At 71.5% G+C, this 57285-nt stretch carries 48 protein-coding genes and 3 rRNA genes (2 of these 51 only partly in view); 14 read left to right on the top strand and 37 right to left on the bottom strand.

The annotated features are described in order from the left end of the window. A protein-coding gene (locus WAB15_RS23950; RefSeq protein WP_399148758.1) for an ATP-binding protein crosses the window boundary here: on the top strand, window positions 1-819 show its 3' portion. Its footprint begins 612 nt before the window's first position; only the last 819 of its 1431 coding nucleotides appear in the window; its start codon lies beyond the left edge, outside the window; it ends in the stop codon at window positions 817-819. Further along, on the top strand, window positions 816-2432 hold the full coding sequence (locus WAB15_RS23945; RefSeq protein ID WP_407287501.1) for a TraM recognition domain-containing protein: 1617 nt from the start codon (window positions 816-818) through the stop codon (window positions 2430-2432). The genes WAB15_RS23950 and WAB15_RS23945 overlap by 4 nt, the downstream gene beginning before the upstream one ends. On the opposite strand, the gene WAB15_RS23940 is transcribed toward WAB15_RS23945, so the two are convergent. The 14 genes from WAB15_RS23940 to WAB15_RS23875 form a co-directional block, all read right to left on the bottom strand. Beyond that, window positions 2418-3188 (bottom strand): thioesterase II family protein, encoded by a 771-nt coding sequence (locus WAB15_RS23940; protein ID WP_407287500.1) that lies wholly within the window; start codon window positions 3186-3188, stop codon window positions 2418-2420. The two genes, WAB15_RS23945 and WAB15_RS23940, sit on opposite strands and share 15 nt — an antisense overlap. After that, on the bottom strand, window positions 3178-4011 hold the full coding sequence (locus WAB15_RS23935; protein ID WP_399148761.1) for an SDR family NAD(P)-dependent oxidoreductase: 834 nt from the start codon (window positions 4009-4011) through the stop codon (window positions 3178-3180). Before WAB15_RS23935 ends, WAB15_RS23940 begins: the two co-directional genes overlap by 11 nt. Before the next feature lie 11 nt (window positions 4012-4022). Further along, on the bottom strand, window positions 4023-4784 hold the full coding sequence (locus tag WAB15_RS23930; RefSeq protein WP_407287499.1) for a 3-oxoacyl-ACP reductase family protein: 762 nt from the start codon (window positions 4782-4784) through the stop codon (window positions 4023-4025). 15 nt (window positions 4785-4799) lie between these two features. Beyond that, the gene (locus WAB15_RS23925) at window positions 4800-7682 is read right to left on the bottom strand and encodes an aminotransferase class III-fold pyridoxal phosphate-dependent enzyme (protein WP_407287498.1); all 2883 of its coding nucleotides are present in this window, start codon (window positions 7680-7682) and stop codon (window positions 4800-4802) included. Window positions 7683-7705: 23 nt separating this feature from the next. Next, window positions 7706-9040 carry a beta-ketoacyl synthase N-terminal-like domain-containing protein gene (locus tag WAB15_RS23920; protein WP_407287497.1) on the bottom strand — a complete coding sequence of 445 codons (1335 nt, stop codon included), beginning with the start codon at window positions 9038-9040 and terminating at the stop codon, window positions 7706-7708. A 4-nt stretch (window positions 9041-9044) separates the two neighbouring features. Next, on the bottom strand, window positions 9045-10331 hold the full coding sequence (locus tag WAB15_RS23915) for a beta-ketoacyl-[acyl-carrier-protein] synthase family protein (RefSeq protein ID WP_407287496.1): 1287 nt from the start codon (window positions 10329-10331) through the stop codon (window positions 9045-9047). Continuing rightward, entirely contained in the window at window positions 10328-11485 is a 1158-nt protein-coding gene (locus WAB15_RS23910) for a beta-ketoacyl synthase N-terminal-like domain-containing protein (protein WP_407287495.1), read from the bottom strand. Before WAB15_RS23910 ends, WAB15_RS23915 begins: the two co-directional genes overlap by 4 nt. 7 nt (window positions 11486-11492) lie before the next feature. Beyond that, on the bottom strand, window positions 11493-12797 hold the full coding sequence (locus tag WAB15_RS23905) for a beta-ketoacyl-[acyl-carrier-protein] synthase family protein (protein WP_407287494.1): 1305 nt from the start codon (window positions 12795-12797) through the stop codon (window positions 11493-11495). Window positions 12798-12844: 47 nt separating this feature from the next. Beyond that, on the bottom strand, window positions 12845-13423 hold the full coding sequence (locus WAB15_RS23900; protein WP_399148768.1) for an acyl carrier protein: 579 nt from the start codon (window positions 13421-13423) through the stop codon (window positions 12845-12847). A 639-nt stretch (window positions 13424-14062) separates the two neighbouring features. Further along, complete coding sequence (locus WAB15_RS23895; RefSeq protein WP_407289282.1) at window positions 14063-15271, bottom strand: NAD(P)/FAD-dependent oxidoreductase; 1209 nt, start codon at window positions 15269-15271, stop codon at window positions 14063-14065. A gap of 11 nt (window positions 15272-15282) precedes the next feature. Then, window positions 15283-15474, bottom strand: coding sequence for a ferredoxin (locus WAB15_RS23890; RefSeq protein WP_407289281.1), 192 nt, complete (start codon window positions 15472-15474; stop codon window positions 15283-15285). Between the two features lie 19 nt (window positions 15475-15493). Then, window positions 15494-16672, bottom strand: coding sequence for a cytochrome P450 (locus WAB15_RS23885; protein WP_399148769.1), 1179 nt, complete (start codon window positions 16670-16672; stop codon window positions 15494-15496). Between the two features lie 30 nt (window positions 16673-16702). Further along, window positions 16703-17353 (bottom strand): TetR/AcrR family transcriptional regulator, encoded by a 651-nt coding sequence (locus tag WAB15_RS23880; RefSeq protein WP_407287493.1) that lies wholly within the window; start codon window positions 17351-17353, stop codon window positions 16703-16705. Further along, window positions 17350-18411 carry a saccharopine dehydrogenase gene (locus WAB15_RS23875; protein WP_407287492.1) on the bottom strand — a complete coding sequence of 354 codons (1062 nt, stop codon included), beginning with the start codon at window positions 18409-18411 and terminating at the stop codon, window positions 17350-17352. Before WAB15_RS23875 ends, WAB15_RS23880 begins: the two co-directional genes overlap by 4 nt. A gap of 117 nt (window positions 18412-18528) precedes the next feature. Here WAB15_RS23875 and WAB15_RS23870 point away from each other — a divergent pair, with 117 nt between their 5' ends. After that, complete coding sequence (locus WAB15_RS23870; protein ID WP_407287491.1) at window positions 18529-19191, top strand: 4'-phosphopantetheinyl transferase; 663 nt, start codon at window positions 18529-18531, stop codon at window positions 19189-19191. Between the two features lie 99 nt (window positions 19192-19290). Here WAB15_RS23870 and rrf read toward each other — a convergent pair. The 3 genes from rrf to WAB15_RS23855 all read right to left on the bottom strand — a co-directional run bounded on the left by rrf (window position 19291) and on the right by WAB15_RS23855 (window position 24438). Further along, window positions 19291-19407, bottom strand: a 5S ribosomal RNA gene (rrf, locus tag WAB15_RS23865). A 76-nt stretch (window positions 19408-19483) separates the two neighbouring features. Further along, window positions 19484-22606: ribosomal RNA gene (locus WAB15_RS23860) — 23S ribosomal RNA — on the bottom strand. A 303-nt stretch (window positions 22607-22909) separates the two neighbouring features. Beyond that, window positions 22910-24438: ribosomal RNA gene (locus WAB15_RS23855) — 16S ribosomal RNA — on the bottom strand. The 16S, 23S and 5S rRNA genes sit together here, the layout of an rRNA operon. Window positions 24439-25385: 947 nt before the next feature. Between WAB15_RS23855 and trpS the strand changes: the two genes are divergently transcribed. Beyond that, the gene (gene trpS, locus WAB15_RS23850) at window positions 25386-26399 is read left to right on the top strand and encodes a tryptophan--tRNA ligase (protein WP_407289280.1); all 1014 of its coding nucleotides are present in this window, start codon (window positions 25386-25388) and stop codon (window positions 26397-26399) included. Window positions 26400-26458: 59 nt separating this feature from the next. On the opposite strand, the gene proC is transcribed toward trpS, so the two are convergent. The 3 genes from proC to WAB15_RS23835 form a co-directional block, all read right to left on the bottom strand. After that, window positions 26459-27268 (bottom strand): pyrroline-5-carboxylate reductase, encoded by an 810-nt coding sequence (gene proC, locus WAB15_RS23845; RefSeq protein WP_399150930.1) that lies wholly within the window; start codon window positions 27266-27268, stop codon window positions 26459-26461. Between the two features lie 99 nt (window positions 27269-27367). Next, window positions 27368-28159, bottom strand: a complete 792-nt coding sequence (locus WAB15_RS23840) for an ABC transporter permease (RefSeq protein ID WP_407287490.1) — start codon at window positions 28157-28159, stop codon at window positions 27368-27370. Further along, window positions 28156-28962: an ABC transporter ATP-binding protein gene (locus WAB15_RS23835; protein WP_407287489.1), complete on the bottom strand. Its 807-nt coding sequence runs from the start codon at window positions 28960-28962 to the stop codon at window positions 28156-28158. Before WAB15_RS23835 ends, WAB15_RS23840 begins: the two co-directional genes overlap by 4 nt. A 252-nt stretch (window positions 28963-29214) precedes the next feature. On the opposite strand from WAB15_RS23835, the gene WAB15_RS23830 reads away from it, so the two are divergent. The 3 genes from WAB15_RS23830 (at window position 29215) to WAB15_RS23820 (ending at window position 32916) form a co-directional block, all read left to right on the top strand. After that, window positions 29215-29616, top strand: coding sequence for a hypothetical protein (locus WAB15_RS23830; protein WP_407287488.1), 402 nt, complete (start codon window positions 29215-29217; stop codon window positions 29614-29616). A gap of 227 nt (window positions 29617-29843) precedes the next feature. Next, a complete protein-coding gene (locus WAB15_RS23825) occupies window positions 29844-31421 on the top strand; it encodes a SulP family inorganic anion transporter (RefSeq protein WP_399150926.1) in 1578 nt (525 codons plus the stop codon). Window positions 31422-31506: 85 nt separating this feature from the next. Beyond that, window positions 31507-32916, top strand: a complete 1410-nt coding sequence (locus tag WAB15_RS23820; RefSeq protein ID WP_407287487.1) for a M1 family metallopeptidase — start codon at window positions 31507-31509, stop codon at window positions 32914-32916. Between the two features lie 79 nt (window positions 32917-32995). Here the strand turns inward: WAB15_RS23820 and WAB15_RS23815 are convergent, their stop codons facing one another. The 7 genes from WAB15_RS23815 to WAB15_RS23785 all read right to left on the bottom strand — a co-directional run bounded on the left by WAB15_RS23815 (window position 32996) and on the right by WAB15_RS23785 (window position 38228). Then, window positions 32996-33502, bottom strand: coding sequence for a glycine-rich domain-containing protein (locus tag WAB15_RS23815; protein WP_407287486.1), 507 nt, complete (start codon window positions 33500-33502; stop codon window positions 32996-32998). Between the two features lie 131 nt (window positions 33503-33633). Continuing rightward, complete coding sequence (locus tag WAB15_RS23810; RefSeq protein WP_407287485.1) at window positions 33634-34182, bottom strand: SRPBCC family protein; 549 nt, start codon at window positions 34180-34182, stop codon at window positions 33634-33636. Window positions 34183-34236: 54 nt separating this feature from the next. Further along, window positions 34237-34854 carry a TetR/AcrR family transcriptional regulator gene (locus WAB15_RS23805; RefSeq protein WP_407287484.1) on the bottom strand — a complete coding sequence of 206 codons (618 nt, stop codon included), beginning with the start codon at window positions 34852-34854 and terminating at the stop codon, window positions 34237-34239. 65 nt (window positions 34855-34919) lie between these two features. Next, a complete protein-coding gene (locus WAB15_RS23800; protein ID WP_407289279.1) occupies window positions 34920-36011 on the bottom strand; it encodes an NAD(P)/FAD-dependent oxidoreductase in 1092 nt (363 codons plus the stop codon). Window positions 36012-36130: 119 nt separating this feature from the next. Next, window positions 36131-37108 (bottom strand): RNA polymerase sigma factor SigJ, encoded by a 978-nt coding sequence (gene sigJ / locus WAB15_RS23795; protein WP_407287483.1) that lies wholly within the window; start codon window positions 37106-37108, stop codon window positions 36131-36133. 135 nt (window positions 37109-37243) lie between these two features. Next, window positions 37244-37828, bottom strand: a complete 585-nt coding sequence (locus tag WAB15_RS23790) for a hypothetical protein (protein WP_407287482.1) — start codon at window positions 37826-37828, stop codon at window positions 37244-37246. A gap of 73 nt (window positions 37829-37901) precedes the next feature. Beyond that, entirely contained in the window at window positions 37902-38228 is a 327-nt protein-coding gene (locus WAB15_RS23785; RefSeq protein ID WP_407287481.1) for a peptidase, read from the bottom strand. A 159-nt stretch (window positions 38229-38387) separates the two neighbouring features. Here WAB15_RS23785 and WAB15_RS23780 point away from each other — a divergent pair, with 159 nt between their 5' ends. Next, complete coding sequence (locus WAB15_RS23780) at window positions 38388-40685, top strand: serine/threonine-protein kinase (protein ID WP_407287480.1); 2298 nt, start codon at window positions 38388-38390, stop codon at window positions 40683-40685. 162 nt (window positions 40686-40847) lie between these two features. Here the strand turns inward: WAB15_RS23780 and WAB15_RS23775 are convergent, their stop codons facing one another. Continuing rightward, complete coding sequence (locus WAB15_RS23775) at window positions 40848-41054, bottom strand: hypothetical protein (RefSeq protein WP_407287479.1); 207 nt, start codon at window positions 41052-41054, stop codon at window positions 40848-40850. Window positions 41055-41221: 167 nt separating this feature from the next. On the opposite strand from WAB15_RS23775, the gene WAB15_RS23770 reads away from it, so the two are divergent. Together WAB15_RS23770 and WAB15_RS23765 are read left to right on the top strand one after the other, a co-directional pair. After that, on the top strand, window positions 41222-42064 hold the full coding sequence (locus tag WAB15_RS23770; RefSeq protein ID WP_407287478.1) for a helix-turn-helix domain-containing protein: 843 nt from the start codon (window positions 41222-41224) through the stop codon (window positions 42062-42064). Continuing rightward, window positions 42046-42336, top strand: a complete 291-nt coding sequence (locus tag WAB15_RS23765) for a DUF397 domain-containing protein (RefSeq protein ID WP_407287477.1) — start codon at window positions 42046-42048, stop codon at window positions 42334-42336. Before WAB15_RS23770 ends, WAB15_RS23765 begins: the two co-directional genes overlap by 19 nt. Before the next feature lie 57 nt (window positions 42337-42393). Here WAB15_RS23765 and ilvD read toward each other — a convergent pair whose 3' ends face one another. The 4 genes from ilvD to WAB15_RS23745 form a co-directional block, all read right to left on the bottom strand. Next, window positions 42394-44244 (bottom strand): dihydroxy-acid dehydratase, encoded by a 1851-nt coding sequence (gene ilvD, locus WAB15_RS23760; protein WP_399150914.1) that lies wholly within the window; start codon window positions 44242-44244, stop codon window positions 42394-42396. Window positions 44245-44511: 267 nt separating this feature from the next. Next, window positions 44512-45144 (bottom strand): TetR family transcriptional regulator, encoded by a 633-nt coding sequence (locus tag WAB15_RS23755; protein WP_407287476.1) that lies wholly within the window; start codon window positions 45142-45144, stop codon window positions 44512-44514. Then, complete coding sequence (locus WAB15_RS23750; protein WP_384428147.1) at window positions 45141-45965, bottom strand: sugar phosphate isomerase/epimerase family protein; 825 nt, start codon at window positions 45963-45965, stop codon at window positions 45141-45143. The genes WAB15_RS23755 and WAB15_RS23750 overlap by 4 nt, the downstream gene beginning before the upstream one ends. A gap of 155 nt (window positions 45966-46120) precedes the next feature. Next, on the bottom strand, window positions 46121-47050 hold the full coding sequence (locus WAB15_RS23745; protein WP_399150912.1) for a Ppx/GppA family phosphatase: 930 nt from the start codon (window positions 47048-47050) through the stop codon (window positions 46121-46123). Window positions 47051-47191: 141 nt separating this feature from the next. Here WAB15_RS23745 and WAB15_RS23740 point away from each other — a divergent pair, with 141 nt between their 5' ends. Beyond that, window positions 47192-48067, top strand: a complete 876-nt coding sequence (locus tag WAB15_RS23740; protein ID WP_399150911.1) for a hypothetical protein — start codon at window positions 47192-47194, stop codon at window positions 48065-48067. A gap of 182 nt (window positions 48068-48249) precedes the next feature. On the opposite strand, the gene WAB15_RS23735 is transcribed toward WAB15_RS23740, so the two are convergent. Beyond that, entirely contained in the window at window positions 48250-50070 is a 1821-nt protein-coding gene (locus WAB15_RS23735) for a BACON domain-containing protein (protein WP_407287475.1), read from the bottom strand. A 251-nt stretch (window positions 50071-50321) separates the two neighbouring features. Here WAB15_RS23735 and radA point away from each other — a divergent pair, with 251 nt between their 5' ends. Then, window positions 50322-51734 carry a DNA repair protein RadA gene (gene radA, locus WAB15_RS23730; protein WP_407287474.1) on the top strand — a complete coding sequence of 471 codons (1413 nt, stop codon included), beginning with the start codon at window positions 50322-50324 and terminating at the stop codon, window positions 51732-51734. A 126-nt stretch (window positions 51735-51860) separates the two neighbouring features. Then, on the top strand, window positions 51861-52985 hold the full coding sequence (gene disA / locus WAB15_RS23725) for a DNA integrity scanning diadenylate cyclase DisA (RefSeq protein WP_384428138.1): 1125 nt from the start codon (window positions 51861-51863) through the stop codon (window positions 52983-52985). Between the two features lie 87 nt (window positions 52986-53072). On the opposite strand, the gene WAB15_RS23720 is transcribed toward disA, so the two are convergent. The 3 genes from WAB15_RS23720 to WAB15_RS23710 form a co-directional block, all read right to left on the bottom strand. Then, the gene (locus tag WAB15_RS23720) at window positions 53073-53630 is read right to left on the bottom strand and encodes a DUF3291 domain-containing protein (protein WP_407287473.1); all 558 of its coding nucleotides are present in this window, start codon (window positions 53628-53630) and stop codon (window positions 53073-53075) included. Window positions 53631-53993: 363 nt separating this feature from the next. Then, the gene (locus WAB15_RS23715; RefSeq protein ID WP_399150907.1) at window positions 53994-54977 is read right to left on the bottom strand and encodes an NAD-dependent epimerase/dehydratase family protein; all 984 of its coding nucleotides are present in this window, start codon (window positions 54975-54977) and stop codon (window positions 53994-53996) included. Window positions 54978-55236: 259 nt separating this feature from the next. Further along, complete coding sequence (locus WAB15_RS23710; protein WP_407287472.1) at window positions 55237-56058, bottom strand: hypothetical protein; 822 nt, start codon at window positions 56056-56058, stop codon at window positions 55237-55239. A gap of 264 nt (window positions 56059-56322) precedes the next feature. Between WAB15_RS23710 and WAB15_RS23705 the strand changes: the two genes are divergently transcribed. Further along, window positions 56323-56907 (top strand): phosphatase PAP2 family protein, encoded by a 585-nt coding sequence (locus tag WAB15_RS23705; protein ID WP_407287471.1) that lies wholly within the window; start codon window positions 56323-56325, stop codon window positions 56905-56907. Between the two features lie 83 nt (window positions 56908-56990). Here WAB15_RS23705 and WAB15_RS23700 read toward each other — a convergent pair whose 3' ends face one another. Then, window positions 56991-57285 carry the 3' portion of a hypothetical protein gene (locus tag WAB15_RS23700; RefSeq protein ID WP_407287470.1) on the bottom strand. The gene runs 446 nt beyond the window's last position, so only the last 295 of its 741 coding nucleotides appear in the window; the start codon falls outside the window, past its right edge — the gene reads right to left on this strand; it ends in the stop codon at window positions 56991-56993.

The following is a 57285-nucleotide window of genomic DNA, read 5'->3' as shown; positions in this document are numbered from 1 at the left end:
CTGACCGACATCGTCGAGCAGCTGCGGCACCCGGAGGCGGAGTCCGCCGAGGCGATGAACGTCGACATAGACGACGTGCGGGCCTGGGGCCTGGACGTGGCGCTGGTGCTCGACCGGCTCGTCGACGGCGACCTGCGCGGGATGTTCGACGGGCCGACGTCGGCCGGCATCGACCTGGACTCGCCGCTGATCGTCTTCGACCTCTCGCACATCGACCGCAACTCCATCGCGATGCCGATCCTGATGGCGATCGTGGGTGTCTGGCTGGAGCACACCTGGATCCGGCCCGACCGGAAGAAACGCATCTTCCTGGTCGAGGAGGCCTGGCACATCATCAACTCGCCGTTCGTGGCGCAGCTGTTCCAGCGGCTGCTGAAGTTCGGGCGCCGGCTGGGCCTGTCGTTCGTCGCGGTCGTCCACCATCTGTCCGACGTGGTGGACGGGGCGGCCGCCCGGGAGGCCGCGGCCATCTTGAAGATGGCCTCGACGCGGACCATCTACGCCCAGAAGGCGGACGAGGCGCGGGCCACCGGACGGGTGCTGGGCCTGCCGCGCTGGGCGGTGGAGATCATTCCGACCCTCACCCCCGGTATCGCGGTCTGGGACGTCAACGGCAACGTCCAGGTCGTCAAGCACCTGATCACCGAGGCCGAACGCCCGCTGGTCTTCACCGACCGGGCGATGACCGAGGCGTCCGCGATGCCGACGGACGAGGCGCGCGCCCTGGAGGCGGCGGCGGACGCCGAGGCCGAGGCGCGCGCGGAGGCCATGGCGATGCAGCGCCGGTGGAGAGACGAGTCGAGCGAGACGGTGGCGTGAGGCGCGGATACGACGACGAACGAGGCGGCGGCCGCGGCGGCTACCGCGATCCGCACGGCGGCCGGGGTCGCGGCGTCCCGGACTCCCTGCTGGTCGGGTTACTGGCCTTCCTGCTGGGCCTGACCGTGCTGGTGTGGACCGCGACCGGTCTGGCCGGCCTGTTCGCGCACGGTGCCTGGCCCGACGGCGTGACCTACCCCGGAACGCCCATCGCCCTGCGCCATCTCGTCTCCGCGCCGCACGACATGGCCGCCGCCTGGCCCGCCACCCCCAAGGGCCAGCTCTCCGGCTACGGCCTGTTCTGGGGCATCCTCATCGGCGAGCTGATGGTGCTGCTGGTCCTGGCCGTCTTCACGATGGGCACCGTCACCCGCTACCGCGCCGTACGAGCCGCGCGGCGGGCGAAGGCCCGGGAGGCCGCGGCCGCGCGCACGGCCGGGGAGGCCGAGCGGCCGGGACCGGACCTCGCACGTCAGGAGAGGGAGGACCGCGAGGCCCTGGCGGCGGCCCGCGCCGCGCGGGCGAGCGCGGCCGCACCCGCCGCGCCGTCCGTGCCCACAAAGGACACACCCACCGAGGACGCCCCCGCCGTCCCGGCCGACCACGCCGCCCCCACGGGCCCGGTCCCCGAGCAGCGCACCGGCTCCCCGGCCGCCGCCGACCGGCTCGCCGAACCCACCCTCCCCCGCGTCCAGTTCGCCACCTCCGGCCGGGCCGCGGTCCTCGCCGCGGCCGTCGCCACCGCCGCCGCCGCCCCGGGCCCGCTGATCGTCGCCACCACCGATCCCGCGCTGTGGTCCGAGACCAAGGACGCCCGCGCCAAGCTCGGACCGCTGCTGACCTACGATCCGACGCACCGCCTCGACACCCCGGCCCGGCTGCGCTGGTCGCCCACGTCCGGCTGTGACGACCTGGCCACCGCCGCCGCCCGGGCCGCCGCCCTGCTCGCCCCCGTACGGCCGTCCGGCGCGCTGGACTCGGCGGTCGCGGACGCCGCCCAGACCCTGCTGCGCTGCTGGCTGCACGCCGCCGCGGTCGACGGCCGCCCGTTCCGCCAGCTGCACCGCTGGGCCCATGCCGCGGGCAGCGCCCAGGAGCCGGTCCGTATTCTGCGCACCAGCCCGAAGGCGTCCGGCGGCCAGGCCGGTGAGCTGGAGTCGGTGCTCACCGCGCACACCGAACGCCGCGAGCTGGCGACGGAGTTGGTCGGCCGGGCACTGACCGCCCTGTCTTCCCTCCACATCCGGGACGTCTGCAATCCACTTCGAGCGGATTCGGTCATTCTCGAATCATTCATCGATGAGGGGGGAACGCTGTACGTGGTAGGCGAACCCATCGAGGATCCGCGTACCGACCCGGGTGCGATGCCGCTGCTCACCGCACTCCTCTCCAGCGTGGTCGAGCACGGCCGCCGCATGGCCGAACGGTCATCTGACGGTCGGCTCGACCCACCACTCACCCTCGTCCTGGACGACATCGCGGCGCTCGCCCCACTGCCCGCGCTCCCCGACCTGCTGGAAACGGGCCGTACGCGCGGCCTGCTGACCCTGGCGACGATGCGCTCCCAGGAGCAGGCCCGGGCCCGCTGGCCGCATCGCTCACTGCCGGTGTGACACCGCCGGCCGCGCCGCCTCCGTCAGGTGCTCCGCCACCTCCGACCAGTGCGCGCGCAGCACGAAGTGATCACCGCCGCGGAAGATCCGCAGCCGGAACTCCCCGGCGGTGTGCGCACGCCAGGCGGCCGCGTCCTCGACGGTGACCAGCGGATCGGCGTCGCCGACCAGCGCGGTGACCGGCGTGCGCAGCGGCGGGCCCGGGCGGTGCCGGTAGGTCTCCACGGCCTTGTAGTCACCGCGCACCACGGGCAGGCCCATGGCCAGCAGCTCCGGGTGCTCCAGCAGCCGGGGGTCGGTGCCCTGCGTCCGGCGGATCTCCTCGATGAGGCCGGCGTCGTCCCGCAGGTGGACGGTGCCGCCGCGCACCCGGGACGGGGCACAGGCGCTGGAGACGACCAGCCGGTCCGGGACCTGCCCCGCGTGCTCCAGCAGCCGGACCACCTCGTAGCCCACCAGGGCGCCCATGCTGTGTCCCAGCAGGGTCAGCGGCCGGCCGGTGAGCGGCGCCAGCGCCTGATACACCCCGGCCGCCAGCTCCGCGAGGTCCTCGATCCGCCGCTCCGCGACGCGGTCGTGGCGGCCCGGGTAGCGCACCGCCAGCACCTCGGGGCGGGCGCCGCCCCCGGCGGCGGCCAGCGCCCTGGCCAGCGGCCGGTAGGCGCCCGCGCCGCCGCCCGCGTGCGGGAAGCACACCACGCGGCCGGCGCCGGCCGCCCCCGGCGCCAGCCGGCGCAGCCACGGACTACATGCCACGGGTGAAGCCCCCGTCGACGGTCAGGCTCTGCGCCGTGATCGCGGCCGCCCGGCCGGACACCAGGAAGCCGACGAGCTCAGCGGCCTCCCGCGCCTCGACCAGCCGGCGCAGCGGGACGCCCTTGCGGGCCTGGCGCAGCATCCTTACCGGGTCCGCGCCGATCTCGTCGGCCTGGGCGGCGAGTTCGCGGCGGAGCATGGGGGTGTCGACCCAGCCCGGCAGCACGGCGTTGACCGTGATGCCGCGGGCGGCGAGATCGAGGGCGAGGCCCTTGGTGTAGCCGATCAGGCCGTGCTTGGAGGCGCAGTACGCGGTGTTCCGCATCTTTCCGGCCTTGCCGAGGATGGAGGACACATTGACGATGCGGCCCTGGTCGGCGAGGTACTCCAGGCAGGTGGCGGTGACCGCGAAGGTGCCGTGGAGGTTGATGTCGAGCACCCGCAGCCAGGTGGTCTCGTCGTCGGGTCCGTTCTCGTCGGCCACCCCGGCGTTGTTGACGAGGATGTCGAGCCGGCCGGCGGCCCGCAGTTCGGCGCGCAGCCGGGTGCGGAGCGTCGTGCGCTCGCGCAGGTCGGCCGCGACGGCCACGGCGGCCGCGCCCAGCGCGCGGACCTCCTTGACGACCGTCTCCAGTCCTTCGGCGTCCCGGTCGAGGAGGATCAGGCGGGCCGCGCCGGACTCGGCCAGCACCAGGGCCACTTCCCGCCCGATGCCCTGGGCGGCGCCGGTGACCACGGCCGCCTTGCCCGCCAGTTCGCCGGGCCGCGGCCGCTCGGTGCGCCCGCCGCCCTCACTCACGTCGCCTTCGCTCACGTCGCTCATCTTCGGCTCCCTCACGCCATCTTCAGTCCGCCGTCGACGTGGAGTACCTCGCCCGTGGTGTACGTGTTGCGGGGGCTCGCGAGGTACGCCACGGCGTCGGCGATCGTCTCGGGTTCGGCGTAGCTCTTCACCAGCAGCCGGCGCATGATCTCCTCCTCGCCGTGGCTGCGGATGGTGTCGGTCATCTCGGTGTTGATCACGCCGGGGGCGACGGCGTTGACCAGGATCCCGCGGGAGGCGAGTTCCACGGCCATCGCCTTGGTGAACGCCTCCAGCCCGCCCTTGGCCGCCGCGTAGTTGGACTGGCCGCGGCCGGGCTTGGAGGCCGCGGACGAGGAGATGTTGACGATCCGCCCGTAGCGGCGGCGCAGCATCAGCGGCGCCGCCGCCTGCACCGTGAGCATCGGGGCCACCAGGTTGGTGGCCAGCACCTCCTCGATGTCCTTCAGGCTCTGGTTGACCAGCAGTTCGTCGCGGGTGATCCCGGCGTTGTTGACGAGTACGTCCAGCCGCCCGAAGGAGCCGCGTACGCCGGTGAAGACCGCCTGCGGCACATCGGGGTCAGAGACGTCCCCCTGGAAGAGCTCGACTCGGCGGCCGAGTCCGGCGATCCGCTCGGCGACCTGCTCCGCCTCCCTCGTCGCGCTGCGGTAGTTGAGCGCGATATCGCAGCCGGCCGCCGCCAGCTTCAGGGCGATCGCGCGGCCGATGCCCCGGCTGCCGCCGGTCACCAGCGCCACCTGGCCTTCGAATTCCATGGTGTCCTCTCGCATCGGTGGGCCCGGTCCTCAGACCGAGTGCGCGCTCTTGTAGTCGGCGAGCCGCAGCCCGTGGGCCTTGGCCAGTGCGGCGATGTCGATGACCTGTTGGCGGCTGATGTTCCCGTAGGAGTAGTGGTGGTCGATGCCTGCCAGGCCCATCAGGGCCGTCTCCGCCATGCAGGCGAACAGCTGGCCGGCCTCCAGGAAGGCGCGCGCCGAGGGGTGCAGGCTCTCGCCGTGCGGGGTGGCGACGATGCCGCCGAGCATGTACGCCAGGTCGGGCCGCTGCTCGGCCAGGCCCGCAACGGCGTTGTTGGGCACGGCGATATCGCAGATCACCGTGTTCGGCGCGAAGTGCTCGCCGGTCAGGAACGGTTCGGGGCTGTTGGAGGCGCACAGCACCAGCTGCGCCTCCTTCAGGGCGGTACTGTCCTGGGTGACGGTCAGGAACGGGTCGCTGCCGTAGCGCTCCTGGAGGTACTCCGCGATCGCCCGGCCCCGGCCGGTGTCGTCGGCCGGGCCCTCGGCCAGCCACTTGGTGATCAGCGGCTCCTCGGCGAGCCGCGCCGGGATCCCGGTCAGCTCCCCGCCTTCCGCGATCCGCGACCAGCACTCCTGGTAGACGCCGTGCACGGTGTTCCGCAGCCGCCTGGCCGAGCCGTCCCGCCGGCTGCCGACCAGCACGATGCGGCCGAGCCGCTCGGCGAAGAGCTGGCTGTAGACCGAGGCGATGTTGCCGGCCGCGCCGACCACGGCCAGCGTGGCGTCCTCGACCCGCCAGCCGCGGTCCTTCGCGCCCCGCTCCATGGCCTGTATGCCCATCGCCACGGTCAGCGCGTTGCCGGAGGTCAGCGCGATCCCGGGGACCCGCAGCGAGGTGCAGTTGGCGGTGACGATGGAGGTGTACATCCCCAGGCCCGCCACCGCGCAGCCGTCGTCGCGGGCGGCTTGCACCCGCTCCTCGATGTCCGCGCGGATGCCCGCGACGTCCCCCGAGGCGAGGTAGCCGCCCATCTGCTCGGAGGCGACCATCAGCGGGTAGAGGGCGAACTCGACGGAGCTGCCGAGCGGCGAGTCGATCCGCACGCCGGGGTAGGGCGCCGCCGTCTTGACCGGGTCCATGCCGAGGACGAAGGAGCGCAGCGCCTCGTCGCCGAGGTCGGTGAGCGCCGGGTCCACCTGCCGCAGATGCGCCGGTTCGATGAGGTGGTTGAGGAACGCGACCTTGCGCACCGGCCCGGTCGCCGGGCGCCCCTCGCCCTGCTCGTAGCCGGCCACCGCGCCCCTGAAGTCCCGGATCTCCGCCCGCGGTTTGGGGATCCGCCGGTCGCTGGCCGGGTGGACCAGGTGCAGGGTGTCCTCGTAGCGCAGGATGCGGCAGAGCCGCTCCAGGGCCCCGCGCAGGTGCTCGATCTCCTCGTCGGTGAGGTACGCCGAGGGCTGGATGCGCAGCACGTTGCCGGCGCTGCCGGTCGGTGCGATCCGGATGCCTTCCTGGCGCAGCAGGTAGCCGGAGAGCAGATAGCCCAGCGAGCCGGTGTAGGCGCTGCCGCGCAGCACCATGGAGCGGGCCTCGCCCTGGTCCTTGAGCTCCAGGCCAATGAACAGGCCCTTGCCGCGGACGTCCTCGACGATGTCGGGGAAGGCCGCCTTAAGGCCGGTGAGCATGGCGGTGAGCTTTTCGCCGCGCTCGGCGACCCGCCGGTAGACCTCGCCGTCGTCCGCCTCCAGTAGCTCGACGACCTTGTGCCCGATGGACGAGGAGTAGTCGTCCATGGCGAAGGTCGAGCTGTGGATGATGTCGAACTCGTCCTGGTACAGCGACCGGCGGACCAGCATGGCGGAGATCTTGGCGAGCCCGCCGCCGAGCGACTTCGACAGCGCGTAGTAGTCGCCGCGCAGCCCGATGAGCGAGCTGGCCAGGAACGCGCCGCAGCGGCCCATGCCGCTCTGCACCTCGTCGAGGATCAGCGGGGTGCCGACCTTGTTGCAGAACAGCCGGATGGCGCGGCCCTGCTCGGCCGTCAGCGCGTGGATGCCGCCCTCGCCCTGCACCGGCTCGGCCAGGAACGCGGTGATGACCGGCAGGGCGCGTTCGACGACCTTGATCCGCCCGGCGTCGATCTCGGTGTCGAGCAGCGCCACCCGCTCCTCGTCGGCGATCGCGTCCAGGAGGTCGAGCCGGTCCATGGGCACGAAGCGCACCCGCGCGCCGAGGTTCGTGAACGGGGCGCGAAAGCCGCTGTTGTAGGTGAGCTGGACGCTGCCGACGAGCTTGCCGTGGAAGGACCGCTCCAGCGCCAGGAACAGCGGCCTGGTGGCGAGCGCCGCCGCGTTGTGGGCCTCCAGCGCCGCCAGCAGCGCGTCGATGCTCTGGTCCTGCGGCGCCCGCGCCCGGACGGCCGGCAGCCGGAAGGCGTCCGCGTCGAGGACGGCGTCCCCGCTGCGGACGGCCTCCCGTGCGGCCGCCGCGTTCTGGGCGATCTCGTCGGCGAGCGCGGTGGCCTGGTGCACCCGGACGAGTTCGGCGTGCTTGACGGCCGCCTCGACGGCCTCGGCGCCGCTGTTGCCGAAGGTGGCGACGTACGGCTCCTTGGCCGAGGTCTCCCGGCGGACGACGTCGCTGAGCGCGGCGCCGAGCCGGCCGGCCTCGCCGCGCAGCGAGAACTGCGCGTGCACGGCCGGGTTGCGGTCCAGCAGGGCCCGGGCGTGCGCGACGATCTCGGGGTGGTTGTGGCCGAGGATCAGCGAGCCGTAGCCGCCCATGAGGTCGAGGACCGGGATGTCCCTGCCCTGCTCGTCACGGTGGTAGAGGGTGTTGCCCTGCGCGCGGACGTACTCCACGTCCAGCCCCAGGGCGGCGAAGATCCGCCCCATCCGGGGCTGCACGAATGCGGTGAACTGCGACATGGTGATGGTGGTCCCCTCGTGCGTCAGGGCGTGTGCGGGCGCTGGGCGAGCAGCGCGCCGGCGAACCCGTTGAAGGTGCTGTGCAGGCTCAGCACGGAGTCGATCCGGCGCTTCCTGGGTGCGCCCATGACGAAGTCGGTGCCGTCGTCGGGCGGGGTGCGCAGATGGGCGATCGGCGGCAGCTCGCCCTCGGCGAACAGATGGGGCGCCAGGGCGAGTTCGGCCAGCGGACCGGCCGCGCCGAGCGTGCCGGTGACCGGGCGCAGCGAACCGACCGGGACGCCGCTGTCCTTCAGCAGCGCCCGCAGCAGCTCGGCCTCGGCGGCGTCGTGCGCGACGGTGCCCTTGCCGTCGGCGAGGACCGCGCCCAGGGTGTCGGGCGTCAGGCCGTGGTCGGCCAGCAGCCCACGGGGCCCTTCGGCGAGGGTGGACGGGCCGACGCCGCTGTCCACCGCGGGCCGCAGCGCGGCGCCGAGGAACTCCACCAGCGGCCGGGCGCCGCGCCGTGCGGCATCGCCGGCCCGCTCCAGTACGAGCGCCACCGCGCCCTCCGCCAGGACCGTGCCGTCCCGCTCCGCGTCGAAGCTGCGCACCGCCGCGCCGCCGGCGCCGCCCGCGCTCAAGTGACCGGCGCGGTACTGCGCGGCCAGCTTCAGCGGCTCGTTGTAGCTGCCCGCGCCGACCACCAGGGCCGTGTCGCAGTGGCCCTGGCGGAGGGTGAAGGCGGCGCGTTGCAGCGCCCCGAGCGCGGCACCGGCGTCCTGGACGAACGCGGCGCAGTCGCCGCGGAACCGCTGGGCGATGGAGACCATCGCCAGGGTGTTGTTGTTGAGCGACCTGATGACGGTGAACGGGTTGAAGGTGGCCGCGTTGCCGAACGCCTCGGCCACCAGCCGCTGCAGGTCCACCCCCGCCTGCGGGGAGGTGTCCGTCCGGGCCCGGTCGAGCGCCTTGTGGAAGGCGGCGGCGCTCAGCTCGGTGGAGTCGTCCTGGGCGACATAGAGCCCGCGGCGCTCCTCCGGGATCTCCTGCCAGCTCTCGCCGGCCTGCTCCATGGCGTCCTGCGCGGCGAGCACCGCGTTGAAGGTGAAGGCCGTGCCGAACTTCCGCAGCTTGTGCGGCACGCTCTCCCGGCTCTGCTGCTGCAGCTCGTCGGGGACGTGGCCGAAATGGGTGATCTTCTCGGTCCGTACGTAGGGGTCCCGGTAGGGGGTCAGCGCGGGCTGCGCCGCGCGCCAGGCCGACCACAGGGCCCGCGGCCCGCGACCGGTGGGCAGCACCGCGCCGATGCCGGTCACCACGACGGAGTCGGGGTCGAAGGAGCGGCCGGCGGGACCTCCGGGAGGGTTCGTGTTCACAAGGTCAGGAGTCATAACCGCGCACCACCAGACTGGCGTTGAGTCCGCCGAAGCCGAAGGAATTGCTCACTGCCACCGGCACTTCCTGGTGCCGGGCCTTGTCCGGGACGTAGTCGAGGTCGCAGGCCGGATCCGGGTTCTGCAGGTTCAGCGTCGGCGGCACGATGCCGTCGCGCACGGACAGCACCGTGGCGATCAGCTCGGGGGCGCCGGCCGCCGCGATCAGATGGCCCAGGGCGGTCTTGTTGGCGGTGACCGCGAGCCTGCGGTAGTGCCCGCCCCGGGCGAAGACGTCCTTGATCGCCCGGGTCTCGGCCGGGTCGTTGAGCGGGGTGGAGGTGCCGTGCGCGTTGACCGAGGCCACCTCGTCCGGCTCCACCCCGCCGTCGGCCAGCGCCCGGCTCATCGCCATCGCGGCGCCCCGGCCCTCCGGATGCGGCGCGGTGACCTGGTAGGCGTCCAGGGAGCTGCCGAAACCGGCCACCTCCGCGTAGATCGGCGCACCGCGCCGGCGGGCGCTCTCCTCGCTCTCCAGCACCAGCATCGCCGCGCCCTCCCCGGCGACCAGACCGCTGCGGTCGCGGTCGAAGGCGCGGCACAGCCGGTCCCCGAACAGCTCGGAAGTCGACGGCGCGCCCAGCAGGTGCAGGCCCGTCATCGTGGGCAGGTTCAGCACCGAGTCGGCGCCGCCCACCAGCATCGCGTCCACCTCACCGCGCCGGATCATCCGGAAGCCGTGGCCGATGGCGTGGGTGGCGCCCGCGCAGGCGGTGCTGTAGTTCAGCGCCGGCCCGCGCAGCCGGTGGCGGGTGGCGATACCGGCTGCCAGCGCGTCGTTGGTGCAGAACAGGCCGCTTGCGCGGTCGAGTTCGGCGCGCCGGTCGTACAGCGTCTGCCAGCCGGGCTCCCCGTCGTCCCCGATGGCGTGCAGGAGTTCATGGGCGTCGCGCTCCGGGACGCCCGAGCCGACGGCCGTACCGACCCGGCCCGGCGGGCGCGAGGCGTCGCCGGCGTCGAGCCCGGCGTCGGCCAGCGCCTGCCCGGCGGCCGCCAGACCGAACCGCATCCGCCGCTCCATCGGCCGGTCCAGGCCCTCCTCGGCGCCGTGGCGCCGGGCGAACTCCTCGTCGTCGACCGGCGCCGCATAGCGCACCGGGAAGTCCTCGACGCCCGGCAACCGCCAGGAGCGGATCGCCGAACGGCCCTCGCACAGGCCCTCCCACAACGTCTGCCGGTCGAGCCCCAGTCCGCAGACGGCGCCCATGCCGGTCACCACGACGCGGCGGCTCATGCGTCCCCTCCTTCCAGTACGACGGCACACACCTGGCCGCGCACCCCGCACGCCAGCGCCAGCACCCGCGGGATGTCCAGGTCCTCCTCGCGCACCGCGGCGCCGTCGGCCACCAGCCGGCGCCCGCCGGCCAGGCCGTGCAGCGCCAGCAGCACATGGGCGAGCGGATGGGCGGGGCCGAGCACGCCGGTGGCGGCGGCGGTGGTGCACTCCGCGGGCCGCTCGGCCGCGCCCGCGAAGACCGCGTCGAGCGCGGCGCGCTGGGCCCGCCGCCCGTCCGGCGTCCACACCGCGTCCGGCAGCACCCAGCCGATTCCGCCGGCGTCGGTGCCGGCCATCCGCAGCGCCGTGCGCACGGCCTCGGCGATCGCCTCGGTCCGGCCCGCGCCGTCCGCGCCGAACGCCCGCCCGTAGCCGGCCAGCCGGACCGCCGCCGCGGGCGCGTCCGGGGTCCGCGCGGCGAGCAGGAAGGCGGCCCCCTCGCCCGGGGTGGCCCCGTCCCAGCCCAGTTCCTCGTACTGCGGCAGCAGCAGCGGATGGACCTTGGGGCCGACCGCCCCGATGACCGCCGCCTCGTTCTCGCCCTCGGCGACCGACAGCACCCCGTCGACCAGGGCCTGCAGCCCCGCGTCGGAGAACGGCGAGTACGCGGCCATCGCCCCGGTCAGCCCGAAGACGGCCGAGATATGGGCGGCGGCGGTGCTGTTGAGGTGGGACAGGCCGCTGAACGGCGGGACCTCGCGGGCGTAGAGCGCCGCCACCGCGTCCGGCGAGCCGGCGGCCCTGCGCAGCCCGTCGAGCGCGGAGAAGCGCAGCAACTCCTCGTCCACCGTGGGCAGTCCGAGGTAGAGCCCCCAGCGTTCCCCGCCCACCGGCCCGCCGTGGCCGCCGAGCGACAGCCGGGCGCCGTAGAGCGCCATCCGGGCCTGCTTCTCCGAGGTGCGCAGCACCCTGCGGTGCACATCGAGCGTCGCGGCGTCGGGATCGTCGACGAGGAAGGCGTTCACCGCGCCGGGCCAGGGCGAAGCGGGCAGTCCGCTGGGCCGGCTGGTGTCCTTGCCGGCCACCAGGGCCTCCCACAGGGCGGCCGGGTCCGGCCCCGCCGCGGTGTACAGGCCGGGTGCGGTCAGCCGCACCGCGTCCAGGTTCGTCATCGCCCGCTCACCCGGCCTTGGCCAGGATCAGGGAGCAGTTCTGCCCGCCGAAACCGAAGGAGTTCGACAGCACGGCGCTCACCGGCGCCGACCGGCGCTCGGTGACGATGTCCAGCCCGCGCGTCACCTCGTCCGGCTCGGTGAAGTTCAGCGTCGGCAGCACGGCCTGGCGCTGCAGGCTGAGCACCGACAGCACCGCCTCGGCCGCGCCGCTGTTCGCCAGGGAGTGCCCCATGGCGGACTTGTTGCCGGTGACCGGGATACGGGCGGCCCGCTCCCCGAACACGGTGTGCAGCGCCGCGGCCTCGCAGGTGTCGTTGGCCTCGGTCGAGGTGCCGTGCGCGTTGACGTGGTCGATGTCGCCCGGAGTGAGCCCGGCTTCGGCGAGGGCGGCGCGGATGCACTCCGCGTAGTCCGCGCCGTCGCGGGAACTGGACGTCATCTTCACGGCCTCGGTCACCCCCGCGTACCCGGCGACCCGGGCCAGGATCCGTGCGCCGCGGGCCTCGGCGTGCGCCCGCGACTCCAGTACGAGGAAGGCGGCGCCGTCGCCGATGACGAAACCCGAGCGGTCCTTGTCGAAGGGGCGGCTGATCCGGCCGGCGTCCCGCCCGTCGTACGGGGCGAGCGCGCCCACCCCGTAGAAGGCGGTGACGGAGGTCAGCGTCGTCAGGCTCTCGGCGCCGCCGGCGAGCGCCACGTCCAGCGCGCCGCTGCGGATGTAGCGGTAGGCGCTGCCGATCGCCATACCGCCGGCGGCGCAGGCGTCGGCATGGGTCTCCAGGACGCCGGCCGCGCCGAAGTAGTCGGCCAGGCGCACGGTGGCGGTGTCCGGCTGGATCTGCTCGTAGCGCCGCGGGTCGGGCCCGCCCTCGTCGAGGTAGCCGTCCAGGTCCAGCGCGCCGCCCTCGAAGTCGATATGGGCGGCCAGGCCGGCCAGTTCGGCGGGCTCCATGACCATGCGGTTGCAGGCGAGGAAGACGCCGCCGCGCTCGGCCTGAAGCCGCCGGGGCAGACCGCTGCGCTCCCAGGCCTGGGCGGCGGCGTGCCAGGCGAGCGTCCCGGCCGGCCCCAGCGGCCCGGCCTCCTCGGGCACCGCGTCGGCCAGCGTCTGCCGGACGTCGGGGTCGATATGCGCGGAGACGGCGCAGGGCACCCCCCACTCCTTGTGGAGCGGGTGCTCGGCGATGAGGGTGTGCCCCTGCGCGAGATGATCGAATAAGGACTCGGGGTCGGTCAGCCGACCGGCCACCAGGCCGATCCCGGTCACCACGACCTCATGACCGGCCCCGTCGGATGTCTGGCGGTTCAATTGCGTTCCTTTCGCACGACGAGCGCCATCTGCGACTGCCCGCCGCCTCAGCCGACGGGCTGGGCGTGCCCCAGCGCCTCGAGTGCCGCGCGGACGCCGTCGGCCATCACCTCGTCACCGCCGGCCGGCTCCAGCGCCACACCGCAACCGGCGCACTGGGCCTTGCCGGAGGGGGCGATCTGCGCCTTGTCGGCGGCGCACTCGGTGCAGACCTCGGGCAGGTGGTCGAAGATCCGGTGGGTGAAGGCGGCCCAGTGCGCGCTGGTGGCCGCCCCGGCGACCTCGTACGGGCGCATCCCGGCGTGCACCTGCTCCTCGGAGTAGCCGAACGCGCTGCGCCGCAGCACCTCGGCGGCCAGCTCGGAGATGCCGCCCCGCTCGTCGTAGAGCCGCTCCGAGCCGCCGAGCGCCACCGCCAGCTGGTCGAGCACGTTCGACTTGGGCAGCGCCACGCCGAGCTTGGTCTCCATCTCGAAGCGGAACTCGACCAGGTCGAGCGATTCGGCGCCGAGGTCGGCGACGAGGGTGGCGTCCGCGGTGATCTCGTCGACACCGCTGCCCAGGACCTGCGCCAGGCCCTCTCGGACAATGTCGTGGATCTGCTCCGTCTCGAAGGGGTTCTGCATGGTTCTCTCCTCGTCTCTGCGCACTGCGGACGTATGGATACGCACTGTGGATGCGGCCGTTTCCAGCCATGGAAAATCCAGGGAAACGGCAGCGGAAGTTGCCTGGAGACGCGCTTCACCGCGCAGGTGAATCGTCGGGTCAGCGCCGGAACGAAAGGTTCGACAAAGGGCACTGGTAAGAACCTGAATAAACCCACGGCAAAACAGGCCGCAGCTACTGCGAGTAGACCCGCGCGAAGGTTTTTGAATTCAAGTCAGGAGTGCCCGACAAGAGGTGGCGGCCGCCGCGGCGGCACACTCGACCTAGGAGCACAGAAGGTCGGAACGCGCTTCCCAGCTGTGGGAAGGTCCGATTTCAGACAACCATTCAGACATCGCTGAAGGTGCTACACATGACATCCCCCGTAGCAAAAGATCCCCCGGTACCCGCATGCGCGGGAACAGGCCAAGAAATCGTCGGCGAGCACCTCGTCGTGATCCCCCACAAGGCCTGCGCCGCCTCTCCGAGAGGCGCGATAAAAACGTTACCAGAGCCACCCGGGGGCGTCACGCATATGTGCGATAGGTCACCTGACCCAATCGCATCCGGAAGGGATTAATCCAAAAGGTTCCATGGTAATAAGAACTTTAATGACGGGTTCACATTCCCGCGGTTTTGTTTTCCACCGGCCCGATACACCGCTCTGCGCGCAGCCGCCGCGCATACGCCGGCAGCGACCGCCCCCGGTTCACACTCACCGCACCGACCAGCCGGTCCCCGTCGTAGTGCGCCACCAACACCGCGCCCTCGCTCGGATCCCCCGCCTCGACGACCACCCGGTCGCCGCTGCCGGGCAGCCCGACCGACTTGATCCGCAGCCCGAACGCCGCCGTCCAGAACGACGGCACATGGTCGTACGGCTCGGCCGCCGCCGGCCCGGCCAGCAGATTGCGCGCCGCCAGCTCCCCCTGCGCCGCCGCATTGCTCCAGTGCTCCAGCGGAACCGGCCCGTCGGCCGTCCGCACCGCATCGCAAACCGCCGCGTCCCCGGCCACCACCACCTCGGGATCCGGCCCCCCGGAACCCCGCGCGAACAGCCGCTCGTCGCAGTGGATCCGACCACCCGACAGCGCCAGCCCCGACCCCGCCAGCCACCGGGTCGCGGGCACCATCCCGATCGCCACCACCACGCAGTCCGCCGGCAGCACACCGCCGTCGACCAGCTCCACGGCGCTCACCCGCCCGCCCGCGGCCCGAAAACCCCCGACGCCGACGCCCAGCCGCAACACCACCCCCGCCCCGCGCGCCGCCGCGGCCACCACCTCGGAGGCCACCCCGCCCAGCGCCCCCAGCGGCGCGGCGGACGGCTCCACCAGCGTCACCCGCACACCCAGCCCGCTCAGCGACGACGCCAGCTCCACCCCGACGAACCCGGCGCCGACGACCACCACCTCACGGGCCCCGCCGGCCACTTCGGCCCGCAGCGCACGGACGTCCGCCAGCCCCCGCACCGTCAGCACCCCGGCCGGTACCGGCGCCCCGGGCCAGGGCCGGGCCTTGGCACCGGGCGCCAGCACCAGCCCGTCGTACGGCAGCGCCGTACCGTCGGCCAGCCGGACCCGCCGCCGCTCCCGGTCCAGTCCCACCGCCGCGGTCCCCCGGATCCAGCGGGCGTCGAAGTCCTCGGCGCCCGCCAGCCGGATATCGGCCTCCGCCAGCGTCCCGGACACCAGCTGCTTGGTCAGCGGCGGCCGGTCGTAGGGCAGTTCCGGCTCGTCCGACACGAGGGTCAGCCGGCCGGCGAACCCCTGCGCCCGCAGCGACTCGCCGGCCCGCACACCCGCCAGGCCGGCCCCTACCACGACCACCTCGCGCAAGGTCAGGCCCCTTCGACCGAGATGGCCCGCACCGGACACGCCCGCGCCGCCGCGGCCACCTTGCCGGCCAGCTCGGGGGCCGGGTCCGGCGCGACCACCAGCCGCTCGTCGTCGTCCAGCGCGAACACCTCTGGCGCCACCAGCGCACACTGCCCGAGCCCGTCGCACAGCCCGTGATCCACCGCGATCCTCATGCCCACGTCCCCCCGCTCCTCAGCGCGCATAGCGCAGCGGCAGCTCGACCAGGCCCCGGATCGCATCCGACGGCAGCCACCGCACCTCTTCGGCCGGCACCGCCAGTTCCAGCGTGCCGAACCGCCGCAGAATCTCGGTGAGCGCGATCGTCGCCTCCTGGCGGGCGAGGCGCTGCCCCAGGCAGAAGTGCGCCCCCATCCCGAACGCCACATGCTGTGCGGTCGCCCGGTGGATGTCGAACGCATGCGGATCGGCCCGTACGTCGGCATCGCGGTTGGCCGCGGTCAGCAGAAAGCGGACCAGCTCCCCCGCACGGATCGTCACGCCCCCGGCCTCGATGTCCTCCCGCGCGACCCGGTTGACCGTGGTCATCGCCGAGCCCCTGAAGCGCAGCGCCTCCTCCACCGCCGCGCCCACCAGCGACGGATCGCGGCGCAGCGCGGCCAGCTGCCCGGGGTGGGTCAGCAGATCGTGCAGCGCGTTCGCCAGCAGATTCGTGACCGTGTCGTGCCCGGCGATCAGCAACACCGCGGCGAACGACGACAGTTCCTCGTCGCTCAGCGCACCGCCGTCCTCGAACCGGGCCGCGATCAGCTCGCTGAGCAGGTCCTCGGTGGGCCGCTCCCGCTTGGCGCCGATCAGCCCGATGCAGTAGCCGAACAGCTCCACCGCCGCCGTCTGCATCGCCTCCGCGGACGGCGCCGCGGAGATGTCCATCGCCCACTTGCGGAACGGCACCCGGTCCTCGGCCGGCACCCCCAGCAGCTCGCAGATCACCTCCAGCGGCATCGGATAGGTGAACTCCTCGATGAAGTCCGCCGTCCCGCGATCCCCCAGCTTGTCCAGCAGCTGCCGGGTGATCTCCTCGATGCGCGGCTCCAACTGACGCACCGCCTTCGAGGCGAAGGCGGCGCTCACCAGCCGACGGTTCCGGGAATGCCCGGGATCGTCCTGCTCCAGGAGCATCACGGCCATCCCCGGGACCAGCGCCCCTTGCGGCGCGTGCGTGTGCACGTCGTTGGACAGCCGCGGATCGCCGAGCAGCTCCCGCGTCAGCGCCGCCCCCAGAACCGTCCAGGTCTCCTGCCCGTTCAGCTGCCGCGTACGGATGATGCCGCGGCTCTCGGCGAGCCGCTCCAGCTCCCTCTCCAGTCCGGCCGACGAAGCCAGCTCGGCCAGATCCACTACCTCGGTCATGTACAGATCCCCCCTAGACGGCCCCGGGCTTCAGTCCCGGAGCAACTGCACGGCGAAGTGAGCCAGTTGTGCGTCCATCGCGGCCGACCGGCTGCCGGCGATACCCGACCGCATCAGCGCCGCCCCCTCGACGAGCGCCACGAACGTCTCGGCCCTGGCCCGGCAGAACTCACCCGACCAGTCCGGCCGCCCCTGCTGGACGAACGCCTCCACATGGGCGACGTACTTGCGGTAGAACTCCCGCACCACCGCGGCGATCTCCTCGTCCCGCGCCGCCAGCGCCCACACCTCGACGTAGAGGCGGACCAGCTGCGGGTCCTCCTGCTCGGCGAGCACCACGGCCACCACCTCGTCGGGGTTCGCCGGCCCCGCCGGACTCTCCAGAGCCGACGGATCGTCACGCACCACCCGCAACCCCGTCGTCTCCGCCAGCCGCTCCAGCGAACGCTCCAGCGCCCGCTCCAGCACCGCCTTGATCAGATCGGCCCTGGTCGGGAAGTAGTGCTGCAGATGCCCGACCCGCACCCCCGCCTCACCGGCGATGGCCCGCAGCGAGGCATCCGCCCCCTTGGCCACCAGCACCGCCTCGGCCGCGTCCAGCAGACTCGTCCGGCGGATACTGCCCTGCCGGGTCAGCGTCGAGCCCTTCCCGGCGGCACCCGGCTCCTTCTCCTCCGTCATGACACCTCGACCTTCACGCCCGCCTTCTCCAGCGCGCCGACGACGTCCTGCGGCAGCGGCGTCATCTCGGGGAACGCCACCCCCTCCGGCGCGGCGGCACCGTCCTCCCCCAGCACCCGGCGCAGCCCCAACAGCCCGCCCAGCGCCGTGAGATGCGCCTGTCCGGCCGGATCGGTGAGCGTCGCCGTACGCCGCTCCCCGCGCCGTCCCCGCACCTCGATCCGCAGCAGCGCGCTGCCGCCCTCGCCCGGCGAGTACAGCATCGACCGGCGCGTCGACTCGAAGCGGTCCCCGCGCCCCCACCGGAAGAAACCGGTCTTCTTGAGCGCCAGCAGCGTGGACGTCGAGGAGTTGGCGCTGAAGCCGATCCGGGTGAGGGCGGTGTCCACACCGAGCACCAGCGGCAGCGTGAACTGCTCCGGCGTGTCGATCCGCGCGACCTTGGTCCGGTGCCCGCCGATGTCCACGAACCCGGCACCGCTCAGCGGCATGATCATCTGCCGCCGGCCGCCCTCGGTCACCTCGTAGTCCAGACCCAGCCGGTCCATGAACTCCACCGAGTCCGTTCCCGCACGGTCCTTGAGGTCGTAGCGGATGGCGATCTCCACCGCCGACGCCCCGCCGACCTCGGCCGCCAGCGCCGCGGCCACCAGGGCGGTCACCCCGCCCATCCAACTGGACGACAGCAGCACCGGCGCCCTGACCGACTCCACCGCCGCCACCGCGGTGGCCCGCTGCAGCCGCGCCGTCCAGCGCGTGATGTCCACATACGGAACACCGCCCCGGATCGCGGCCAGCAGCACCCGGTCCTCGGGGTCGTTCACCGTGCTGACCACGGCCCGCACCTTGGCCGAAAAGGGCTCCGGGTCGCTCAGATCCCAGCGCCGCACCGCCGCACCGACCTCCTCGGCCAGCGCCCGTCCACGCTCCGGGGTCCGCCCCGTGAGCAGCAGCGGCCACGAGGGAGCCGCGAGCCGGGCCAGATCCCCCCCGACGGTGCCGTAGCCGCCGACCACCAAAACCGGCCCTGTCACATCAAGCTGGATGTCATCGTCCACACGGACGAGACTAGGTCACGCGACCTAGAAAAACAACGACAACTTTCCCGCGCCGCCCCCTGACCCCGAAGCCGACCGCCCTACCCTCAACTGACCTGCGAAAACAAGGAGTTACCGATGATCGAAGCCGTTCTTCCCACGACCGCGGTGGGCGAGGACGCCTTCGGCGACCCGGACCGGCCCCCCACCGGACACCCGCCGTCCCCCGCCCTCTTCCCCGCCGAGAAACGGGCCATCGCTCACGCCGGCACCAAGCGCCGCCGCGAATTCACCACCACCCGGCACTGCGCCCACCGCGCCCTCGCCCGGCTCGGCCTCCCCCCGACACCACTTCCCCCTGCCCCCACCGGCGCCCCCGCCTGGCCCCCCGGCATCACCGGCAGCCTCACCCACTGCGCCGGCTACCGCGCCGCCGCCGTCGTCCACACCAGCGACATCCCCCACCTCGGCATCGACGCCGAACCCCACGCCTCCCTGCCGCCGGCCGTACGCGACGGCATCACCACCCCCGCCGAACGCCGCCACCTGCGCCAACTCGACGCCACCCATCCCCACGTCCCCTGGGACCGCCTGCTCTTCAGCGCCAAGGAATCCCTCTACAAGGCCTGCTCCCCGCTCATCCCCCGCACCCTCCACTTCGACGACGCCGAACTGACCTTCACCCCCGACACCCACACCTTCACCGCGCTCCTCCCGCTCCCCCTCCCCCGACTGACCGGCCGCTGGCACGCCGGCCACGGCATCCTGATCACCGCAGTGGCCGTCCCCCCACACCCCTGACGTCTCCGGTCCCGGTCCCGGAAAGCGAATAGCCCCGGAAACGCAAAAAAGCCTCGTTCCCCGAGTCGAAACTCGGGGAACGAGGCTTTTTCAAAATTAGTTCGGCGGCGTCCTACTCTCCCACAGGGTCCCCCCTGCAGTACCATCGGCGCTGAAAGGCTTAGCTTCCGGGTTCGGAATGTAACCGGGCGTTTCCCTAACGCTATGACCACCGAAACACTATGAAGTTGACCAACCGGAGCATGACTCAACGGTCGTTACTTCAGAACCTACACAGTGGACGCGAGCAACTGAGGACAAGCCCTCGGCCTATTAGTACCAGTCAACTCCACCGGTTACCCGGCTTCCATATCTGGCCTATCAACCCAGTCGTCTACTGGGAGCCTTACCCTCTCAAGGAGGTGGGAGCCCTCATCTCGAAGCAGGCTTCCCGCTTAGATGCTTTCAGCGGTTATCCTTTCCGAACGTAGCCAACCAGCCATGCCCTTGGCAGGACAACTGGCACACCAGAGGTTCGTCCGTCCCGGTCCTCTCGTACTAGGGACAGCCCTTCTCAAGACTCCTACGCGCACAGCGGATAGGGACCGAACTGTCTCACGACGTTCTAAACCCAGCTCGCGTACCGCTTTAATGGGCGAACAGCCCAACCCTTGGGACCGACTCCAGCCCCAGGATGCGACGAGCCGACATCGAGGTGCCAAACCATCCCGTCGATATGGACTCTTGGGGAAGATCAGCCTGTTATCCCCGGGGTACCTTTTATCCGTTGAGCGACGGCGCTTCCACAAGCCACCGCCGGATCACTAGTCCCTACTTTCGTACCTGCTCGACCCGTCAGTCTCACAGTCAAGCTCCCTTGTGCACTTACACTCAACACCTGATTGCCAACCAGGCTGAGGGAACCTTTGGGCGCCTCCGTTACTCTTTAGGAGGCAACCGCCCCAGTTAAACTACCCACCAGACACTGTCCCTGATCCGGATCACGGACCCAGGTTAGACATCCAGCACGACCAGAGTGGTATTTCAACAATGACTCCACCATGACTGGCGTCACGGCTTCAAAGTCTCCCACCTATCCTACACAAGCCGAACCGAACACCAATATCAAGCTATAGTAAAGGTCCCGGGGTCTTTCCGTCCTGCTGCGCGAAACGAGCATCTTTACTCGTAATGCAATTTCACCGGGCCTATGGTTGAGACAGTCGAGAAGTCGTTACGCCATTCGTGCAGGTCGGAACTTACCCGACAAGGAATTTCGCTACCTTAGGATGGTTATAGTTACCACCGCCGTTTACTGGCGCTTAAGTTCTCAGCTTCGCCACACCGAAATGTGACTAACCGGTCCCCTTAACGTTCCAGCACCGGGCAGGCGTCAGTCCGTATACATCGCCTTACGGCTTCGCACGGACCTGTGTTTTTAGTAAACAGTCGCTTCTCGCTGGTCTCTGCGGCCACCCCCAGCTCAGGAAGTAAATCCCATCACCGGAAATGGCCCCCCTTCTCCCGAAGTTACGGGGGCATTTTGCCGAGTTCCTTAACCATAGTTCACCCGAACGCCTCGGTATTCTCTACCTGACCACCTGAGTCGGTTTAGGGTACGGGCCGCCATGAAACTCGCTAGAGGCTTTTCTCGACAGCATAGGATCATCCACTTCACCACAATCGGCTCGGCATCAGGTCTCAGACTTATATGCTGTCCGGATTTGCCTAGACAGCGTCCTACACCCTTACCCCGGGACAACCACCGCCCGGGCTGGACTACCTTCCTGCGTCACCCCATCGCTTACCTACTACCACCTTGGATCGGCGGCTCCACCACGTCCCTTTGTCCGAAGACTCCAGGCCGGCTTCACGGCCTTAGCATTAATGGATTCGATATTGGGCGTTTCAAAGCGGGTACCGGAATATCAACCGGTTGTCCATCGACTACGCCTGTCGGCCTCGCCTTAGGTCCCGACTTACCCTGGGCAGATCAGCTTGACCCAGGAACCCTTAGTCAATCGGCGCACACGTTTCCCACGTGTGTATCGCTACTCATGCCTGCATTCTCACTCGTGAACCGTCCACAACTCGTTTCCACGGCTGCTTCACCCGGCACACGACGCTCCCCTACCCATCACAGCGGGCGTTGGCCCTCATGCTGCAATGACACGACTTCGGCGGTGTGCTTGAGCCCCGCTACATTGTCGGCGCGGAATCACTTGACCAGTGAGCTATTACGCACTCTTTCAAGGGTGGCTGCTTCTAAGCCAACCTCCTGGTTGTCTCTGCGACTCCACATCCTTTCCCACTTAGCACACGCTTAGGGGCCTTAGTCGATGCTCTGGGCTGTTTCCCTCTCGACCATGGAGCTTATCCCCCACAGTCTCACTGCCGCGCTCTCACTTACCGGCATTCGGAGTTTGGCTAAGGTCAGTAACCCGGTAGGGCCCATCGCCTATCCAGTGCTCTACCTCCGGCAAGAAACACACGACGCTGCACCTAAATGCATTTCGGGGAGAACCAGCTATCACGGAGTTTGATTGGCCTTTCACCCCTAACCACAGGTCATCCCCCAGGTTTTCAACCCTGGTGGGTTCGGTCCTCCACGAAGTCTTACCTCCGCTTCAACCTGCCCATGGCTAGATCACTCCGCTTCGGGTCTTGGGCACGCTACTCAACGCCCTATTCGGACTCGCTTTCGCTACGGCTTCCCCACACGGGTTAACCTCGCAACATACCGCAAACTCGCAGGCTCATTCTTCAAAAGGCACGCAGTCACGACGTTGAATCCGAAGACTCAACGCGACGCTCCCACGGCTTGTAGGCACACGGTTTCAGGTACTATTTCACTCCGCTCCCGCGGTACTTTTCACCATTCCCTCACGGTACTATCCGCTATCGGTCACCAGGGAATATTTAGGCTTAACGGGTGGTCCCGCCAGATTCACACGGGATTTCTCGGGCCCCGTGCTACTTGGGTGGTTCTCAAACGAGCCGTCAATGTTTCAGCTACGGGGGTCTTACCCTCTACGCCGGACCTTTCGCATGTCCTTCGCCTACATCAACGGTTTCTGACTCGTCTCATCGCCGGCAGACGATGAAAGAGAACTCCCACGACCCCGCACTGGCAACCCCTGCCGGGTATCACACCAATACGGTTTAGCCTCATCCGGTTTCGCTCGCCACTACTCCCGGAATCACGGTTGTTTTCTCTTCCTGCGGGTACTGAGATGTTTCACTTCCCCGCGTTCCCTCCACATACCCTATGTGTTCAGGTATGGGTGACAGCCCATGACGACTGCCGGGTTTCCCCATTCGGACACCCCCGGATCAAAGCTCGGTTGACAGCTCCCCGGGGCCTATCGCGGCCTCCCACGTCCTTCATCGGTTCCTGGTGCCAAGGCATCCACCGTGCGCCCTTAAAAACTTGGCCACAGATGCTCGCGTCCACTGTGCAGTTCTCAAGCAACGACCAGCCACCCACCACCCCAACCCGAAGGCTGAGTTCACTGGGGCCGGCATCGCGAAGGTCCAGACTCACAGTCCGTACCCTCAGATACCCAACAACGTGCCCGACACGATCCCCCAAGACCCACGTTCCACGCCGAAGCAGTACTAATGAACCCTCAGAAACCGTGCCGAATAGTCAACGTTCCACCCATGAGCAACCAGCATCAGACATTCGCTGATGTACTGGCCTCTGACCAAGCCAGGCTTGGTAAGAAGTGCTCCTTAGAAAGGAGGTGATCCAGCCGCACCTTCCGGTACGGCTACCTTGTTACGACTTCGTCCCAATCGCCAGTCCCACCTTCGACGATTCCCTCCCACAAGGGGTTGGGCCACCGGCTTCGGGTGTTACCGACTTTCGTGACGTGACGGGCGGTGTGTACAAGGCCCGGGAACGTATTCACCGCAGCAATGCTGATCTGCGATTACTAGCAACTCCGACTTCATGGGGTCGAGTTGCAGACCCCAATCCGAACTGAGACCGGCTTTTTGAGATTCGCTCCACCTCGCGGTATCGCAGCTCATTGTACCGGCCATTGTAGCACGTGTGCAGCCCAAGACATAAGGGGCATGATGACTTGACGTCGTCCCCACCTTCCTCCGAGTTGACCCCGGCAGTCTCCTGTGAGTCCCCATCACCCCGAAGGGCATGCTGGCAACACAGAACAAGGGTTGCGCTCGTTGCGGGACTTAACCCAACATCTCACGACACGAGCTGACGACAGCCATGCACCACCTGTACACCGACCACAAGGGGGACCCTGTCTCCAGGGTTTTCCGGTGTATGTCAAGCCTTGGTAAGGTTCTTCGCGTTGCGTCGAATTAAGCCACATGCTCCGCTGCTTGTGCGGGCCCCCGTCAATTCCTTTGAGTTTTAGCCTTGCGGCCGTACTCCCCAGGCGGGGAACTTAATGCGTTAGCTGCGGCACGGACGACGTGGAATGTCGCCCACACCTAGTTCCCAACGTTTACGGCGTGGACTACCAGGGTATCTAATCCTGTTCGCTCCCCACGCTTTCGCTCCTCAGCGTCAGTATCGGCCCAGAGATCCGCCTTCGCCACCGGTGTTCCTCCTGATATCTGCGCATTTCACCGCTACACCAGGAATTCCGATCTCCCCTACCGAACTCTAGCCTGCCCGTATCGAATGCAGACCCGGGGTTAAGCCCCGGGCTTTCACATCCGACGTGACAAGCCGCCTACGAGCTCTTTACGCCCAATAATTCCGGACAACGCTTGCGCCCTACGTATTACCGCGGCTGCTGGCACGTAGTTAGCCGGCGCTTCTTCTGCAGGTACCGTCACTCTCGCTTCTTCCCTGCTGAAAGAGGTTTACAACCCGAAGGCCGTCATCCCTCACGCGGCGTCGCTGCATCAGGCTTTCGCCCATTGTGCAATATTCCCCACTGCTGCCTCCCGTAGGAGTCTGGGCCGTGTCTCAGTCCCAGTGTGGCCGGTCGCCCTCTCAGGCCGGCTACCCGTCGTCGCCTTGGTAGGCCATTACCCCACCAACAAGCTGATAGGCCGCGGGCTCATCCTTCACCGCCGGAGCTTTCCACGCACAGACCATGCGGTCGCGCGTCATATCCGGTATTAGACCCCGTTTCCAGGGCTTGTCCCAGAGTGAAGGGCAGATTGCCCACGTGTTACTCACCCGTTCGCCACTAATCCCCTCCCGAAGGAGGTTCATCGTTCGACTTGCATGTGTTAAGCACGCCGCCAGCGTTCGTCCTGAGCCAGGATCAAACTCTCCGTGAATGCTTTACCCGACTGCGTTTAATGAAAAACGGCGGGTGACACTCGCGTTGAGCGGAACAAGCAGGCGGAATAAGCCTGCTCGTTCACAGCGTCCTCGCTGTGTGTTGCCTACCCGCACATTGTGCTGGTAGGACTTTCAAAGGAACCTCATCTCCCGGATGTTTCCGGTCGACGGGGTATCAACATATCTGGCGTTGACTTTTGGCACGCTGTTGAGTTCTCAAGGAACGGACGCTTCCTTTGTTCCTGTTTCACCAGGATCTCCGGGCGCTTCCCTTCGGTCTTGCGTTTCCGACTCTACCAGATCCTCGCGGCTCCGATTTTCGCCGGTGCGTTTCGGCCTTTCGGCTTCTTCGCGTTTCCAACCTTACCAGATCCGTTTCCGTCTCCGGCCCCCTGTTGGAGCGGGGTCGGCCGTTCGGCTTTCGCTTTTCGGCCTTTCCGACTCTATCAGATCCGTTTCGTTCCGTTGCCGGTCCGAATTTGTTTCCGATTCCCCGTCGGAGGGGGTTTGTTCGCGCCTTTCGGCGTGATCACTACTTTAGCGGAATTCCTCGTCGGCGCATAATCGCGCCGCGGTCCGAATTTCGGCATGCCGAAATTGTTCCCGGTGAGGGGCCGTGCAGTAGTGGTGTGCCGCGAAGCGGCGGGATGGTTGTCCGGGGCCGGTCGGCTCCGTGGCAACTCGGAGGACACTACACGAGGGCGTGGGGTTGTTCAAACCCGCGCCGGGCACGGGTTCGCGGTGTACGTTTGCGACATGACTACGCATGCGCTCGTACAGCAGTGGTGGCTCGCCTGACGGCGGCCGAACCACAGCGCATGCATGACCACGGCCGCCGCTTCGGCGGCCGTTCGCGTTTCCCCCTCTCGTAGCCGGCCGGCGAAGTCGGCGGTCTCGACGCGCACTCAGTTGAGTGCGGGAGAGAAGGACGGGCGAGATGGCGATGGCGACGACTGCGACGGCGCGTACTCGGATCTTCAGCGGGGTGCAGCCCACGGGGCATCTGACGCTGGGGAACTACCTCGGGGCGATGCGGCGGTGGGTCGAGGTGGACCAGCACCGTGCGGAGGCGCTGTTCTGCGTGGTGGATCTGCATGCGTTGACCGTCGAGCACGATCCGGCGCGGTTGCGGCGGCTGAGTCGGCAGGCCGCGACGTTGCTGCTGGCCGCGGGGCTGGATCCGGAGCTGTGCACGGTGTTCGCGCAGAGCCGGGTCGATGAGCATGTGCGGCTGTCGTATCTGATGGAGTGCACGGCCTCCGACGGGGAGATGCGGCGCATGATCCAGTACAAGGAGAAGGCCGCGCGGGAGCAGGCGCGGGGCGGGAGTGTGCGGCTGTCGCTGCTGACCTATCCGGCGCTGATGGCGGCGGACATCCTGGCGTACGGGGCACAGGAGGTGCCGGTCGGGGAGGACCAGGCACAGCATGTGGAGCTGACGCGGGATCTGGCGGTGCGGTTCAACCAGCGGTACGGGGCGACGTTCGTCGTGCCCAAGGCGACGCATCCGGCGGTGGCGGCGCGGGTGATGGATCTGCAGGAGCCGACGTCCAAGATGGGCAAGTCGCACGCCAGGACGGCGGGGGTGGTGTATTTGCTCGACGAGCCGGAGGTGGTCCGCAAGAAGGTGATGCGGGCGGTCACCGACGGCGGGAGCGAGGTGGTCTACGACCGGGAGGAGCGGCCGGGGGTGGCCAATCTCCTGGATGTGCTGGCCGCCTGTACGGATGGGGATCCGGAGCGGCTGGCCGAGGGGTACTCCTCGTACGGGGCGCTGAAGAAGGACACCGCGGAGGCGGTGGTGGAGATGCTGCGGCCGGTGCGGAGCCGGCACGCGGAGCTGGCGGCGGATCCCTCGGCGGTGGATGCGGTGTTGCGGGCCGGGGCGGAGCGGGCCCGGGCGATCGCGAGGCCGCGGGTGGATGCGGCCTATCAGGCGATGGGGTTGCTGGCCTGAGGCGTGTCTCCCCCAGGGGCAGCCGGTCCGGGGGCCGGCTGCCCCGCCGCGGGGTGCGGTCAGCCGTTGCCGGTGGCCAGTTCGCGGCTGCGGTCGCGGGCGGCTTCCAGGGCGGCGATCAGGGCCGCGCGGACTCCGTGGTTCTCCAGTTCGCGGATGGCGTTGATGGTGGTGCCGGCCGGGGACGTGACGTTCTCGCGGAGTTTGACGGGGTGCTCGCCGCTGTCGCGGAGCATCACGGCGGCCCCGATGGCGGCCTGGACGATGAGGTCGTGGGCCTTGTCGCGGGGCAGGCCGAGCAGGATGCCGGCGTCGGTCATGGCCTCGACGAGGAAGTAGAAGTACGCCGGGCCGGAGCCGGACAGGGCGGTGGCGGCGTCCTGCTGGGTCTCCGGGACGCGGAGGGTCTTGCCGACGGTTGCGAAGATCTCCTCGGCGAGGGTGAGGTGGGCGGCGCTGGCGTGGGAGCCGGCGGAGATGACGGACATCGCCTCGTCGACGAGGGCCGGGGTGTTCGTCATGACCCGGACGACCGGGGTGCCGGTGGCCAGGCGCTCCTCGAAGTAGGAGGTGGGGATGCCGGCCGCGCCGCTGATGACCAGGCGGTCGACGGGGACGTGCGGGGCGAGTTCCCGCAGGAGGGCGCCCATGTCCTGCGGCTTGACGGTGAGGATGAGGGTGTCGGCGGACTTGGCGGCCTCGGCGTTGCTGACGGCCTCCACGCCGTAGCGGGCGTGGAGCTGTTCGGCGCGTTCCCGGCGGCGGGCGGTGACCAGGAGGTCGGAGGGGGCCCAGCCGCCTCGGATCATTCCGCTGAGAAGGGCTTCGCCGATTTTTCCGGTGCCGAGTACGGCGACCTTCTGGGTCATGCTGCGGTTCACCTCGCCGGTGGTGCCTGGTCGGTTACGCCGTCATCCTCGCACCCGGACGGCGCGGGGCGCGGGTGCGTTCCGAGGGCCAAGACGGTGTCACCTCGTACGGCGGCGGAGGGTGGCGGCGCCGAGGGCGAGGACGAGGAGGGCGCAGCCGGTGACGACGGCCGTGTCGCGGACGAAGTCGGCGGTGATGTCGGGGTGTCGCAGGACCTCGTTCATACCGTCGACGGCGTAGGACATCGGCAGGGCGTCGGAGAGCGCTTCGAGGGCGGGGTGCATGGCCCCGCGCGAGGTGAACAGGCCGCAGAGCAGGAGCTGGGGCATCAGGACGGCGGGCAGGAACTGGACGGCCTGGAACTCGGAGGCGGCGAAGGCCGAGACGAAGAGGCCGAGGGCGGTGCCGAGGAGGGCGTCCAGGACGGCGACGAGCAGGAGCAGCCAGGGGGAGCCGACGGTGTCGAGGCCCAGGGCCCAGACGGACAGTCCGGTGGCGAGGGCGGACTGGACGACCGCCAGCAGGCCGAAGGCCAGGGCGTAGCCGCCGATCAGGTCGGCCTTGCCCAGGGGCATGGCGAGCAGGCGTTCCAGGGTGCCGGAGGTGCGTTCGCGCAGGGTGGCGATGGAGGTCACCAGGAACATCGTGATCATCGGGAAGATGCCGAGGAGGGAGGCCCCGATGCCGTCGAAGGTGTCCGGGCGGGCGTCGAAGACATAGCGGAGCAGGGCGATCATCACGCACGGGACGACCAGCATCATCGCGAGGGTGCGGCGGTCGTGGCGCAGCTGGCGCAGGACCCGGGCGGCGGTGGCCAGGGTGCGGGACGGGGAGAGCGGCGCGGTGCGCGGGCGGGGGGCCGCGGCGGGCGGGGGTGCGGTGGCGGTCATCGGGCCGGCTCCTGGGTGGTGGTGTCGTGGTGCGGGGCGGCGGTCGCGGCCCGGTCGACGAGGTGGAGGAAGGCGGCCTCGACGGTGGGTGCGCCGGTGCGGTCGCGGAGGGCCTGCGGGGTGTCCTCGGCCAGGAAGCGGCCCTCGCGCATCAGCAGGAGGCGGTCGCAGCGCTCGGCCTCGTCCATGACGTGGGAGGACACCAGGAGGGTGGTGCCCCGGTCGGTGGCGAGGGCGCGGAAGAGGTTCCACAGGTCGCGGCGGAGGACGGGGTCCAGGCCGACGGTGGGTTCGTCGAGGACGAGGAGTTCGGGGGTGCCGAGGAGGGCCACCGCGAGGGAGACCCGGCTGCGCTGGCCGCCGGAGAGGCGGCCGGCGAGGACGTCGGCGTGGCGGGTGAGGTCGACGTCCGCGAGGGCGCGGGCGACGCCGGCGCGGCGGTGGTCGCGGGCGGCGCGGCCGGGATGCAGGACCGCGGCGAAGTAGTCGAGGTTCTGGCGGACCGTGAGGTCGTCGTAGACGGAGGGGTCCTGGGTGACGTAGCCGATGCGGGGGCGCAGTGCGGGGGCGCCCGCGGGGCGGCCGAGGACGTCGAGGGTGCCGGTGACGTGGGCCTGGGTGCCGACGACGGCGCGCAGGAGGGTGGATTTGCCGCAGCCGGAGGGGCCGAGGAGGCCGGTGATCCGGCCGCGGGGGACGTGGCAGGTGAGGGCGTCGAGGACGGTGCGGCCGCCTCGGACGACGGTGAGGTCGTGGGCGTGGACGGCGGGCGCGTCGGCGTCGCCGTCACCGTAATTCATCATGCGATGAATAATGCGCCGGGTGGGGTGGGCCGTCAAGCATTGCGCCATTGGAGTGAGCAACCCGGCGGAGTGGTGTGCGATACAGCGCGTTGAAGCACGAACGGCACTTCGGCGGTCGCCGGCGCGAACGGAACCCTTCCCTCCTGTCCGATAACTCGGCGTTCACAGGTCGATCACATATCGACTTGCGGCGGGGCCTGTCGGCCTCGACACAATGGGGGGACCTGTCCAGCCGCGCCGGAAGGGGCGTCGATGGCGAAGATCCAGGTGGGCCGTTTCGTACGGCTCCTGTTGATCCTCATGGCCGTCGTCCTGGCCCTGCCGACCGCCGCCGAGGGCGCGTTCGGAACCGACGCGGCGGCCGCGCCCGCCAGGAACAGCGCCTCCGGCGCCGGTTCCGCGAGCGCCGCCCCGATGGCCTCGGACCCTTCCGAGGATCGGGAAGCCGCCCTCGGCCGCTGCCTGCCGCGCCGCGGCGGGCGCTCCGCGGCCACGTTCCGCGCGCCCGCACCGCCCGGCACGGCCGTGTCGACCAACGCTCCCGTACGGACCGAGGGCGGGCTGCGCCTGGCCGCCCCGCTGACCGGCCGTCAGGCCGTGCCCGTGTCGAGATCGGGCGAGCTGCCGGTCCACCACCTCGTCTTCCGCTGCTGAGCGCGGCGAGCTGAGAGCTGCCCCAGGGCCTTCCCCGGCCCGCGCATCCCGACGGATCCAGCCGTCATCGCCACACCCTTCATGGCGCGCGCCGCACGGCACCGCACGGCAGCCGGCGAAAGCAGGCCGACGCAGGTCGCCCTGCGCCTGCTAGCCGTGCCCGTCTCCGGGCCGGTGCCGGTGTCCGCGCGTGCGCCGCCGCATCTCTCATCCGCTGGAGGCACGTCATGCGTAGGTTCCGTCCTGCCCGCTCACACCCGTCCCAGCAGTCGATATCCTCTCGGCCCGCCCGCTCGGCGCGGCCCTCGCTGTCGGTCCTGCGCGCCGACTTCACCGCGTCGCTCGTCGTCTTCCTCGTCGCCGTCCCGCTGTGTGTCGGGGTGGCCGTCGCCTCCGGGGTCCCGGCCGAGCTGGGGCTGCTCACCGGGATCGTCGGGGGGCTGCTCACCGGGCTACTGCCGGGCAGCAGTCTGCAGGTCAGCGGGCCGGCCGCCGGGCTGACCGTGCTGGTCTACGAGGCCGTGCAGGAGTACGGGCTCGGCGCGCTGGGCGCGCTGGTGCTGATCGCCGGGCTGCTGCAACTGGCCATGGGGGCGCTGCGGCTGGGCCGCTGGTTCCGGGCCATCTCGATCGCGGTCGTCCAGGGAATGCTGGCGGGTATCGGGCTGGTGCTGATCGCCGGCCAGCTGTACACCCTGGTCGACGCCGAGGCGCCCGGTGGCGGGCCGGCGAACCTGGCCGGGCTGCCGCGGCTCGCGGCGGATACCGCCGCATCGCAGAGCGCGCTCACGGCGCTGGCGATCGGCGCCTCGACGATGGCGCTGCTGGTGCTGTGGCCACGGTGGGGGCGGGCGGCGCGGGTGCTACCGGCGCCGCTGGTGGCGGTGGCCCTGGCGACCGCCGTGGTGTTCGTCTGGGACCTGCCGGTGGCGCGGGTCGAAGTGCAGGGCCTGCTGGATGTCGTACAGCCGCCGGGCGGGGCGGACTTCGCGCGGCTGGTGGAGGCGGGGGCGGTGGCCGGTGCGCTGGGCACCGTGCTGGCGTTCACGCTGATCGCGTCGGCGGAGTCGCTGTTCAGCGCGGCCGCGGTGGACCGGCTGCACGACGGTCCGCGGACCGACTACGACAAGGAGTTGATGGCCCAGGGCGCCGGCAACACGGTCTGCGGACTGCTCGGCGCGCTGCCGATGACCGCGGTGATCGTCCGCAGCTCCGCGAACGTGCGGGCCGGTGCGCGCACCAAGGCGTCCCGGGTGCTGCACGGGGTGTGGCTGCTGGTCTTCGCGGCGGCGTTCCCGGCGGCGCTGGGCGCGGTGCCGATCGCGGCGCTGGCCGGTGTGCTGGTGCACGCCGGCTGGAAGCTGCTCCCGGTCAAGGAGTGGCGGCCGCTGTGGCGGGAGCACCGGGGTGAGGCCGTGGTGCTGGCCGCCACCGCGGTGGCGATCGTGGCCACCAACATGTTCGAGGGGGTGCTGCTGGGGCTGTTGATGGCGATCGCCAAGTCGGCGTGGGAGACCTCGCATGTGCACCTGGAGATCGTGGGACTGGACGAGCCCGAGGGGACGTCCGCGTCGGGCTCCCGGCGCCCCGTCCTCGTGCGGGCCGTCGGCAACGCCACCTTCCTGCGGCTGCCCAAGCTGCTCGACCAGTTGGAGGCGCTGCCCCGGGACCGGGAGATCGAGCTGGACCTGTCCGGACTGCGCCATCTCGACCACGCGTGTGCGGCCGCGCTCGGCAACTGGGAGGAGCAGCGCCGCGGGCCGGAGGGAACCGCGCAGCACACCGCGCCGTCGATCGCCCCGTAATGCTCCCTAACCGGTAGCGGAGGGGCGTTGCGGCGGAAATGACCGTAGGGTCGGGGAACTTGTGACCACCGACCTGAGGAGCGCTGTGAACCGCCGGCCCCTTCGCTGCTGCGGTGCGACCGCGGCACTGTCCGTCGCCCTGCTGCTGTCCTCGTGCACGAGCGCGGCCGTCGGCACCCAGGGGGCGGCGGGCAGCGGCGGGGTGGGCGACCCCCTCTTCCCGGCGCTCGGCAACGGCGGCTACCAGGTCAGCCATTACGGGCTCGATCTCGACTACGACGTCAAGCACCGGCACCTGGACGCCACCGCCGAGATCACCGCCCGGGCCGAGCAGGATCTGCGCTCGTTCAAGCTGGATCTTCAGGGGCTGCGGGTGTCCGCCGTCCGGGTCGACGGCGAGGACGCCGCGTTCTCCCGCAAGGGGCACAAGCTGACGGTGACTCCGGAGGGCGGGATCGCCAAGGGCGCGCGGTTCCGTACGACCGTCGACTACGGCGGGACCCCGCAGGAGATGGAGGATCCGGACGGGTCGACGGAGGGCTGGGTCAAGACCGCCGACGGGGCGTTCGTGTCGGGTGAGCCCGCGGGGGCCATGACGTGGTTCCCCGGGAACAACCACCCCGGTGACAAGGCGACCTACGACTTCAAGATCACCGTGCCGCGGCAGTACACCGCCGTCGCCAACGGGGAGCTGCGGTCGGAGAAGGTCTCCAAGGACAAGGCCACGTTCGAATGGCACGACCCGCAGCCGATGGCCAGCTATCTGGCCACCGCCACCATCGGGAAGTTCGACGTCCGCAAGTCCCGTACGCCCGACGGGCTGCCGCTGTACGTCGCGGTGGACCCGGCGGAGGCCAAGGCGAGCAAGGAGCCGCTGGAGCGGCTGCCGGAGATCATCAAGTGGGAGAGCGGACTCTTCGGGAAGTACCCGTTCTCCTCGGCGGGCGCGATCGTCGACCACACCCCGGAGCGGGTCGACTGGTACGCCCTGGAGTCCCAGACCAAGCCGGTCTACGCCGGGGCGCCGGACACCGTGACCGTGGTGCACGAGATGGCTCACCAGTGGTTCGGCGACTCGGTGACGCCGAAGACCTGGCGGGACACCTGGCTCAACGAGGGCTTCGCGACCTACGCCGAGTGGCTGTGGGAGGAGCACGAGGGCGGCAAGACGCCGCAGCAGCAGTTCGACGCGCTCTACGCCGACGACGAGGACAACGAGCGCTGGGACTTCCCCGCGGGTAAGCCGGCCGCGGCGAAGGACGTGACCGCGACGCCCGTCTACGAGCGCGGCGCGATGGTGCTCCAGCAACTGCGCAAGGCCGTCGGCGACAAGACCTTCTTCGAGATCCTCAAGGAGTGGCCCGCCGAGTACCGCTACCGCAACGCCGATTCGAAGGACTTCATCGCCTTCTGCCAGGCGCGCACGGACGTGGATCTGACCGATCTGTTCGACGACTGGCTCTACGGCAAGGGCAAGCCGGACTGGGAGTACTGAGCGGCCGTCCGCCCGCGCACGCACACACCGCGGGCGGACGGCCCCGGCTCCGAGGAAGCGCGGTACTGCCCGGGCCCGCCTAGTCGCCCCCTCCCCCGCCGCAGCCCGAGCCGCACGACGACCCGCAGGAGGAGCCGCAGGACGAGGTGCCGCAGCCGCCGCCCGGATGGGGCTTGCGCCGGCACCTCGCCCCCGCCGGGGTGAGCGCGCTCGTCGAGGTCGGCCACAGTTCCTTGTCCGCGCTGAACCCCGCCTCCTCGATCAGGGCCACGGTCGGCAGATGCCCCTCCGCGCCGTGCTCGCAGACTCCGGGCTCGTCGGGATAGTGGTGCACGAAGCGTCCGAGCCGGGCGCACAGCTCGGCGTAGCGCGCGGTGTGCAGGATGAGGGCGTGCCACCCCTCGTCGACCAGGCGCGAGGGCCGGATGGACGTCGCCGGGAACTTCGCGGCGGCCACGACGAACTTGAGCGCCTCGTCCACCACCCGCCCGGCCATCGGCTCGTCCATGCCGGGGTTGTTGTCCATGACCGTGGCGACGACACCTCTGAACGCGTCAGGAGCGAGTAAGCCGCGTACATCGTGCATGTGCGTGCCTTCCTTCCTGGTGTGGTTCCACTGGGCCCGCCTCGGCCGTACGGTCCGCCGGGACCGGTCCGGCCGGGGCGGGAGTCGCTGCGCCCGGTCGACACCTGCGCCGCTTCACCCCGTGCGCGGCTTCACCCCACGGGCCGCTCGCCGCGCTCCGGGCTGTCGGCGGCGCCGGGCGGGGGCGACTCCAGATGGCGCTTGAGGCGGTGGAGTGTGCTGCCGATGTGGGTGTGGTTGGCGCCGATGCGGTCGGAGACTCCGGTGACGAGGACGGCGACGGGGATGAACCACAGCGGCACCCGCAGCCAGTTGGTCTCGGTGACGGTGCAGCCCTCCGCCGCGGGCGCGATGTCGTACTGCCAGCGGGAGATGGGGATGCCGAGCGGCGCCGTCACCTCGTAGGCGAAGCGCCGGCCCGGATCGGCGTCCGTGATCCGGCAGTCGGTGTACCAGCGGCGCGGGCCGTTGCGGTTGTGGCCGCGGAAACGGGCGCCCACCGCCGGGGCCGTGGCGCCGCCCAGCCAGCGGGCGCGGTGCGCCTCCTCGCCGAGGCGGACCATCACCAGCGGGTCGCTCACGACGCGGTACGTCTCGGCGGGGGTGACCTCGACGGTCACCGTGCCCGAGGCCGCGGGGTCCGGGAATCTCGGGATGCGCGACGGGCGCGGCAGGGGCATCTCACCCTCCTCGGCTGATGTAATCAGCGATTACATCAGCGGGTGGGGAGGGGGTCAAGGCCCTGTGGAACCAGGGGAGTTGGCGATACCGGTGCCGAAGGTGTCCAGGACCTGCTCGGCCAGCAGCTCCGCCCGGTCCGGCGGCAGATACCCGTCGACGATCATCTGCGACAGCCCGTAGACCACGGCCTGGCCCGCCAGGCCCACCGTCGCGGGATCGCCGGGGCGCAGCACCCCGGCCTTCTGGTCGGCGATGATGATGTCGGTGAAGGCCCGCTCGATGTCGGAGAGCCGCTGGTGCAGCTCGGCGGGCTGACTGTCGCCGAACACCCTGGTCTTGATCAGCTCGAAGCGGCGCGGGTGGCGGATCGCGAAGCGGACGAAGCCCAGGCCGAAGGCGCGCATCACGGAGCCCTCGGCGCCGGCGACCATGCCGATCTGCCACTCCGCGAAGTCGGCCAGGATCCGGTCGGCGACCGCCGTCAGCAGCGCCTGCCGGTCGGCGAAGTGCCTGAACGGCGCGCCCGGCGACACCCCCGCCCGGCGTGCGACCTCACGTACGGTCACCTGCTCCATCCCGCGCTCGTCCAGCAGCTCGATCGCCGCCGAGGTGAGCGCGGCGGGGAGGTCGCCGTGGTGGTAACCGGCGCGTTCCGTGGGCTTGCCCGTCATGCACGCAGTGCTACCACACGCGCCCGCGCGGCGGCCCGGCGTGCCGGAGTTCGACGGGACACCGCCTAGCCCATGCCCGGGATCCACCGCACGGCGCCCGGGTGGCGGGCCGTCAGCTTCATGATGCGCAGGGTGGAGCGGACCACCTGCTCCTTGACGAGGGCGGCCGGGCGGCCCGTCAGCACCCGCTCGCGCGGGGTGTCGTCGGCCCGTACGGACTGGACCAGGCCGTCGCGCCGCCCCAGGCTCACGCACTGGATGACGTACCCGAACGACAGCGGCCCGGGTTCGGCGCCGCGCGACTCGGCGATGATCGCGCCGGCCGCGTGCGCACCCGTGGGCAGGGCGGTGGCGCAGGCCATCCGCAGGGCGCCGGCGCGGGGCGACCGGGCCGCGGCCGCGTCGCCCGCCGCGTAGACGTCGGGGTGGCTGACCGAGCGCAGCGCCGCGTCGACCCGGATCCGGCCGCTGAGCGGATCGGTGTCCAGCCCGGCGTCGTGGGCGAGTCCGCCGGCGGCCCGCATGGCGGCCGTCCACAGCACGGCGTCGGCGTCGACGCCCTGCGCGTCGGCGATCCGGCGGCCCTCCTCGACGCGTACGCCCAGCCGGCCCAGGACGGTACGGACATGGGCCCGGCCGCGGGTCGACAGTCCGCCGCCGATCTGCCCGCCGGTCAGCAGGCGGACCTCCCACCGTGGATGGGCCTCGGCGATCTCGGCGGCCATCTCGATGCCGGTCAGGCCGCCGCCGACCACGGCCAGCCGGCCCGGTCCGTCCAGCAGCCGCTTGTGCAGGGCCTCGGGGCTCTCGGCGGTGAAGGCGCGTTCACCGGCCCCGCGCGGGTCGGTGTGGCTGCCGAGGGCGTAGACCAGCCGGTCGTAGCCGAGGGTGCGGCCGCTGTCGGTGCGGACGGTGCGGGCGTCCGCGTCGAGGGCGGTGGCACGGGCGGCGAGGTGCTCGACGCCGGTGCCGTGCAGCAACCGCGCCCGGGAGTGGGTCACTTCGGGGCGGCCGGCGGCCCGCTCGTGCTGTCGTACCCGTTCGGTGAACCGGTCGTCGGGGTCGACCAGGGTCACCCGGGCGTACGGGGCGAGCCGCAGCGCGGCCGTCATGCCCGCGTAGCCGCCGCCGAGGACCACGACCCGCTGCTTCGTCATGCTCTTCATGCCGTCCTCCTGGGGTGGGGGCGCCGCGCCCGGACGGCCGGCGCCGGAAGGAGGACGACGCGGCGGGCCGGAGTGTGACAGCGGCCGCCCGTCCCGCGGCGGCCGCCGCGTCACAGCAGGTCGAAGAGGTCGAGGTGGCCGAGCTTGTCGGGGTTGATCACGGCGTCCACCTCGATGATCCGCCCGTCGTGCACGGTGAAGGCGAACACCCCGGCCTGCCGGCCCGCCGCGTCGGCGAAGACCAGGCCGGTGGCGCCGTTGACGTCCACCAACTCGGCGCGGATCGGCCCGAGTTCGCTGCCCCGCAGCACCAGCCCCCGCGCGTAGCGGGCGACCTTCTCGCGGCCCAGTACCGGCCGGCGGGCGGCGCTGACCTTGCCGCCGCCGTCCGAACGCCAGACGACCTCGGGATCCAGCACGGCCAGCAGGGCGTCGAGGTCGCCGCCCACGACGGCCGCGAGGAACGCCTCTACGGTGCGGCGGTGCTCCGCGCGGTCCACGGTACGGCGCGGCGCCTCGGCCCGTACCCGCTTGCGGGCGCGGGAGGCCAGCTGCCGTACGGAGTCCGGGGTGCGGCCGACCGCCTCGGCGATCTCCGGGAAGGGCACCGCGAAGACGTCGTGGAGGATGAAGGAGGTGCGCTCGGCCGGGGTGAGCCGCTCCAGGACGGTCAGCAGGGCCATGCCCACGGATTCGTCGAGCGTGACCCGGTCCTCGGGGCCGTGGTCGCCGGCGCCCTCCGGGCCCGGCAGCCGCGCTCCGCCGGCGCCCGCCCCGGCGAGCAGCGGCTCCGGCAGCCACGGGCCGACATACGTCTCTCGGCGGGCCCGAGCCGAGCCCAGCAGGTCGTAGCAGATGCGGCTGACGACGGTGGTGAGGAAGCCGCGCGGGCTGGCCACCGGCGGCTCGTCGGGCAGCGCCTGCCAGCGCAGCCAGGTCTCCTGCACGGCGTCGTCGGCGTCGGTGACGGTGCCCATGATCCGGTAGGCGATGGCCCACAGCCGTCCGCGCTGCTCCTCGAACTGGGCCAGCCGGTCGCCGGCCGGCGTGTCCTGGTGGTCGTCCGCGCTCGTCTGCGGCTTTGCCATGGCCCGCTCCTCGGGTGTCGTGGGCGATCGCCCGCGGTCCTGCGCGACCGCTGCTCGCCGCGCTCCTGCCCTCAAGGACGAGGCGGGCGGGCGCACTGTGACACCCGGCCGGGGCGGGCCGTGCCGCCCACCGCGTCAGCGGCGCTTGCCGGACTTCTTCTTCGCGGCCGAAGTGCTCTTGGCGGCCGGGCCGTTCTTGGCGGTGGCGCTCTTGGCGGCCGGGTTGCCGGTGCGGGCGCTGCGGCGGCGTGCGTGGCGGTCGCGGGCCGCCGCGTACTCGGTGCGGTGCAGCCGCTCGCCGGGGGCCTCCAGGAGGCTGCGGCAGAAGTACGCGAGCAGCGAGCCGAGGAAGCCGATCAGCATCAGGCTCTGCCCGGACGACCCGGCGGCGCTGTGGGCGGCCGGGTCGGGGCGGCGCACGAAACCGTCCCAGGTGCGGCGGAAGGCCAGCGCGCTGCAGACGGCGAAGCCGGCGACGACCAGGATGCCGACGAACGGGCCGACGGCGGCGATCTCCAGGCCCTGGAAGGCGAACCGCAGCACGACCGCGCCGGCCGCGGCGAGCGCGAGCGAGCCCACCGCGACGCCGACCCGGCGCAGGGCGTAGCCGCCGTCGTGGTGGACCCAGGTGGTGCCGAAGAACCGGATCTCCTCCGGTTCGGGGCCGCCGTCGGGGCCGCCGCGCTCCGGGCTCCCGGCGGGGGTCTGCGCATCGTTCATGGCTCGATTATCCCCGCCGGGCCGTACGGGCCGGCAGGCCTGCCCCTCCTGCGTCGAGGGCGCCCGCCGCGCCTCAGCCGCCCATGCAGCGCGGCGCGACCATCACATCGCTGCCCGTGCGGACGTAGGTGTCGGAGACGTACTGGCCGGTGCCGATGTTGTCCCAGATGTCCGAGGTGCCGTACGGGCCGCTGACCCGCTGGCCGTGCCGCTGGCAGCGGATCTCGATCCGCGCGCCCTCCGGCAGAAGGCGGACGACCGGGTAGTTCGTGCCGGGGCCCTTGCGGACCTTGACGCGGTAGCCGGGCGCGATCGGATAGACCAGGCCGCCACCGGACGCGGCGGCGAGCGCCTGACCGGCAGCCTGCTCGGAATCGCCCTGTATGTCCTGAGTTGTCATTTCTTGCTCCCCCGTTGGTGGTGCCCGTTCGATCATGTTCGTTTCGGTTCCGCAACGCGCACGCTAGCAAGCTTCGTTCATCTCGTACGCGCCATCGACTAGGCTCCGCGCGTCGCACCTGCGACCGAATGGCACGGGGAATGACACGGGGGTGGAACCATGCCGTCGCTGCGCGATTCCGGGGTCGGCCCGGAAGCGGAGCGTCCGGAGTACGCCGGGCAGTACCGCCTGGAGGCGCGGCTCGGCGCCGGCGGTATGGGCGTGGTCCACCTGGCCCGCTCGTCCTCCGGACTGCTGCTCGCGGTCAAGGTCATCCACGCCGAGTTCGCCCAGGACCCGGAGTTCCGCGGGCGGTTCCGCCAGGAGGTGGCGGCCGCGCGGCGGGTCAGCGGGGCCTTCACCGCGCCCGTCGTGGACGCCGACCCGGACGCCGAACGCCCCTGGATGGCCACCCTCCACATCCCCGGACCGACGCTTTCGGACCATGTGAAGCGGAACGGCCCGCTGGCGCCCGGCGAGGTCCGGCAGCTGGCCGCGGGGCTCGCCGAGGCGCTGCGCGACATCCATCGCGCCGGGGTGGTGCACCGCGACCTCAAGCCGGGAAACGTGCTGCTGGCCGCCGACGGCCCGAAAGTCATCGACTTCGGCATCTCACGCCCCGCCGACAGTGAAATGCGCACCGAGACCGGCAAGTTGATCGGCACGCCGCCGTTCATGGCGCCCGAGCAGTTCCAGCGGCCGCGCGAGGTGGGGCCCGCGGCGGACGTCTTCGCCCTGGGTTCGGTGCTGGTGCACGCCGCCACCGGGAGCGGGCCGTTCGACTCGGAGAGCCCGTACCTCGTCGCGTATCAGGTGGTGCACGACGAGGCCGATCTGGCGGGCGTGCCACAGGAGTTGGCCCCGCTGATCGAGAGCTGCCTGGCGAAGGACCCGGCGGACCGCCCGACGCCGGACGCGCTGAGGGAGCTGCTGCGGACCGACGCCCCGGTGGGCCTGACCGTGGACGGCGCGGTGCGGCGCGCGGTGGACGGCGCGGTGCCGGACGTGCGGATCCCGGAGCAGCGGCAGCCCGTACGGGCCGAGCCCACCCCGCCGCGCGCCGAGACCACGCATGTGCGGGCGCCCGCCCCCCTCGTCGAACCGGCCCTCGTCGCCGAGCCGGCGCCGGCCGCCGAATCGGCTCTCCTCGGCGCCCCGGCCGCGCCCGCTTCCGGCCCGCGTCGCGGCGCCCGCTCCCGGAACCGCCGCTGGCCCCTGTGGGCGGCGCTCGCCCTGGTGGTCACCGGGGCCGGCGCGTTCGCCGGGGCCCAGGCGCTCTTCTCCGGGGACCCCGGCCGGGACCCGGCGCTGCAGACCCGTCCCTCCCGCCCCGGTGAGGGCTTCCGCGCCTGGCACACCACGCTCATCGAGCGGCCCAAGGGGCACGACGCCGAACTGCCCTTCTGCACCAGCGGATCCGGCGCCGTCTTCTGCGGCCAGAACGGTGTGCTGGCCGCCCGGCTCGACCCGGACACCGGCCGCGTGGCGTGGCGGCGCACGGAGGACTCCCCCGGCAAGTACGCCGCCTCACCGGCCGCCCCGGTGCTCTCCGGCGGCCTGCTGTACGTCTTCTCCACCGATGCCACCCGGCTGCTGGCGCTCGATCCGTCGCCCGGCGGCCAGGGCGCCGTCCGCTGGAGCAAGGACATCACCGGATACGAGGGCGGGGCCGCGGTCATCGGGAACCGCGTCCTGCTGGCGGCCGGGGACGGCACGGTCACGGCGCTGGACAGCGCCACCCACCGCGAGCGGTGGCACCGGCGCTACCCCGGCCACCAGCTCCCGCTGTTCACCGGATTCGGCGGCCCGCACACCGCCTACGCCGCCGAACCCACCCCCGACGGCACGGCCTCGCAGGTCACCGCCATCGACGTGGCCGACGGCCGGGTCCGCTGGTCGCGCCGGCTGCCGGGCGTGCTCACCCCGGCCGGGACCGGCCCGTCCGGGGCGCTCTACCTCACCGCCACCGACCCCAAGCTCTCCTACCGCACCACCTCCGTCGTCCGCTACGACCCGGCGAGCGGGCACACCCGCCGGCTGCCGCTGACCGCGCCCCTGGACGGCGTGGCCGCCGTGGTGCACGACGAGACGGTGTACCTGCTGGCCGAGGGCGGTGCGCTGCAGGCCGTCGGGGCCCGTAAGTGGGACACCGAGACCTCGGTCAGCCGGGGGTCGGCGCCCGTGGTGAGCGGCAACCGGCTGTTCTTCACCGCCGCGGACGGTCGGCTGCTGGCGATGGACGCCCGGTCGGGCGCACTGATCGGCCAGACCCCGCCCCGGCTCACGGCCGCCCGGCACAACGGATTCGTGGAGTCGCTGCCCGCACCCCGGGTGGACGGCGCACGGGGCTCGGTCTACGCCGCGGCGCCGGACGGCACGGTGTTCGGCGCGCCGACGAAGGACCCGGCGGGCTGGTGAGGCCCCCGCACCGGCTCCTGGTGGCAGCGGCAGGCGCAGACCTCGTGCCGCACACCGGGCACCGAGGTGGCTCCGTGCCCCGCCACGCCCTTGTCGCAGGCCGCGTGGGTGCCGATGTGGCACGACGGTGAGATGTAGGGGCGGCGGCGGCCGGTCACGCCGTCACCGCTCGGCCTTCGCCAGCACCTGGATCAACCGGCGCGCCGTCTCCAGGTTGCAGCGCCCCAACTCGACCAGGGGGTAGGGGTGTTCGCGGGTGTAGGCCACCGGGTCGACACCCAGCGACGGCAGCACGATGCCGGCCCGCCGGAGCAACTCGGCCAGTTCGCCGCACGCCGCCTCCGCCTCGTCCATCCGGCCTGTGGCCATGACTCCGCTCCTGTCCGCCGTTTGCCTGTGGGGCTGACCGGTCGCGACTACGGTGAGTGGCCCGGCCATTACGAGGATGGACGGGGATCCGGGCGCCGGGCCCGTTTGCGGGCCGTACTTCGCACCCTTGCACCGTTTGTTCCGCACCTTCCACGGAGGAGGGCACCATGCCGCCGAGACGAGTGGTCACCGGACGCAGTCAGGAGCCGCGCCGACGCTTCGCGGAAGAGCTGCGATTACTGCGGGCGCAGAAGGGCGACAGCCTGCGGAAGCTCGGCGAGGTGCTGGGGTGGGACGCGTCGCTGTTCGGCAAGATGGAGAGCGGGCAGACGCTGGGGAGCCCCGAGGTGGTGGAGGCGCTGGCCCAGCATTACGGCACCGGGGATCTGCTGCTGACGCTCTGGGAGTTGGCGGTCGCGGATCCGACGCAGTTCAAGGAGCAGTACCGCCGATATATGACGCTGGAAGCCGAAGCGTTGAGCATGTGGCACTTCGGGGTCAGCACCGTTCATGGGCTGCTGCAGACGGAGGGCTACGTACGAGCCTTGCTCACGGCGGGCGGCATCGAAGGCGAGGAGCTGACGCGGCAGGTGGAAGCCCGCATAGGTCGCCGTCAATCGTTGGATCGCGATGATCCGCCGCAGTTCCGCACCATCCTGTCCGAGGCGGTGCTGCGCACGCCGTTGACGGATCCCGAGAAGTGGCGGAAGCAGCTTGAGTATTTGGTCTCGGCGCCCGAACGTCCGAGCGTCACTCTCCAGGTGCTGCCGTTCAGCGCCGGGCTGTACGGCCTGGACAGCACTTCCGTGATCTTCCTGAAGCTGCTGAACGGCTGCACCGTGGCCTATACCGAGAACGCCCACCGTGGCGAACTCATCGAAGAAACCCGACAGGTTGAGCATCTGCAACGCGCGTACGATTCAGTGCGGGACCGAGCATTGAGCCCGGACGAATCGCGGAAGTTCGTCATGCAGATGTTGGAGGAAGTGCCGTGCGAACCATCGACCTGAGCACCGTCACCTGGCGCAAGTCCAGCTACAGCAACTCCGACGGAGGCGCGTGCATCGAGGTTTCCGACGACCTCCTGACCGCCGCCACCTGGCGCAAGTCCAGCTACAGCAACCCGGACGGCGGCGCCTGCATCGAGGTCTCCGACGACTTCCCCGCCCTCGTCCCCGTCCGCGACAGCAAGGCCCCCCACGGCCCCGCGCTGCTCTTCGACGCGGCGGCCTGGTCCTCGTTCGTCGACGCCGTCAAGGGCGGGGAACTGCCCACCGTCTGACGGTCCAACGGATGGAGCCCCCACCGAAGTGGGGGCTCCATCACGTCAACGGTGTGCTCAGCCGAGCTTGTTCACGTCCCGCACCGCGCCCTTGTCCGCGCTGGTGGCCATCGCCGCGTAGGCCCGCAGCGCCGCCGACACCTTGCGCTCGCGCTGCTTGGGCGCGTACACCCCGCCCAGGGCCTCCCGGCGGGCGGCCAGCGTCGCGTCGTCCACGAGGAGGTCGATGGTCCGGCCCGGGATGTCGATGCGGATGCGGTCGCCGTCCTCGACGAGGGCGATGGTGCCGCCGGAGGCCGCCTCGGGGGAGGCGTGGCCGATGGACAGGCCGGACGTGCCGCCGGAGAAGCGGCCGTCGGTGACCAGCGCGCAGGCCTTGCCCAGACCGCGGCCCTTGAGGAACGACGTCGGGTAGAGCATCTCCTGCATGCCGGGGCCGCCCTTGGGGCCCTCGTAGCGGATGACGACGACGTCGCCTTCCTTGATCTGCTTGGTGAGGATCTTGTCGACGGCCTCGTCCTGCGACTCGCAGACCACGGCCGGGCCCTCGAAGGTCCAGATGGACTCGTCGACGCCGGCGGTCTTCACCACGCAGCCGTCCTCGGCGATGTTGCCCTTGAGGACCGCCAGTCCGCCGTCCTTGGAGTAGGCGTGCTCGACGGAGCGGATGCAGCCGCCCTCGGCGTCGGTGTCCAGCGTCTCCCAGCGCTCGGACTGGGAGAAGGCGGTCGCCGAGCGCTTGCAGCCGGGGGCGGCGTGCCACAGCTCGACGGCTTCGGCGGAGGGCGAACCGCCGCGCACGTCCCAGGTCTTGAGGTGCTCGGCGAGGGTCGCGGAGTGGACGGAGTGCACGTCCTCGTTGAGCAGTCCGCCGCGGTAGAGCTCCCCGAGGATCGCGGGGATGCCGCCGGCGCGGTGCACGTCCTCCATGTAGTACGTGCCGCCGGGCGCCACGTTCGGGGCGACCTTGGCCAGGCAGGGGACGCGCCGCGAGACCTCGTTGATGTCCTTGAGGTCGTAGTCCAGCTCGGCCTCCTGGGCGGCGGCGAGCAGGTGCAGGATCGTGTTCGTGGAGCCGCCCATGGCGATGTCGAGCGCCATGGCGTTCTCGAAGGCGGCGCGGGTGGCGATGTTGCGCGGCAGGACGGACTCGTCGCCGTCCTCGTAGTAGCGCTTGGTGATCTCCACGACCGTGCGGCCGGCGTTCTCGTAGAGCGCCTTGCGGGCGGTGTGGGTGGCCAGGACCGAGCCGTTGCCGGGCAGCGAGAGGCCGATGGCCTCGGTCAGGCAGTTCATCGAGTTGGCGGTGAACATGCCGGAACACGAACCGCAGGTCGGGCAGGCGTTCTCCTCGATGCGCAGCACGTCCTCGTCGGAGACGCTGTCGTTGACCGAGTCGACGATGGCGTTGATCAGGTCGAGCTTGCGGACCGTGCCGTCCACGAGGGTGGCCTGGCCGGCCTCCATCGGGCCGCCGGAGACGAAGACCACCGGGATGTTCAGGCGCATCGCGGCCATCAGCATGCCGGGGGTGATCTTGTCGCAGTTGGAGATGCAGATCAGTGCGTCGGCGCAGTGCGCCTCGACCATGTACTCGACGGAGTCGGCGATCAGGTCGCGGGAGGGCAGCGAGTAGAGCATGCCGCCGTGGCCCATGGCGATGCCGTCGTCGACCGCGATGGTGTTGAACTCGCGGGGGACGGCGCCGGCGGCCCGGATGGCGTCGGAGACGATCCGGCCGACCGGGGCGAGGTGGGTGTGGCCGGGCACGAACTCGGTGAAGGAGTTGGCCACGGCGACGATCGGCTTGCCGATGTCCTCGCTCGCTACACCCGAAGCCCGCATAAGGGCGCGGGCGCCCGCCATGTTGCGGCCATGGGTAACGGTGCGGGACCTCAGCTCGGGCACGATAGGTCACTCCCTCGGAAATCATGTAGCAGCTGCATCCGAGATTACGCTCTTGATCCAAGATCCGGACACCTACTCCGGTATGTGAGACGGATGCCCGCAGTACGGACGGCTCGGCTCACCCCGACGACACGGGCCGGCGCACCCTGGCCACGAAGGCGATCACGAGGGGAATGCCGCCCGGCACCCCCGCGTTGTGGCCCCGCAGGGGGCTCTCGCGTCCCCTACGGGATCTGTTCGCCCCTCCCCTAGGGCTTCGCCCCTCCCCTACGACTGGGTCAGATACCGCTGGAGCGTCGGCGCGACCATCGCGATGATCTCCTCCGTGTCCGCGGAGGCGACCGGGTCCATCTTGATCACATAGCGCAGCAGCGCGATGCCGATGAGGTGGCTCGCGGCCAGCTGCACCCGGAACTCGGGGTCGGGGACGCTCAGTTCGCCCGCCAGCCGCTGCAGCATCCGGCGCTCGATCAGCCCGCGCAGCACCGCCGCCGCGGTGTCGTTGGTCAGCGCCGAACGCATGATCGCCAGCAGCGGCGGCCGGCTGACCGGGTTCTCCCAGACCCCGAACATGAAGCGGGCCATCCGCTCGCCCACCTCGGCGCCGCCGCCCGCGAGGGCGTCGGGCATGGTCAGCGCGGGCGCGAAGGACAGCTCGATGGCCGCCGCGAAGACCTGCTCCTTGGTGCCGAAGTAGTGGTGCACCAGGGCCGCGTCCACCCCGGCCGCCTTGGCGATAGCGCGCACCGAGGCCTTGTCGTAGCCGCGCTCGGCGAACTGCGTACGGGCCGCGGTCAGGATCCGGTCCCGGGCGCCGGGCCCGGCCTCGGCGGCGGCACGTGCCGGGCGCCCCCGGCGGCGGGCGGGCCGCTCGGGCGCCCCGTCCTCGGGCTCGGTCACGAACCCGGCACCCGGCTCGGCGAGGCCAGATGCAGCCGGGTGAAGGCCAGCGCCTCGGCCAGGTCGGCCTCGCGTTCGGCGGCGGACATCGCCCGGCGGGTGTTGACCTCGACGACCACATGCCCGTCGAAGCCGGTGGCCGCCAGCCGCTCCAGCACCTCGGCGCAGGGCTGGCTGCCGCGCCCCGGCACCAGATGTTCGTCCTTGGCGGAGCCGTTGCCGTCGGCGAGGTGGACGTGCGCCAGCCGGTCGCCCATCCGCTCCACCATCGCCAGCGCGTCGTTGCGGGCGGTGGCGGTGTGCGACAGGTCGACGGTGAAGTGCCGGTAGTCGTCGTTGGTGGGGTCCCAGTCCGGGGCGTACGCGAGCATCTCGCGGTCCCGATAGCGCCACGGGTACATGTTCTCGACGGCGAACCGCACGTCGGTCTCGCCCGCCATCCGCCACACCCCGCGGACGAACTCCCGGGCGTAGCTGCGCTGCCAGCGGAACGGCGGGTGCACGACCACGGTCGAGGCGCCCAGCTTCTCCGCGGCGTTGCGGGCCCGCTGCAGCTTCACCCACGGGTCGGTGGACCAGACCCGCTGGGTGATCAGCAGGCACGGCGCGTGGACGGCCAGGACCGGTACGCCGTGGTAGTCGGAGAGCCGGCGCAGCGCCTCGACGTCCTGGCTGACCGGGTCGGTCCACACCATGACCTCGACGCCGTCATAGCCCAGGCGCGCGGCGATCTCGAAGGCCGTCGCCGTCGACTCCGGATACACCGAGGCCGTGGACAGCGCGACCTTCGCATCCGGGATGCGCACCACTGGCTCTGTCACGAGGGACAGCGTACGGGCCGCACCTGTGCCCGGGGCGGGAGATCCGGACGGCCGCCGCCCCTATCGGCGCAGGTCTCGTCGCCCGGTGAGAGCCCCGGGGCCGGTGGGGCTGGGGCGATGCGCGCGGCGCCCCTCCCCTGCGGGCGTGACGAGTCTCACGCCGGAAGATGGTCCAGCCGCCGCAGGATGACGCCCTCCCGCAGCGCCCACGGGCAGATCTCCAGCGTCTCCACCCCGAACAGGTCCATCGCGGCCTCGGCGACCAGCGCCCCGGCCAGCAGCTGCCGCGCCCGGCCGTCGGACACCCCCGGCAGCTCGGCGCGTTCCTTGACCGTCATCGCGGCCAGCCGCGGAACCCACTCCTCCAGGTCGCTGCGGGTCAGCTCGCGCTGGACGTACAAGCCCTCGGCCGAGCGCGCGGCGCCCGCGATCCGAGCCAGCTGCTTGAAGGTCTTGGACGTGCCGACGACCTGGTCGGGGGTCCCGTACCGGGTGAACTCGCTGACCACCCTGGCGATCTCGGCCCGTACCCGGCGGCGCAGCGCCCGCACGTCCTCCGGGTCGGGCGGGTCGCCCGGCAGGGAGCTCGCGGTGAGCCGGCCGGCGCCCTGCGGCAGCGACACCGCCACGTCCGGCTCCTCGTCCAGGCCGAAGGCGATCTCCAACGAGCCGCCGCCGATGTCCAGCACCAGCAGCCGGCCGGCGGACCAGCCCAGCCAGCGGCGGGCCGCGAGGAAGGTGAGCCGCGCCTCGTCCTCACCGGAGAGCACCTGCAGCTCGACGCCGGTCTCCAGGCCGACCCGGCGCAGCACCTCCTCGCCGTTGGTGGCCTCGCGCACCGCGGACGTGGCGAACGGCAGCACGCTCTCGACGCCCTTGTCCTCGGCCACCTGGAGCGCCTCCTGGACGGTCGCCACCAGGCGCTCCACCCCGGCGTCGCTTATGGCCCCGGCCTCGTCGAGGAGTTCGGCAAGGCGCAGATCCGCCTTGTGCGAATAGGCGGGCAGCGGGCGCGCGCCCGGGTGCGCGTCCACCACCAGGAGATGGACCGTATTCGAACCCACATCGAGGACACCGAGTCTCATACGGGGAAACCTACTGCGCCGGTGACCGGCTCCTCACAGCGCGGTGGTTTCCGCCCCCGCGACCCGCCGCGCACCGGGCGCGCGCAAGGGGCCGGATTCGGCAATTCCTCAAGGCCGTACCGACCCCCGTACGCTGGACCCGTGGCAAAGACGAAAAAGGCGAAGCACGAAAAAGCGGTGAAGAAGGACGAAAAGCGGCGCGCCAAGGCGGCCGCCGGGGCGCGGCCCTCGGCCGACGAGGTCGGCCTCGACTTCGCCCGCGCGTGGGTCACCTTCCCCGACCCGGCCGACGACGAGCAGCTCTTCCGCTGCGACCTGACCTGGCTGACGTCCCGCTGGACCTGCATCTTCGGCAGCGGCTGCCAGGGCATCCAGGCCGGCCGGGCCGACGACGGCTGCTGCACGCTCGGTGCGCACTTCTCGGACGACGACGACGAGAAGCGGGTGGCCGGGCACGTGGCACGGCTCACGCCCGACCTGTGGCAGTTCCACGACGTCGGCACGCAGACCGGCTGGGTCGAGGAGGACGACGACGGCGAGCGGCAGACCCGCCGCTGGCAGGGCTCGTGCATCTTCCAGAACCGTCCCGGCTTCCCCGCCGGCGCGGGCTGCTCGCTGCACATCCTCGCGCTGCGCGAGGGCCGCGAACCGCTGGAGACCAAGCCGGACGTCTGCTGGCAGCTGCCGGTCCGGCGCACCTACGACTGGATCGACCGGCCGGACGACACCCGCGTGCTCCAGGTGACGATCGGCGAGTACGACCGGCGCGGCTGGGGCCCCGGCGGCCACGACCTGCACTGGTGGTGCACGTCGGCGACCTCGGCGCACGGCGCCGGCGAGCCGGTGTACGTGTCGTACAAGCCGGAGCTGACCGAGCTGATGGGCAAGAAGGGCTACGCCAAGCTCGCCGAGCTGTGCGAGGAGCGGCTGGCGGCGACGCTGCCGATGGCGCCGCATCCGGCGGACCCGAAGCCGGCGGCGTCGACGCCGGCGAAGCAGCCGAAGCCGGCGAAGTAGCGGAGTTCCGCCAGGCCCCGGGGCGCGGGGCGGCGCCGCTTGCCACCGTGGTGCTTTTTGCTGCCCGCCGGGGTGCTTCCTCGGCGGGCAGTGCGTTTTCCCGGCTTCCTCGGGCGGGCCGTGGCCTCTTCCCGACTTCCTCGGCGGGCCGTGATGCCTTCGCGGCCCGCCGTCGTGCCGTCTCAGCCGGCCGGGCGCGCGGTGTTCGACGGCCTTGAGGTCGGTTCCGAGGTGGTCGGGGTCGGCGCCGGCGTGGACGCCGTGGGGGTGGGCGTGGGCGACGGGGCCGTCGGGGTCGGTGTGGGCGTGGGCGCCGGGCCCGAGGGGGTCGGCCTCGGGTTCGTGGGCGTCGGGTCCTGCGGGCCGGGGCCCGGCTCGGGGGCGCCGAAGCCCTCCATCGTCACGGCGGTCCGGCCGGGCCCGATGGCGATCCTGGCCCGCCACCGGCCCGCGGGCTCCCGGTCGTGGTCGACATAGACCGTGATCGTCGTGGACTGCCCGGGCCGCAGCGAGCCCGCCGTATGGCTCATCAGCAGCCAGGGTGCGCCCGACGAGGCCGTCCAGCGCACCGGCGCGCCGCCCGAGGCGCTGAGCGTGATGACCGTCGTCCCGCCGCTCGGCTGCGCGGCCACCTCCAGCCGGCCCGGGCCCCTGGCCGCCCGGCCGGCCCGCTCGGCCGCCCGCGTCTCCCCGCCCACCACCTCGACGGACACGTCCGACGGCCCGGCGCCGGCCCGGGAGCCGGGCTCGGGTGTCGTCCGGGCGTTGCCGGCGTTCTCGTACGGGCGGCCGCCCATCTGCGCGCTGCTGTCCGTGTCGCTGGCCGTCACCACCGGTGAGTCGTCCGCGGCCTCCCCGGTGGCGGGGGCGCTGCGGTAGGCCGCCCACAGGGCCAGCACCGGTGCCGCCACCACCGTGGCGACGACGGTGGTGGTCAGCGCCCGGGCCCGCAGCCTGCGGCGCCGGGCGGCCCGGTCCGTGGGGGCGCCCACGGGGAAACCGTCGCGGTCGTAGCGAGGAAAACCGTTTGCCCCGCGCGAGCGGTCACCGCGGCCGGCGCCGGGCACGCCCTCCGCGTGCCCCGACCGGGAGCGCCGGGCCGCCGCCAGCGCGGCCAGCACGGCCTCCCCGGGGGCGCCGACCAGCGGCAGCGTGCCCCGGGCCACCGGCGCGGTGCCCGGCCACGCCCCCGGCACGGTGGCCCGTTCGGCGGTCCGGCGGCACTCGGCGCAGTCGTCGACATGGCGCACCAGCTCCCGGCTCAGCGCCGCGCCCAGCAGCATCTGGCTGTCGCCCGCCAGCCGCGCGACCTCCCGACATCGCCCCGACTCGACGACGGCCAGCGCCGCCCGGGTCCGTTCGACCTCGCAGGACGCGGTGGCCAGCAGCGCGCGGGTGGCGATCGGGTCGGCGCCGAGCACCGCGGCGACCTCGTCGGCGGAGAGGCGATGGCGCACCGAGAGCTCCAGCGCCTCGCGCTGCTCGGGGGTGGTGCCCGCGGCCTCCGGCCAGGCCAGCGCGGCCAGTTCCCGCTGCCGCCGCTCGGCGTCGCGGGCGGCGGCGGTGCCCGAAGAGCCGGCCGGTGCGCCGTCCGAGGTGCCGGTGCCGTTCGAGGCGGCGACCGGTCCGGCGCCCGGCTTTCCGAGCACGGCGCCGCCCGCCTTTCTGGCGGACCCGGTCCGCTCGGCGAGCCGGCGCAGACAGGCCCAGCGGGCCAGCGCGTAGAGCCAGGAGCGGTGCATGGCCGGATCGTCGGGGCGCCGGCCACGGCGGTGCTCCGCGAGCGCGAGCATCTCGCCGAGCACCGCCGCCGCCGCGTCGTGGTCGCACAGGACGGACAGGCAGTACGTGAACAGCCCGTCCAGATACGGCTCATAGCCGTCGTCGCGTTCGCCCGGGCCGAGCGGTACGGGCCGCTCGGCGGGATGCGGCCGGCGCCGGCCGTCGCCGCGCGACCGGTGTGCGCCGGTGGAGTGCGTGGGGTGCTCGGGCCTACTGCTCATCACCCCGGCGACGGTAGGGGGATGATGAAGCCAGGCCTGCTCCCCCGGCACACTTTTAACCCGTACGGGTGACCATCTCCCTCAAAAGGGGACACGAATCGGCCGTTGGGGCAGGGGCGCGCTCAGCGTGCGCCACCCGCTCGGCGCAACCGGACGGCGGCGGGGACGGCGACCGGGCGGCACCCGCCGGGACTCCGCTCCCCGAGGACTCGGCCGAGGGCGTTGTCAGACCCCGCCGCTACGGTGACCCCATGGCAACGCGTAAAACGTCGAGCAAGGAGCGCCCCTCCTACCGCTGTACCGAATGCGGCTGGACCACCGCGAAGTGGCTCGGCCGCTGCCCCGAGTGCCAGGCGTGGGGCACCGTCGAGGAGTTCGGCGGCACCCCCGCGGTGCGCACCACCGCGCCCGGCCGCGTCACGACGGCCGCGCTGCCCATCGGCCAGGTCGACGGCAAGCAGGCCGCCGCCCGCTCCACGGGCGTGGACGAACTGGACCGGGTGCTGGGCGGCGGCCTGGTCCCCGGCGCCGTCGTGCTGCTGGCCGGCGAACCGGGCGTCGGCAAGTCCACCCTCCTGCTGGACGCCGCCGCCAAGGCCGCCTCCGACGCCCACCGCACGCTCTATGTGACCGGCGAGGAGTCCGCGAGCCAGGTACGGCTGCGCGCCGACCGCATCGGCGCCATCGACGACCACCTCTATCTGGCCGCCGAGACCGACCTCTCCGCCATCCTCGGCCACCTCGACACCGTCAAGCCCTCCCTGCTCGTCCTCGACTCCGTCCAGACCGTCGCCTCCCCCGAGATCGACGGCGCGCCCGGCGGCATGGCCCAGGTCCGCGAGGTCGCCGGCGCCCTGATCCGCGCCTCCAAGGAACGCGGCATGTCCACGCTCCTGGTGGGCCACGTCACCAAGGACGGCGCCATCGCCGGCCCCCGCCTCCTGGAGCACCTCGTCGACGTCGTGCTGCACTTCGAAGGCGACCGGCACGCCCGCCTCCGCCTCGTGCGCGGCGTCAAGAACCGCTACGGCACCACCGACGAGGTCGGCTGCTTCGAACTGCACGACGAAGGGATCACCGGCCTCGCCGACCCCTCGGGCCTGTTCCTGACCCGCCGCGCCGAGCCGGTGCCCGGCACCTGCCTGACGGTCACCCTGGAGGGCCGCCGGCCGCTGGTCGCCGAGGTCCAGGCGCTGACCGTCGACTCCCAGATCCCCTCCCCCCGGCGCACCACCTCCGGCCTGGAGACCTCCCGGGTCTCGATGATGCTGGCCGTCCTGGAGCAGCGCGGCCGGATCAGCGCCCTGGGCAAGCGCGACATCTACAGCGCGACGGTCGGCGGTGTGAAGCTCACCGAGCCCGCCGCCGACCTCGCCGTCGCCCTTGCGCTGGCCAGCGCCGCCAGCGACACCCCCCTGCCCAAGAACCTGGTCGCCATCGGCGAGGTGGGCCTCGCCGGCGAGGTCAGACGCGTCACCGGCGTCCAGCGCCGGCTGTCCGAGGCGGCCCGGCTCGGCTTCACCCACGCCCTGGTCCCCGCCGACCCCGGCAAGATCCCCGACGGGATGCGGGTCCTGGAGGTCGCCGACGTCGGACAGGCCCTGAGCGTCCTGCCCAAGCGGGTCCGCCGGGAGGCCCCACAGGAAGAGGGCGCACGCCGGTAGACTTTGCCCTGGTCTCGCCCGTCACCGCAGAATTGCCTGCCGGCCACGTACGCTCCGCTGGTACGTCAACCGCAGCAATGGGGCGGGCGGCCTGCGGACCGACAGACCGTGTGACGGAGGAGTGCAGTGGCAGCCAACGACCGGGCATCGACTCCCGGCAGGTCCGGTGGGAACCCCGGCACCGAGAGCCTGATGCGCGCCTCGCTGAGCGCCGTCGCGCCCGGTACCGCACTGCGCGACGGCCTGGAGCGGATCCTCCGCGGCAATACCGGCGGGCTGATCGTCCTCGGCTTCGACAAGACCGTCGAGACCATGTGCACCGGCGGCTTCGTCCTCGACGTCGAGTTCACCGCCACCCGCCTGCGCGAGCTGTGCAAGCTCGACGGCGCCCTGGTCCTCGACAAGGACATCACCAAGATCCTGCGCGCCGGCGTCCAGCTGGTCCCCGACGCCTCCATCCCCACCGAGGAGACCGGCACCCGCCACCGCACGGCCCAGCGCGTCTCGATCCAGGCGGGTTTCCCCGTCGTCTCGGTCAGCCAGTCGATGCGCCTGATCGCCCTGTACGTGGACGGCGAGCGCCGCGTCCTGGAGGAGTCCGCCGCGATCCTCTCCCGCGCCAACCAGGCCCTGGCCACCCTGGAGCGCTACAAGCTCCGCCTGGACGAGGTCGCCGGCACCCTCTCCGCCCTGGAGATCGAGGACCTGGTCACGGTCCGCGACGTCACCGCGGTCGCCCAGCGCCTGGAGATGGTCCGCCGGATCGCCACCGAGATCGCCGAGTACGTCGTCGAGCTCGGCACGGACGGCCGCCTCCTCACCCTCCAGCTCGAAGAGCTGATCGCCGGCGTGGAGCCCGAGCGAGAGCTGGTCGTCCGCGACTACGTCCCCGAGCCCACCGCCAAGCGCTCCCGCACGGTCGCCGAAGCGCTCTCCGAGCTCGACTCCCTCACCCACACCGAGCTGCTCGAACTCCCCATCGTGGCCCGCGCGCTGGGCTACAGCGGCGCCCCGGAGACCCTGGACTCCGCCGTCTCCCCGCGCGGCTTCCGCCTGCTGGCGAAGGTCCCCCGTCTGCCCGGCACGGTCATCGACCGCCTCGTCGACCACTTCGGCGGCCTGCAGAAGCTGCTCGCGGCCAGCGTCGACGACCTCCAGACGGTCGACGGCGTGGGCGAGGCCCGCGCCCGCTCGGTACGCGAGGGCCTGTCCCGCCTGGCGGAGTCGTCGATCTTGGAGAGGTACGTCTAGGGGAGGTCCGGGCGTACGCCTGGTGGCCTGGCCCCTCCTGTTCAATCGAGGCGTTTGACAGCGAACCCAGTCGTTCAGGCTTCCCTGTCAGCGGACCTGGTCGCTCTTCGGCCCGATGCCTTTGGTCCTGGTCGGAGTTCCGTCCGGGGCGAACGAGTGGTGGAAGGTGAAGGCGTGCGGCGATGAGCCGTGGTCGTGGAGGTGTTCCAGCCTGGAAACCCCGTCCTGCCAGGTGGGTATCACGTCGTCGGAGACCCACCAGAACGCGTAATTCGGGTGTGCTGTCCTCTCGAACCAGTCGTAACGCCTGTTCAGCGCCTCACGGTGCAGGCCGGTGTAGATGGCGTCGAAGGCGGGGCGCAGGTCGGTCCAGAGCGAGAGGGTCGCGGCCAGGGCGGTGGTTTCCACCGTACGGCCCTTGCCGTACCAGGTCGGTACGGCGAACTCGCCCCATGCACCCCAGTCCAAGTCGAAGTGTGAGCCCCGGCCACCGTCTGCCGCTTCGGCATGCGCGAGGTATCCGGGGTGCTGACTGATCTTCTGGTAGACGACCTCACCAATGTCGTAGAACTCGCGCGTGAGAGGTGCGGGATCGGCGAGAGGCGACTTCAGGACGCCGAATGTGTACAGCGCAAGATGGGGCATGCATCTCTCCCTGGTTGGGGGTTCCTGGTGTGGACCCGGTTCGGTGGCTTACGCATGGGGACGAGGATTCGTGGGGCGTGACCGACTCATCCCCTCGCGGGTGGCTCAGCCTGAAGGAACTCCTGTGCGACCGCGGGCGATCGCCGAAGACCAGGTGAAGGTAGCTGCCTCTGCGGGCCATGTCGAAGTTGCGTTTTCGCTGTCCAAGTGGCCTCTTGCACCGGCCATTGCGGGGGCCGGGGCGGTGACGGGCGGGGCAGGCCGCGGGGTAGCAGTGGTCCACTTCGGCCGATCGGTTCGCCCGCCATGCCCGTCCGCACCGCCTGTCCGACAGCCCCCCCCCCCCCCCCCCCCCGCGCCTCCCTACCGCAGGGCCGCCGCCTCCTTCTCCTCCGCCAGGCCCACCGCCGGCCGGTCCGGGCGCTGTGGCGCCGTCCCGCCGATGGACCGCAGCCAGGACCAGGTATCCGCCACCGTCTCGGCTACGGGGCGGCAACGCAGCCCGGTAGCCAGCGCCTTGGAGACGTCCGCGCCGTACATCGCGTCGTACAGCTCGCCCGGCGGCAGCCAGACCGGCAGCTCCGACCACGGCTCGATGCCGGCGGCGAGCACGTCCTCCGGGGCGGTCCAGCGCAGCTCCGCGTCCGAGCCGGTGACCTTCACACAGCTCTCCAGCAGCTCGCCCATGGTGGCGTGCCCGGTCTCGCTCACCAGGTTGTACGCCCCGCCGAGACCGGACTGCACGGCGTCGAGGGTCCATTCGGCGAGGTCGCGGACGTCCACGTACTGAAGGGCCGTCTCCCGCGGACCGGGCGCCAGCACCGCGCCGCCGCGGGCGATCCGGCCCAGCCACCACGGCAGCCGCCCGATGTTCTCGTACGGCCCGAGGATCAGGCCCGCACGGACCAGCAGCGCCCGGTCCCCGAAGGCGTCGAGCGCGGCCAGCTCAGCGCCCCGCTTGGCCACCGCGTAGTCGCCGGAGTCCGTCGCGTCGGCGGACCCGGCCACCAGCGGGCCGTCCTCGCCGAGGCCGTACGCCGCCGGGTACGCGTACACCGACCGGCTGGAGACGTAGACGTAGCTCCGGGCCCGGCCGGCCAGCAGACGCGCCGCGTCCCGTACGGCCGCGGGCGCACCGCTCCACGTATCGACGACGGCGTCCCATTCGCCCGCCTCCAGCGCCGCGAGGCCTGCCGCGTCCGTCCGGTCGCCGTGCAGTGCGGTCACGCCCTCCGGCGGTGCGTGGGTCCCGCGGTGGAAGACTGTCACCTGCCAACCCCGGGCCAGCGCCGCCTCGGTGACCGCCCGGCCCACGAACTCCGTTCCACCCAGCATCAGTAGTCTCATGACGGCGACTGTGCCCGAGGTCCACGGGCCAGACCAGTACCGCACGCTCTCAGCGGAATCGCCCAGAGCGATCAGCCTCGGCGCGGCTCGACGCGGGCGTCAGCCCTCGGGTCAGCCCTCGGCAGCTCGACCCGGGCGGCAGCCCTCGACGCTGCCGGAACGGCTCTCCCGTACCGGCGCCCCGGCCTTCGACCGGAACAACTGCCCCGCTCCGCCGATGCCGCAGCCTCGGCCGGAGCAGCTCGCCCGTCCTGGTACGTCAGTCCTCATCCAGCACGAACGACGTGTGGACCGTCTTCAGGCCCGGCACCTTCGCCTCGATCAGGTACTTGCCGGCCGGCACCGTCGCCGAACTCGGCGTCGCGCACTGCGGGGCACTGGCGTGGCGGTCCCACCCGAGGGTGCGCTTGACGGAGCCCTCGGCCGGCACCTTCAGCAGCGCGGGGGCGGTGCCCGACGGGCAGTCGTTCGAGGCCCACACCGGGTCGTCGCCGGCGGTGTCGGTGATGGTGACCACCGCGGCCTTCTGCCCGAGGTCCACCTTGCAGGCCGAGCCGGCCGTGTTCTTGACCGTCAGCTCGAACGTCGGCCGCTTGCCGGGGGCGTAGGAGTCCTTGACGCTGTGGAGGGTCAACTCCACCTTGGGCGCTGTGCAGTTGGGGAGGGACGAACCGGCCGGCACCGCGCTTCCGGAGCCCTGGCCGATCGGACCGCTGCCGGATCCCGAACCGGAACCGCCCGAGCCGGAGCCGCCACCGGCACCGCCGCCGCCCGAGCCTCCCGTGTCGCCGCCGGAGCCGGAGTCCGAGCCCGACTCGCCGCCGGCGCCCGACTCATCGCGCCCGCCCGGCTTTTGAGTGATCGCCGGGTCGGTGGAGGAGGGGCCGGGCGTGATGGACGTCGCGGGCCCCCTGCCGTCCGAACCGCCCTTGCCCTCACCGCTGTTCGCGCCGTCGCCACCCAGGTTGAGCGCCCAGACGACCAGTACGGTGAGCAGGACGACGATGGTCAGCGCAACGGCCCTCCGCCGCCAGTAGATGGAGGAGGGAAGCGGCCCGATCGGATTGCGCAGTGATCCCACGCGGAAACTCTACGAGAGATCCGCAGCCACACCGGCCACTACCCGCCGCATCCGGCTGCAACTTTTCCCATTATCGGCCCGGAGTCGGATCCTCGGCCGCGTTTACCACCGTAACGGGCCCGATGCCCCGTTAGGCGAGGTCTGCTCTCTCCGGCCTTACTTTCGCCGGATACCCCCGGACGTTTCCCCCGACGTTTCGCCGGACGCTTCCCTCCGACGTTCGTACGCCGCACCGCGGCCGCCACGGCCGTACCGTTGATGATCATGAACAGCATCGACCTCTACGGCGACCTCACCGACCTGGCGCACGACGCGCCCACCTTGCTCCGCACCTTCGCCGACATCGGCACCGAGGGCGGGTTGCTGCTTCTGATGGCGGTGGCGGTGCTGGGGTGGTGGCGGTCCCGCAGCGGCACGGCGCGAAGCGTCGCGCTCGCGGTACTGGTGCCGATAGCCACTGTGGTCGCGTACCTGCTGAGCGAAGTCGTCAAGAGCCTGGTGGACGAGGAGCGCCCCTGCCGGGCGGTGGCGGGCGCGGCCGCCTCGATCGTGTCCTGCCCGCCCGAGGGCGACTGGTCCTTCCCCAGTAATCACTCGACGATCGCCGCGGCGCTGGCGGTCGGCGTCGCCGTCGCCTGGCGGGCCGCCGCGTGGGCGGCGCTGCCGATCGCCCTGCTCACCGGCTTCTCCCGGGTGTTCGTCGGTGTCCACTACCCGCACGACGTGGCCGCCGGCCTGGCCCTGGGCGCGGCGGTGGCGGCGCTCGGCGCGGCACTCCTCAGCTCCCCGGCGACCGACCTGGTCCTGCGGATGCGCGCGGGCCGGTGGCGGGTGCTGGTCGAGGCGTAGGCGCTAGGGGGAGCTGCGCGGCGACACGGGGAGCCAAGGAGAGCCAAGGGGAGCTACGGGGTACTACAGAGCACTCCGCGGCACTACGGGGTGTCCGCTCGCCGCCACTCCTCCTTGTGGCCGAAGCCCTGCCCGTTGTCGATCAGTCGCAGCCAGTCGGGGCGCAGCTCCCACAGAGTGGTGCGCTCAAGTGCGGTGCGGAGCCGGTCGTTCGCCTCGACGAAGGGGAAGCGCTCGGTGTAGACCCGCCAGCCGGCCGCCCGGTCGGCGCCGGCCAGGGGCCGGCAGTGGCCCCGACCCTGTAGCCCCGTCAGCCCGCTCCACTCCTGGCCGTCCCGCTGCATGGTGAACGCGACCCGGGCACCGGACTCGGCGAGG

The sequence above is a fragment of the Streptomyces sirii genome (assembly GCF_045690365.1).
In the GTDB taxonomy this organism is placed as follows: domain Bacteria; phylum Actinomycetota; class Actinomycetes; order Streptomycetales; family Streptomycetaceae; genus Streptomyces; species Streptomyces sirii.
The sequence above is the reverse complement of the archived record's forward strand: the minus strand, read 5'-3'. Positions and strand labels throughout refer to the sequence as shown.

Coding starts and splice junctions, on each gene's coding strand:
- WAB15_RS23745 (WP_399150912.1), bottom strand. CDS start 47,050: ATGAGACTCGGTGTCCTCGATGTGGGTTCGAATACGGTCCATCTCCTG.
- WAB15_RS23790 (WP_407287482.1), bottom strand. CDS start 37,828: ATGAACGATGCGCAGACCCCCGCCGGGAGCCCGGAGCGCGGCGGCCCC.
- WAB15_RS23890 (WP_407289281.1), bottom strand. CDS start 15,474: ATGAGGATCGCGGTGGATCACGGGCTGTGCGACGGGCTCGGGCAGTGT.
- WAB15_RS23720 (WP_407287473.1), bottom strand. CDS start 53,630: ATGCCCCATCTTGCGCTGTACACATTCGGCGTCCTGAAGTCGCCTCTC.
- WAB15_RS23835 (WP_407287489.1), bottom strand. CDS start 28,962: ATGATGAATTACGGTGACGGCGACGCCGACGCGCCCGCCGTCCACGCC.
- proC (WP_399150930.1), bottom strand. CDS start 27,268: ATGACCCAGAAGGTCGCCGTACTCGGCACCGGAAAAATCGGCGAAGCC.
- WAB15_RS23800 (WP_407289279.1), bottom strand. CDS start 36,011: ATGACGAAGCAGCGGGTCGTGGTCCTCGGCGGCGGCTACGCGGGCATG.
- WAB15_RS23705 (WP_407287471.1), top strand. CDS start 56,323: ATGAACAGCATCGACCTCTACGGCGACCTCACCGACCTGGCGCACGAC.
- radA (WP_407287474.1), top strand. CDS start 50,322: ATGGCAACGCGTAAAACGTCGAGCAAGGAGCGCCCCTCCTACCGCTGT.
- WAB15_RS23785 (WP_407287481.1), bottom strand. CDS start 38,228: ATGACAACTCAGGACATACAGGGCGATTCCGAGCAGGCTGCCGGTCAG.
- WAB15_RS23830 (WP_407287488.1), top strand. CDS start 29,215: ATGGCGAAGATCCAGGTGGGCCGTTTCGTACGGCTCCTGTTGATCCTC.
- WAB15_RS23900 (WP_399148768.1), bottom strand. CDS start 13,423: ATGCAGAACCCCTTCGAGACGGAGCAGATCCACGACATTGTCCGAGAG.
- WAB15_RS23770 (WP_407287478.1), top strand. CDS start 41,222: ATGCCGCCGAGACGAGTGGTCACCGGACGCAGTCAGGAGCCGCGCCGA.
- WAB15_RS23735 (WP_407287475.1), bottom strand. CDS start 50,070: ATGAGCAGTAGGCCCGAGCACCCCACGCACTCCACCGGCGCACACCGG.
- WAB15_RS23715 (WP_399150907.1), bottom strand. CDS start 54,977: ATGAGACTACTGATGCTGGGTGGAACGGAGTTCGTGGGCCGGGCGGTC.
- WAB15_RS23825 (WP_399150926.1), top strand. CDS start 29,844: ATGCGTAGGTTCCGTCCTGCCCGCTCACACCCGTCCCAGCAGTCGATA.
- WAB15_RS23815 (WP_407287486.1), bottom strand. CDS start 33,502: ATGCACGATGTACGCGGCTTACTCGCTCCTGACGCGTTCAGAGGTGTC.
- WAB15_RS23915 (WP_407287496.1), bottom strand. CDS start 10,331: ATGAGCCGCCGCGTCGTGGTGACCGGCATGGGCGCCGTCTGCGGACTG.
- WAB15_RS23780 (WP_407287480.1), top strand. CDS start 38,388: ATGCCGTCGCTGCGCGATTCCGGGGTCGGCCCGGAAGCGGAGCGTCCG.
- WAB15_RS23935 (WP_399148761.1), bottom strand. CDS start 4,011: ATGAGCGACGTGAGCGAAGGCGACGTGAGTGAGGGCGGCGGGCGCACC.
- trpS (WP_407289280.1), top strand. CDS start 25,386: ATGGCGACGACTGCGACGGCGCGTACTCGGATCTTCAGCGGGGTGCAG.
- WAB15_RS23925 (WP_407287498.1), bottom strand. CDS start 7,682: ATGTCGCAGTTCACCGCATTCGTGCAGCCCCGGATGGGGCGGATCTTC.
- WAB15_RS23775 (WP_407287479.1), bottom strand. CDS start 41,054: ATGGCCACAGGCCGGATGGACGAGGCGGAGGCGGCGTGCGGCGAACTG.
- WAB15_RS23880 (WP_407287493.1), bottom strand. CDS start 17,353: ATGACGGAGGAGAAGGAGCCGGGTGCCGCCGGGAAGGGCTCGACGCTG.
- sigJ (WP_407287483.1), bottom strand. CDS start 37,108: ATGGCAAAGCCGCAGACGAGCGCGGACGACCACCAGGACACGCCGGCC.
- WAB15_RS23910 (WP_407287495.1), bottom strand. CDS start 11,485: ATGACGAACCTGGACGCGGTGCGGCTGACCGCACCCGGCCTGTACACC.
- WAB15_RS23885 (WP_399148769.1), bottom strand. CDS start 16,672: ATGACCGAGGTAGTGGATCTGGCCGAGCTGGCTTCGTCGGCCGGACTG.
- WAB15_RS23870 (WP_407287491.1), top strand. CDS start 18,529: ATGATCGAAGCCGTTCTTCCCACGACCGCGGTGGGCGAGGACGCCTTC.
- WAB15_RS23810 (WP_407287485.1), bottom strand. CDS start 34,182: ATGCCCCTGCCGCGCCCGTCGCGCATCCCGAGATTCCCGGACCCCGCG.
- WAB15_RS23930 (WP_407287499.1), bottom strand. CDS start 4,784: ATGCGAGAGGACACCATGGAATTCGAAGGCCAGGTGGCGCTGGTGACC.
- WAB15_RS23805 (WP_407287484.1), bottom strand. CDS start 34,854: ATGACGGGCAAGCCCACGGAACGCGCCGGTTACCACCACGGCGACCTC.
- WAB15_RS23840 (WP_407287490.1), bottom strand. CDS start 28,159: ATGACCGCCACCGCACCCCCGCCCGCCGCGGCCCCCCGCCCGCGCACC.